General features: G+C 59.1%; 56 protein-coding genes. 34 read left to right on the plus strand and 22 right to left on the minus strand.

Annotation, left to right across the window (positions count from 1 at the left end):
* On the minus strand, positions 1-249 hold a 249-nt coding region (locus T424_RS0102050), incomplete at its 3' end, for a transposase (protein ID WP_037066495.1).
* 842 nt (positions 250-1,091) lie between these two features.
* Here T424_RS0102050 and T424_RS0102055 point away from each other — a divergent pair.
* The 5 genes from T424_RS0102055 to T424_RS0102080 all read left to right on the plus strand — a co-directional run bounded on the left by T424_RS0102055 (position 1,092) and on the right by T424_RS0102080 (position 7,711).
* On the plus strand, positions 1,092-1,670 hold the full coding sequence (locus tag T424_RS0102055) for a hypothetical protein (RefSeq protein WP_245269389.1): 579 nt from the start codon (positions 1,092-1,094) through the stop codon (positions 1,668-1,670).
* Positions 1,671-1,716: 46 nt separating this feature from the next.
* Positions 1,717-3,942: a Mu transposase C-terminal domain-containing protein gene (locus tag T424_RS0102060; RefSeq protein ID WP_027486244.1), complete on the plus strand. Its 2,226-nt coding sequence runs from the start codon at positions 1,717-1,719 to the stop codon at positions 3,940-3,942.
* A gap of 2 nt (positions 3,943-3,944) precedes the next feature.
* Positions 3,945-4,931, plus strand: coding sequence for a TniB family NTP-binding protein (locus T424_RS0102065; protein ID WP_027486245.1), 987 nt, complete (start codon positions 3,945-3,947; stop codon positions 4,929-4,931).
* Between the two features lie 7 nt (positions 4,932-4,938).
* The gene (locus T424_RS0102070; RefSeq protein ID WP_027486246.1) at positions 4,939-6,759 is read left to right on the plus strand and encodes a TniQ family protein; all 1,821 of its coding nucleotides are present in this window, start codon (positions 4,939-4,941) and stop codon (positions 6,757-6,759) included.
* A gap of 739 nt (positions 6,760-7,498) precedes the next feature.
* Positions 7,499-7,711 (plus strand): hypothetical protein, encoded by a 213-nt coding sequence (locus T424_RS0102080; protein ID WP_027486247.1) that lies wholly within the window; start codon positions 7,499-7,501, stop codon positions 7,709-7,711.
* A 34-nt stretch (positions 7,712-7,745) separates the two neighbouring features.
* On the opposite strand, the gene T424_RS0102085 is transcribed toward T424_RS0102080, so the two are convergent.
* The 5 genes from T424_RS0102085 to T424_RS0102110 form a co-directional block, all read right to left on the minus strand.
* Complete coding sequence (locus T424_RS0102085; RefSeq protein WP_027486248.1) at positions 7,746-8,024, minus strand: hypothetical protein; 279 nt, start codon at positions 8,022-8,024, stop codon at positions 7,746-7,748.
* An 872-nt stretch (positions 8,025-8,896) separates the two neighbouring features.
* The gene (locus T424_RS0102090) at positions 8,897-9,670 is read right to left on the minus strand and encodes an amino acid ABC transporter ATP-binding protein (protein ID WP_027486249.1); all 774 of its coding nucleotides are present in this window, start codon (positions 9,668-9,670) and stop codon (positions 8,897-8,899) included.
* 11 nt (positions 9,671-9,681) lie between these two features.
* The gene (locus T424_RS0102095; RefSeq protein ID WP_027486250.1) at positions 9,682-10,836 is read right to left on the minus strand and encodes an amino acid ABC transporter permease; all 1,155 of its coding nucleotides are present in this window, start codon (positions 10,834-10,836) and stop codon (positions 9,682-9,684) included.
* Between the two features lie 4 nt (positions 10,837-10,840).
* Positions 10,841-12,037, minus strand: coding sequence for an amino acid ABC transporter permease (locus T424_RS0102100; RefSeq protein ID WP_027486251.1), 1,197 nt, complete (start codon positions 12,035-12,037; stop codon positions 10,841-10,843).
* 350 nt (positions 12,038-12,387) lie between these two features.
* Positions 12,388-13,413, minus strand: a complete 1,026-nt coding sequence (locus T424_RS0102110) for an amino acid ABC transporter substrate-binding protein (RefSeq protein WP_027486252.1) — start codon at positions 13,411-13,413, stop codon at positions 12,388-12,390.
* Between the two features lie 346 nt (positions 13,414-13,759).
* On the opposite strand from T424_RS0102110, the gene T424_RS0102115 reads away from it, so the two are divergent.
* Positions 13,760-14,956, plus strand: a complete 1,197-nt coding sequence (locus T424_RS0102115) for a cystathionine beta-lyase (RefSeq protein WP_027486253.1) — start codon at positions 13,760-13,762, stop codon at positions 14,954-14,956.
* A 100-nt stretch (positions 14,957-15,056) separates the two neighbouring features.
* Here T424_RS0102115 and T424_RS0102120 read toward each other — a convergent pair whose 3' ends face one another.
* Positions 15,057-16,220: an FAD-dependent monooxygenase gene (locus tag T424_RS0102120; RefSeq protein WP_330217722.1), complete on the minus strand. Its 1,164-nt coding sequence runs from the start codon at positions 16,218-16,220 to the stop codon at positions 15,057-15,059.
* Between the two features lie 120 nt (positions 16,221-16,340).
* Entirely contained in the window at positions 16,341-16,586 is a 246-nt protein-coding gene (locus tag T424_RS0102125) for a zinc-finger domain-containing protein (protein ID WP_027486255.1), read from the minus strand.
* Positions 16,587-16,730: 144 nt separating this feature from the next.
* On the opposite strand from T424_RS0102125, the gene T424_RS0102130 reads away from it, so the two are divergent.
* Complete coding sequence (locus T424_RS0102130; RefSeq protein ID WP_027486256.1) at positions 16,731-17,510, plus strand: alpha/beta fold hydrolase; 780 nt, start codon at positions 16,731-16,733, stop codon at positions 17,508-17,510.
* A gap of 18 nt (positions 17,511-17,528) precedes the next feature.
* On the opposite strand, the gene T424_RS0102135 is transcribed toward T424_RS0102130, so the two are convergent.
* Entirely contained in the window at positions 17,529-18,329 is an 801-nt protein-coding gene (locus T424_RS0102135; RefSeq protein ID WP_027486257.1) for an enoyl-CoA hydratase-related protein, read from the minus strand.
* Positions 18,330-18,400: 71 nt separating this feature from the next.
* Here T424_RS0102135 and cysE point away from each other — a divergent pair, with 71 nt between their 5' ends.
* The 7 genes from cysE (at position 18,401) to T424_RS0102180 (ending at position 24,824) form a co-directional block, all read left to right on the plus strand.
* Positions 18,401-19,225, plus strand: coding sequence for a serine O-acetyltransferase (gene cysE / locus T424_RS0102140; protein WP_027486258.1), 825 nt, complete (start codon positions 18,401-18,403; stop codon positions 19,223-19,225).
* Positions 19,226-19,466: 241 nt separating this feature from the next.
* A complete protein-coding gene (locus T424_RS0102145) occupies positions 19,467-19,670 on the plus strand; it encodes a DUF3126 family protein (protein ID WP_027486259.1) in 204 nt (67 codons plus the stop codon).
* A gap of 189 nt (positions 19,671-19,859) precedes the next feature.
* Entirely contained in the window at positions 19,860-20,204 is a 345-nt protein-coding gene (locus T424_RS0102155; RefSeq protein WP_027486260.1) for a phasin family protein, read from the plus strand.
* 505 nt (positions 20,205-20,709) lie between these two features.
* On the plus strand, positions 20,710-21,057 hold the full coding sequence (clpS, locus tag T424_RS0102165; RefSeq protein WP_027486262.1) for an ATP-dependent Clp protease adapter ClpS: 348 nt from the start codon (positions 20,710-20,712) through the stop codon (positions 21,055-21,057).
* Positions 21,058-21,067: 10 nt separating this feature from the next.
* Positions 21,068-23,590 carry an ATP-dependent Clp protease ATP-binding subunit ClpA gene (clpA, locus tag T424_RS0102170; RefSeq protein ID WP_027486263.1) on the plus strand — a complete coding sequence of 841 codons (2,523 nt, stop codon included), beginning with the start codon at positions 21,068-21,070 and terminating at the stop codon, positions 23,588-23,590.
* Between the two features lie 158 nt (positions 23,591-23,748).
* Positions 23,749-24,495 (plus strand): AzlC family ABC transporter permease, encoded by a 747-nt coding sequence (locus tag T424_RS0102175; protein ID WP_051558733.1) that lies wholly within the window; start codon positions 23,749-23,751, stop codon positions 24,493-24,495.
* Entirely contained in the window at positions 24,492-24,824 is a 333-nt protein-coding gene (locus tag T424_RS0102180; RefSeq protein ID WP_027486265.1) for an AzlD domain-containing protein, read from the plus strand. The genes T424_RS0102175 and T424_RS0102180 overlap by 4 nt, the downstream gene beginning before the upstream one ends.
* Here T424_RS0102180 and T424_RS0102185 read toward each other — a convergent pair.
* Positions 24,804-25,685, minus strand: a complete 882-nt coding sequence (locus T424_RS0102185) for a LysR substrate-binding domain-containing protein (RefSeq protein ID WP_027486266.1) — start codon at positions 25,683-25,685, stop codon at positions 24,804-24,806. The genes T424_RS0102180 and T424_RS0102185 overlap by 21 nt on opposite strands.
* 125 nt (positions 25,686-25,810) lie before the next feature.
* Between T424_RS0102185 and T424_RS0102190 the strand changes: the two genes are divergently transcribed.
* Positions 25,811-26,662 (plus strand): urea carboxylase-associated family protein, encoded by an 852-nt coding sequence (locus tag T424_RS0102190; RefSeq protein WP_027486267.1) that lies wholly within the window; start codon positions 25,811-25,813, stop codon positions 26,660-26,662.
* Positions 26,663-26,698: 36 nt separating this feature from the next.
* Here the strand turns inward: T424_RS0102190 and T424_RS0102195 are convergent, their stop codons facing one another.
* The 4 genes from T424_RS0102195 to T424_RS0102210 form a co-directional block, all read right to left on the minus strand.
* The gene (locus tag T424_RS0102195) at positions 26,699-27,121 is read right to left on the minus strand and encodes an HIT family protein (RefSeq protein WP_027486268.1); all 423 of its coding nucleotides are present in this window, start codon (positions 27,119-27,121) and stop codon (positions 26,699-26,701) included.
* A gap of 174 nt (positions 27,122-27,295) precedes the next feature.
* Positions 27,296-28,516 (minus strand): GNAT family N-acetyltransferase, encoded by a 1,221-nt coding sequence (locus tag T424_RS0102200; RefSeq protein ID WP_027486269.1) that lies wholly within the window; start codon positions 28,514-28,516, stop codon positions 27,296-27,298.
* Between the two features lie 58 nt (positions 28,517-28,574).
* Complete coding sequence (locus tag T424_RS0102205; protein ID WP_027486270.1) at positions 28,575-29,291, minus strand: glycerophosphodiester phosphodiesterase; 717 nt, start codon at positions 29,289-29,291, stop codon at positions 28,575-28,577.
* Positions 29,288-29,755, minus strand: a complete 468-nt coding sequence (locus T424_RS0102210; RefSeq protein WP_027486271.1) for a RidA family protein — start codon at positions 29,753-29,755, stop codon at positions 29,288-29,290. The genes T424_RS0102205 and T424_RS0102210 overlap by 4 nt, the downstream gene beginning before the upstream one ends.
* Positions 29,756-29,931: 176 nt before the next feature.
* Between T424_RS0102210 and T424_RS0102215 the strand changes: the two genes are divergently transcribed.
* The 5 genes from T424_RS0102215 (at position 29,932) to frr (ending at position 34,408) form a co-directional block, all read left to right on the plus strand.
* Positions 29,932-30,753 carry a cell envelope integrity EipB family protein gene (locus tag T424_RS0102215; RefSeq protein ID WP_027486272.1) on the plus strand — a complete coding sequence of 274 codons (822 nt, stop codon included), beginning with the start codon at positions 29,932-29,934 and terminating at the stop codon, positions 30,751-30,753.
* A gap of 174 nt (positions 30,754-30,927) precedes the next feature.
* Positions 30,928-31,695 carry a 30S ribosomal protein S2 gene (rpsB, locus tag T424_RS0102220; RefSeq protein WP_027486273.1) on the plus strand — a complete coding sequence of 256 codons (768 nt, stop codon included), beginning with the start codon at positions 30,928-30,930 and terminating at the stop codon, positions 31,693-31,695.
* 242 nt (positions 31,696-31,937) lie between these two features.
* Positions 31,938-32,864, plus strand: a complete 927-nt coding sequence (gene tsf, locus T424_RS0102230; protein ID WP_027486274.1) for a translation elongation factor Ts — start codon at positions 31,938-31,940, stop codon at positions 32,862-32,864.
* A 203-nt stretch (positions 32,865-33,067) separates the two neighbouring features.
* Entirely contained in the window at positions 33,068-33,790 is a 723-nt protein-coding gene (pyrH, locus tag T424_RS0102235; RefSeq protein WP_027486275.1) for a UMP kinase, read from the plus strand.
* Positions 33,791-33,847: 57 nt separating this feature from the next.
* Positions 33,848-34,408, plus strand: a complete 561-nt coding sequence (gene frr / locus T424_RS0102240) for a ribosome recycling factor (protein ID WP_027486276.1) — start codon at positions 33,848-33,850, stop codon at positions 34,406-34,408.
* 62 nt (positions 34,409-34,470) lie between these two features.
* Here frr and T424_RS23130 read toward each other — a convergent pair whose 3' ends face one another.
* Positions 34,471-34,596 carry a hypothetical protein gene (locus tag T424_RS23130; protein ID WP_269076418.1) on the minus strand — a complete coding sequence of 42 codons (126 nt, stop codon included), beginning with the start codon at positions 34,594-34,596 and terminating at the stop codon, positions 34,471-34,473.
* Here T424_RS23130 and T424_RS0102250 point away from each other — a divergent pair.
* From T424_RS0102250 to lpxB, 9 genes are all read left to right on the plus strand, one after another.
* Positions 34,595-35,341 (plus strand): isoprenyl transferase, encoded by a 747-nt coding sequence (locus T424_RS0102250; RefSeq protein ID WP_027486277.1) that lies wholly within the window; start codon positions 34,595-34,597, stop codon positions 35,339-35,341. The genes T424_RS23130 and T424_RS0102250 overlap by 2 nt on opposite strands.
* Positions 35,341-36,186 carry a phosphatidate cytidylyltransferase gene (locus T424_RS0102255; RefSeq protein WP_027486278.1) on the plus strand — a complete coding sequence of 282 codons (846 nt, stop codon included), beginning with the start codon at positions 35,341-35,343 and terminating at the stop codon, positions 36,184-36,186. Before T424_RS0102250 ends, T424_RS0102255 begins: the two co-directional genes overlap by 1 nt.
* 110 nt (positions 36,187-36,296) lie before the next feature.
* A complete protein-coding gene (rseP, locus tag T424_RS0102260; protein WP_027486279.1) occupies positions 36,297-37,418 on the plus strand; it encodes an RIP metalloprotease RseP in 1,122 nt (373 codons plus the stop codon).
* Positions 37,419-37,601: 183 nt separating this feature from the next.
* Entirely contained in the window at positions 37,602-39,941 is a 2,340-nt protein-coding gene (bamA, locus tag T424_RS0102265) for an outer membrane protein assembly factor BamA (protein WP_027486280.1), read from the plus strand.
* A gap of 50 nt (positions 39,942-39,991) precedes the next feature.
* A complete protein-coding gene (gene lpxD / locus T424_RS0102270; RefSeq protein WP_027486281.1) occupies positions 39,992-41,053 on the plus strand; it encodes a UDP-3-O-(3-hydroxymyristoyl)glucosamine N-acyltransferase in 1,062 nt (353 codons plus the stop codon).
* Entirely contained in the window at positions 41,050-41,511 is a 462-nt protein-coding gene (gene fabZ, locus T424_RS0102275; protein ID WP_027486282.1) for a 3-hydroxyacyl-ACP dehydratase FabZ, read from the plus strand. The genes lpxD and fabZ overlap by 4 nt, the downstream gene beginning before the upstream one ends.
* A complete protein-coding gene (lpxA, locus tag T424_RS0102280) occupies positions 41,511-42,326 on the plus strand; it encodes an acyl-ACP--UDP-N-acetylglucosamine O-acyltransferase (protein WP_027486283.1) in 816 nt (271 codons plus the stop codon). The genes fabZ and lpxA overlap by 1 nt, the downstream gene beginning before the upstream one ends.
* An 8-nt stretch (positions 42,327-42,334) precedes the next feature.
* A complete protein-coding gene (locus tag T424_RS0102285; RefSeq protein ID WP_027486284.1) occupies positions 42,335-43,216 on the plus strand; it encodes an LpxI family protein in 882 nt (293 codons plus the stop codon).
* A gap of 167 nt (positions 43,217-43,383) precedes the next feature.
* Positions 43,384-44,595, plus strand: coding sequence for a lipid-A-disaccharide synthase (lpxB, locus tag T424_RS19965; RefSeq protein ID WP_051558768.1), 1,212 nt, complete (start codon positions 43,384-43,386; stop codon positions 44,593-44,595).
* Here the strand turns inward: lpxB and fghA are convergent.
* From fghA to T424_RS0102320, 6 genes are all read right to left on the minus strand, one after another.
* Positions 44,552-45,385: an S-formylglutathione hydrolase gene (gene fghA, locus T424_RS0102295; RefSeq protein WP_027486285.1), complete on the minus strand. Its 834-nt coding sequence runs from the start codon at positions 45,383-45,385 to the stop codon at positions 44,552-44,554. The genes lpxB and fghA overlap by 44 nt on opposite strands.
* Before the next feature lie 12 nt (positions 45,386-45,397).
* On the minus strand, positions 45,398-46,072 hold the full coding sequence (locus T424_RS0102300) for a DUF1345 domain-containing protein (protein WP_027486286.1): 675 nt from the start codon (positions 46,070-46,072) through the stop codon (positions 45,398-45,400).
* Positions 46,069-46,527: a YaiI/YqxD family protein gene (locus tag T424_RS0102305; RefSeq protein ID WP_027486287.1), complete on the minus strand. Its 459-nt coding sequence runs from the start codon at positions 46,525-46,527 to the stop codon at positions 46,069-46,071. The genes T424_RS0102300 and T424_RS0102305 overlap by 4 nt, the downstream gene beginning before the upstream one ends.
* Positions 46,528-46,579: 52 nt before the next feature.
* Positions 46,580-47,707 carry an S-(hydroxymethyl)glutathione dehydrogenase/class III alcohol dehydrogenase gene (locus T424_RS0102310; protein WP_027486288.1) on the minus strand — a complete coding sequence of 376 codons (1,128 nt, stop codon included), beginning with the start codon at positions 47,705-47,707 and terminating at the stop codon, positions 46,580-46,582.
* Positions 47,708-47,857: 150 nt separating this feature from the next.
* Positions 47,858-48,238 (minus strand): hypothetical protein, encoded by a 381-nt coding sequence (locus T424_RS19970; protein ID WP_154664779.1) that lies wholly within the window; start codon positions 48,236-48,238, stop codon positions 47,858-47,860.
* A 150-nt stretch (positions 48,239-48,388) separates the two neighbouring features.
* Entirely contained in the window at positions 48,389-49,312 is a 924-nt protein-coding gene (locus tag T424_RS0102320; protein WP_027486289.1) for a DMT family transporter, read from the minus strand.
* A 321-nt stretch (positions 49,313-49,633) separates the two neighbouring features.
* Between T424_RS0102320 and T424_RS0102325 the strand changes: the two genes are divergently transcribed.
* The 4 genes from T424_RS0102325 to T424_RS0102340 all read left to right on the plus strand — a co-directional run bounded on the left by T424_RS0102325 (position 49,634) and on the right by T424_RS0102340 (position 53,561).
* Positions 49,634-50,599 carry an aliphatic sulfonate ABC transporter substrate-binding protein gene (locus T424_RS0102325; RefSeq protein WP_027486290.1) on the plus strand — a complete coding sequence of 322 codons (966 nt, stop codon included), beginning with the start codon at positions 49,634-49,636 and terminating at the stop codon, positions 50,597-50,599.
* 36 nt (positions 50,600-50,635) lie between these two features.
* A complete protein-coding gene (gene ssuD / locus T424_RS0102330; RefSeq protein WP_027486291.1) occupies positions 50,636-51,805 on the plus strand; it encodes an FMNH2-dependent alkanesulfonate monooxygenase in 1,170 nt (389 codons plus the stop codon).
* A gap of 90 nt (positions 51,806-51,895) precedes the next feature.
* Positions 51,896-52,729: an ABC transporter permease subunit gene (locus tag T424_RS0102335; RefSeq protein ID WP_027486292.1), complete on the plus strand. Its 834-nt coding sequence runs from the start codon at positions 51,896-51,898 to the stop codon at positions 52,727-52,729.
* A 40-nt stretch (positions 52,730-52,769) separates the two neighbouring features.
* Positions 52,770-53,561: an ABC transporter ATP-binding protein gene (locus tag T424_RS0102340; RefSeq protein WP_027486293.1), complete on the plus strand. Its 792-nt coding sequence runs from the start codon at positions 52,770-52,772 to the stop codon at positions 53,559-53,561.
* Positions 53,562-53,640: 79 nt separating this feature from the next.
* On the opposite strand, the gene T424_RS0102345 is transcribed toward T424_RS0102340, so the two are convergent.
* Positions 53,641-55,104, minus strand: coding sequence for an FAD/NAD(P)-binding protein (locus T424_RS0102345; RefSeq protein WP_051558735.1), 1,464 nt, complete (start codon positions 55,102-55,104; stop codon positions 53,641-53,643).
* A gap of 485 nt (positions 55,105-55,589) precedes the next feature.
* On the opposite strand from T424_RS0102345, the gene T424_RS0102350 reads away from it, so the two are divergent.
* Positions 55,590-56,555 carry an acyl-CoA dehydrogenase family protein gene (locus T424_RS0102350; protein WP_027486295.1) on the plus strand — a complete coding sequence of 322 codons (966 nt, stop codon included), beginning with the start codon at positions 55,590-55,592 and terminating at the stop codon, positions 56,553-56,555.
* The last annotated feature ends 123 nt before the right edge of the window (positions 56,556-56,678 follow it).

Consider the following 56,678-nt stretch of genomic DNA (forward strand, 5'->3'; position numbering starts at 1 on the left):
TGCCGGCGCGGCCTCCGACACGATCACGGGCACCAACGTGCTCGCCACCTGAAGCAACGGCTCCTCGATCCGGCAGAGTTCCTTGCGCCACCGAAAGAGCTGGCTCACGTGGATGTCAGCCGATCGCGCAATCTCGGAAAGAACCGCACCAGGCTCAAGGCAGGCCGCAACCAACCGCTCCTTATCCTCGCGAGACCAGCGCCGGCGACGCTCAACGGACGTGATCACTTCAATCGGATGCTTCGTCATAGGACTACTCCTAGTGTTTGCACTAGGACTTCCGATGTTCCCATCAACATCGCAAGACGGCCATCACCGGGGGCTTACGGGAAGACGGCGCTCGGGCCTCAAGCATTCGGCAATAATGTCTATCGAACCGAAGCATATCGGTGACGGTGAAAATCGGACATCGCTTTGAGGCAAGGTGTTTAAGGAGCTTGCGGCTTGCTACAGCAGCGGAAGCTGCGCGTCGTTGTAACGTTTCTGCAAGATCGTTACAACGCTCAGGCGCTCCTCAAGGCGTCACGTCACTGCTTTTAGCAATGTAGTGCGCGGTTCGGCAAGGTGTCGGTACCACTAACAAGGAATGTTCGGAGCGCCATGTGCGGTCGGGGAATAACACGCGCCAATTTTTGGGCCAGCGGATCTTTACAGCAGACAGTAGTGCCGTATAGTGTTGGCAACTGACTGAAGGAGTCCGCGCATGAACTTGATAGGCGAATACACGAAGTGATTTCTACCTGGATGGGATGAAGCCCGCCGGGAATTGCATAGATGTATGTCTCTATCTCGTTATGCTTAAGAGGACACAATGCATTTTGCACGTCAGGTTTCCAAACAAATCGCGCTTCATCGGGCTGGCCTTGGCTTTTTGAGCATGCCCGCAATCCAAAACCCACGTAAATTCGGGCAGGCGAACTGCTTTTCGGAAAATGGCCGAGCCGACACGAAAGACGGCGGAATAACGCGGAACCGTCGTAGGAACCGCGGCTGAAACCAAGTTCTGGAACGAGCCGGTCGCCGAGCGCGCGGTTCGTAAACCTCCGTCCACGCACGGCAAGACACTGCGAGGTTTCTCGGTATTCAACGACGTGGTCGTCTACCATGAGAGTGATCTCGAACGCCGGGTTTCGAAGGTCCTTCAGATCCGCAAGGACGTGCGCTCTATCTTCTCCCAGTTCCCTGTGCTTCTGTATCGCGATGCTGATGGAAACTGGCGCGAGCACATCTGCGACTACTGCGTCGTCTTTGACGACGGCGAAACCGTAGCCGTCACGGTCAAACATGCTCGCAAAGCGTCGATGATGAATGATCTGATGGATCGCATCAGAGCTGAAGGCTTCCTTCGAAAGAACAAGAACGGCACGACGACACTCGGCGCGGTCAACGACATTCGTCTTATGACCGAGCTCGAAGCCACTTACGGTGCCTACGAGAATGCCGAGCGGATCCTGCGGGCCCGCCGCATGCGTGACGACGCCGAGTTCAGACTTGTCTTCGACATGGTCCAGAATTTCGGTGGGCGGTTCCGTTTTGGCGAGTTGCTCCGTGATTGCAATAACCGTGGAGCGCGTCGGACGGCAGTCCTCCTGTTGATCGACGAGTGCGTTCTCATTCCAGAAACGCGCGACCGCATCGACGACCTGACGATACTCGCGGTCAACCGCTGATCCCCCAAAAACACTATTCCCCTATTGACCTTGAAAGGAGCCTGCCATGCTGCACGAGTTCTCCAAGCCGAATATCTTTCATCACGCGATGGTTCGGATGAGCCACGTAGACCGTTTCACCGACGAGAACGTCGACTGGAAGCCCAAGAAGCGGGATGCTGAGGGTTGGACGTTTACAAACGAATCCGACGCGCGCGATGAACGGTTCATTGCTCACCGCGACGTTTACACGAAACTGGTGAGCGGAGCGGCGAAAATCCGTTACGCATATAACGCACCTGAGAACCAGAGACTGCGCACGATCTTCGGAGAGAAGACGTTCGACGATGTTGTCGGCAAACCCCGCGACCTGGCGCTCTTCCGCGAAAAACTCATCGAGCGTTTCGATGCCGAGTGCCACAGGCTCGGTAAGAAGCCGCGCTGGTCCAAGGAGAAATTCGAGGCGAAACTCCGCGGCTGGCGTAAGGAGATCATCGCTGAGATGCTTGGCTTCGACGACGAGGAGAGCGATGCCCGCGCGGACGAAATGATCGAGGTAACGGCGTTTCCCACCCCGTCCATCAAGACGTTTCGTCGGGACTATAAACGGTATCACGCTTGCGGTGGGCAGGTTCTCGGGATTGTCCATCGGCACCACGGTCCCGGTCTTCATTTCCGCAAGGTGGACAACGATTCCGTTGCTTTCGCCCATCAGGAGGCGATGCGATACATGACGCGGAAGAAGCCAAGCATGGCGAGGGTTTATGCCGATTACAAAGCCAAGCTGACTGAGGTGAATGCCAATAGAGCGGTGGAGCTCATTCAGGTCACTCGTTGCAAATTCGAGTCGATTATCTCCAAGTTCGATGAGTTCGATAAATGGGACGGTCGTCATGGGAGGGCGTCTGCTCTCAAGCATTTCGGGATGGTGAAGCGCGGCATCAGCGCGCTGGCCGTTGGCGAACGTATCGAAATCGATTTCTGGAACGTCGATCTCATGACGCTGTTCGTTGAGACCGGCATGTGGTCCATCCTTCCCGTAGCCTACAGGGAGGCTCTGGTTGGCCAACGTATCTGGTTCGTGGCGGCAATTGATATTGCGACCCGCTACATCCTGGCCTTCCGGGCCAGTTTGAATCCCAATGCCGTCTCGGCGGTCGCAGCTATCCGCATGATTATGTCGGACAAACGGCATATTTCGGACTTCGTCGGTGCGGAAACATCGTGGATCGGCATTGTTCAGCCGCGCGACATTTTCAGCGACAACGGTAAGGAGTTCGCGAATAACCTCGTCGAGGGTGTCATGCGGTCTGCCGGTATCACCTTCAACCGCCCTCAGGCGGGCAATCCAAAGGCACGTCCGTTTATCGAGAGCCTGTTCCACTCTATCGGTCCGCTGATCGGATCATACTTCGAGGGCAGGACGTTCGGGTCGATCGCCGAGAAGGGCGACTATAACCCGGAACATCACATTAGCCTACAGGTGGATGAGATGATCCGGCTCTTCACCTTTGCCATCTGCGATATCTATCACAACAAGCCGCATAGCGGCCTTGGCGGGGCATCTCCCCATAATGCCTGGCAGCGGGCGACCCAGGAGCATGATATCGAGTTTCCAAGCCAGGACCCTGAGCAGATGCTCCACATCTTCGGGATCAAGTTCAAGCGACGTATCGGGCAGTATGGTATCCCGTTCATGGGCATTCCGTACGGAAACGAGGAACTGCATCGGCAGCGCACAAAGTACGGCCAAATGGAATTCGAGATCAAGGTCGACCCCGAAAACCTCGAACATATTGCGGTTCGCGGCGACAAGGGCTGGTTTGTGGTCAGAAACATGGTCGATATCGGCCCCAACCTATCAATGCCGGAGTGGATCATTGCGCGAAAAAATCTCCGCAGTCAGCACGCATCGGAAGCGGAGTCGGGCCTTGAGGCGATGAACCGCGCCATCAATCGTCTACGTCAGAGCGGCGAGGCAGCGGCACTTCGCGCCAACCTCACGCCACGCAACTTCACGGCTGAACATTACCTGTTGACTGAGGCGGAACTGTTCGGGGCCTGGGAGGCGGTGCTGTCCGCAAACACGCCGGCTGTGACGCAGTCCTTTGCGCTTCCAGATGATCCGCTCCGCAGTGGATCGGTCCCTGCCTCTCATGCTGTTCCCGACTACCATGCGGAACGTGAGCGCGATGCCAGGAAGACGAAGAAGCGTGCAGCGGCTGTTGACGAGACGCCGCCTGAACCCGCCGCGGCCACCGAAATTCCTGACAACTACTATGAGGAGTATTGAGTATGGACAACGCCAAGAATCCCGCCACGGGCAACATCATTGCCCTCAAGAGTGAAGTCTATCGCGGCTACATCGACCATGCGCGAGATAACCGGCTCGAAACACTGTTGCGCGAGTTGGTCGACAACGTCGAAGCCTGCCTTCTGGGCGGGGGATCGCGCCGCCGCGCTCTCTTCCTTATCGGCCCCTCGGGTAGCGGCAAGTCGTTCGCCTTGCGCCACCATTTCAGTCTGATTCCAGAATTCCAACCGAGGGAAAACGAGTATGGCGAAGTCGTGCGTTCGGTCCTGAGCATCGAGGCTCCCAAGCCCTGTACGACGAAGGATTTTGCCGTTGCGATCCTTGATGCCATCGGCGTTCCGTCGAAACCGAAGATGACGGAGGGGCAGCTTTACGCCACCTTGAAGACCCAATTTCGTGAGCGGGGAATCCTCTATCTCCACGTCGATGAGGCCCAGCATCTTCTTCGCCACAGCAGCAGGCAGGCGGTGCTCGACGTGCAGGACCGCCTCAAGAGCCTGATGCAGATCGAGGACTGGCCCCTGCATACGATCTACTCGGGGACACCGCAATTGGCGGACCTGTTATCGGGCGATCCGCAACTCGCAAATCGAGCCATTGTGATGCGCTTCATTCCGATGAGCATGCCCAACGACAGAGCCTGCATCGAGAAGGTTCTGAATGACATCGTCGAAGACAAATGCGGTCTGACGCTCCCGAACGATCTCCGCTCTGAAGACTTTCTTGGTCGTCTCTGTTTCGCCAACAGTGGTTGCTTCGGAAAGATCATCGAGGCTGTGCAGGCTGTCTGCTTTCTGGTCATGAGCAAGGGGAAGGGCACCGTCGACCGACGGGCATTTGCCCATATCTACCAGCGCGACACGGGTTGTTTGCCAGCCGACAACATCTACACCGCCGCCCGCTGGAGCGAGATCAACCCCGACAACGCGCTCGCCGATCTCGCGACGCTCAGCAAGCAGAAGAAGTGAGGCTGAGATGGCCCTTCCGGTAACGCTTGTCCATCACGATCTCGAAGCGCCGATTGACTTCGTCGCCCGGCTGGCCGCTGCCAACGGGTTCTCGTCCTTGCGGGATTTCCTTGCCCACACGGAAATCGGCGTCCGCGCGATCATCGCAGGCGACGTAGATGCGCTTGCCATGGTCGCCGAGTGGTCGGGCGTACCTGCCGCGAGGCTGGCACGCTGGGCCGTGGCCGGAAACGGTCCGGGAGGAACCTGGCGCATGGGGTGTGCTACCCTCAGCAAGGACATGCGTGCTGGCCGAAAGATGCGCTTCTGCGCACAGTGCGTTCTCGAGGACCGCGAGAGGGAGCCAGGTCGTATGGCGGCCAGAGCCTACCGCCGGGCGTGGTGGAACGTGAATGACATCGAAGGATGCACGGCGCACAAGTGTGCACTGACGGAAGTGCGTGTGGCCGCCGATGGTGACGTCCATGACTTCTCGCAGTTCGTGAAAGCTAACCTTGGAATGATCGAGGAAGGCGCGGTGGTTCCAGTGTTGGGACGTCAGCCTCGATTGGATGCGTATCTGCGCGACCGCATGTTTCGGGATCACGAAGATGGCTTCCTCGACAGGCTCGACGCCCACGTTGCCGCCGAATTCTCCCGCTATCTCGGGGATTTCCTTGTCCTACACGATATCAGGGCTTGGATGAACGAGGAAACCAATCCGCGAGAATGGGGCTTTAACCTCGCGGCAATGGGAGAAGATGAAATTCGGCGTGTTTTTGCGGAGATCATTGATCAGAAGCGACCGACGACACAGTATGTCGAAGCCGTAGTCGGGCCGATGGCGAAATGGTTTCGGCGCAACGCTGCGAAGGAAGCCTACGCGCCCGTGATCGACCTGATGCAGGACATCCTGGAGCGCAATATGCCGTTCGGGGAGGGGCAAATCATCTTCAAGCCTGTGCGCACCCGGCACCTTTATTGTGTGAACTCTGCGCATGCCGACTCCGGGATCAACAAGGATCGGACCAGAGCTTTGATGAAGGCGAATGATCCCGATTTTCGGGATGGCCTTCCAGACAGCCGCACGTACTTCGACGCTGCGGCGTTGCGGCCGATTCTCGAAGAGGCGACAGGAACCTTGACGAGCAAGGAGGCTTGGTCGTTGCTGGGCGTCGCGGAAGCAAAGTTCCACCACCTTTTTAAGGATGGTATCCTTCATCAAGTGGAGACGAGGGGAGGTGGCGAACGGGCTTACACTCGCATCCGGGCGGACGCAGTGGACGATTTGATCCTTAGGATCTCCAACCGAACGACCCTGGTGGCGGATGACGAAGGTATGATGTCGCTTAGCGAAGCGGCGCGGGCAATGCATCGCGAATATAGAAACCTCGTGGCCATGATCCTCTACGGGAATCTCGAAGCCTTCATGGTGCCCGGCGAGGAGCCTGTCTTTCAACGGCTACGGCTTAAGAAGGGGGCGTTGAAGATCGACACCGGCCGGACAGCGGGTGGCGATGAGACGTTGATGCGGCTGAAGGAGGCTGAGCTTGCCCTTGGCACCACGACAGGCACCATCAATGAACTCATCTCTCGCGGATATTTGCGTGTGCAACATGTCCGGCGCGAAACGGGCCTCTCGGTAAAGTTCGTGGAGCGGCAGTCGCTGATCGAGTTCAACGACAGTCATGCTTCCCTGTCTGCCATTGCGAAGTCGCGCCAAGGCTATCGGGCCTCCATCAAGTATGAACTGGAGGCGCTCGGTATCGCGCCAATCTTCGAACCGAAAGGATTCAATGCGCGGTTCTATCGTCGGGCTGATCTCGTTCAGGCTGGCTTCAATATCTGATACCAGCCCATCATATTGATTTCATAGCCCGCCTTGATGGTGGGCTTTTTCATGACCGGAGCAGGGAAGTGCCCAAATTAAATCCAGCGTGATGCCCAGACCTGTTTGCAAGGCTTGAAAATTGTCTTTTATTTTCAATCTTTGATAGAGGAAGATGGACAAACCAAGACCGCGTAATCACGGCGACCGTTCGGGGAACAAGGTGCGATTGAAGTCGGTCGCCAGCCGCTTTTTGTCGGCATCTCTTGTGTATATCTCCGCCATATCCAGCCTCGCCCAGCCAAATATCGCCATCAGATCATGCGCCGTGACGTCATCGTCGGCGGCAATCGCGTGACCGCACTTTTCTCAGGACAATGCGCCAGGAAGTAAGCTCGGCGCCCTGCTTTATAGCATCCGCGGACGGAAGATCGCGTTCCGCGTTTCCTGAAGCGCTACGCTGGCTTGGAACCTTAAAGCTGCCGGTAGGGTTTAGAGCATAATCCGACCGGAGTGAAACGAGGATCGACAAGATTATGCTTGGAAAAGAAAACGTTAGAGCGCCGAACTGATTCATTCAGATCGAAAAGCGCTCTCATGAACAGGCTGTGTTTTGCCGCTCTTCGGTCTGAGAGGCCCGGTTTTATCAGAGCTTTTGATTTCCGAAGTAGCCAGTGAGAGGCGGGCAGGGGAAACAAAGCAGCAGGCGGCGCTTGGTTCGGTGGCTTGCATATGCTCAACAGAAAAACAGGAGGCCATGATGCCGATGACTGAAGCGCGCCGTCTGATTGATGCCTATTTAAGCAGAGGTGGCAAGCGCCGCGTCAAGATCGATGACAATATCACAAGCGTGCGGCAATGGGACGACGAGCCGGAGGAGGCGGAACGCTTCTGGGTCCGCTATATAGCGTCGCTGAGCGAGGAAAAGCGCCGGGAAGTGGAGTTGTTGCTGCCGACGATCAACAGCACTTAAGGCCGTCCTGCGGGAAGGGAAGGGATGGCTGGTTTCATTCCGCGATGCGGCAACGAATGAGATCGAGCTGAATGCTCTTCTCCGCGTTATCGAGATCCACAACAATAGGCCAATTGCGCAAACAGCGGATTGAAATGCCGGTGTCGGACCGCGACCACGATAGAACAATATCGCCGATATAGCGGTTGATAGGCTCCGAACCAAACATAAGAGGTGTCGAGGTGTTGAGCCGGAACCCATTCGAAAACGTGATTGCGCTTTGATCCTTGCGGATTTCAATCGATTCAATCGAGCTTCCAATTATCTCGTTCACGTTCGTCGCCCACTCTCTGAACTGTCGCTGTTTTCGTTACCGTCAGAAGGCGCCGGAAGTGCCGCCGCTTTCTTGCGTGGAGCATTACACTTTTCATGCTTACAGCGCCGTGCGTTTTAACAAACGCACAAAGGACGCTGTAACACTTTAAATCTGCTGCATAATTTTCACCTTAAATCGATTCCGATTTAAGGAATTATGCAGTAGGCCCATGCATCGAAGCCGTTTGATCGCAGGGCCAACGCAGGACAGGTGAAGGAATTGCTATATTAACAGGCAGTTAAATCATAACATGCGTTGAATATCGTAGATGCAATTGCCCTCACAAGGGGGGTGATATAACCAAACTTGGGATTGTTATACGCGCCTCTGATTAACTTAAAACATTAATTATAAATCACTTACGAGAGAAAGATGGGCTGTTTCATAATGGTGCGGCCTTGGCGCGACGGTTACGCCATCATTGATCCGTAGCGGCTTTGCCGGAGAGATCTTGTCGGAAATCGGGAATGCTTGGCTTCGAAAACATTCCCAATTTTAGTCGGGCACGGCGGAGCGCTCATGGAGGGATGATGTCCCGATATTTCCTTGCCGGATAATTTCTATTTCTAAATGAATTCCCCTAGAGCGGTTCATTGTTTCACGGAAACATTGAACCGCTCTAAGTATTTGTTTTTACGCATTTTCAGACGGAAAACCGGCTTCCACTTTTCCTGAAAATGCTCTAAAGCAAAAAAACATGCGGCAGATTTAAAGATATACAGCGTGGTAAGACGCAAAACGGCGCTTCAGTGGATGACTGAAGCGCCGTCTGCGATGAAGAAATGTCATGGCCGGACGATAGCCCGGCCTACACCTTTCGTCAAACAGGCTTAATGCAGGATCTGGCTCAGGAAGAGCTTGGTGCGCTCGTGCTGCGGATTGTCGAAGAACTCCGCAGGCGAGTTCTGTTCGACGATCTGGCCCTGGTCCATGAAAATCACGCGGTTGGCGACCTGACGCGCAAAGCCCATTTCATGGGTCACGCACAGCATGGTCATGCCCTCTTCGGCAAGGCTTACCATGGTGTCCAGCACCTCCTTGACCATTTCCGGATCGAGTGCGGAGGTGGGCTCATCGAACAGCATGATCTTCGGCTTCATGCACAGCGCGCGGGCAATGGCCACACGTTGCTGCTGGCCGCCGGAGAGCTGGCCTGGATATTTGTTGGCCTGTTCGGGAATCTTGACGCGCTTCAGATAGTGCATCGCGATTTCCTCGGCGTCCTTCTTGGGCATTTTGCGAACCCAGATCGGCGCCAGAGTGCAGTTTTCCAAAATGGTGAGGTGCGGGAAAAGGTTGAAGTGCTGGAATACCATGCCAACTTCGCGACGCACTTCGTCGATCTTCTTCAGATCGTTGGTGAGTTCGATGTTATCGACAATGATATTTCCGCTTTGATGCTCTTCCAGCCGGTTGATGCAGCGGATCATGGTGGACTTGCCCGACCCGGACGGACCGGCAATGACGATACGCTCGCCGCGCATGACCTTGAGGTTCACGTCGCGCAGCACGTGGAAATCGCCGTACCACTTGTTCATGTTGATCAGCTCGACCGCAACATCGGTATCGGAGACGGAGAGCGGCTTTGTTTGTGCTTCAGCCATGATGAGATCCTTTAGTGTTTATGTCCGGTGTCGAGGTGCCGTTCCATGAACTGGGAATAGCGCGACATGCCAAAGCAGAAGGCCCAGAAAACGATACCAGCAAAGAGATAGCCCGTCACGGGGGTCACGGGGGTCGCCCAGGTCGGGTCTGCCTGGTTGAGATTGACGATGCCGAGGAGGTCGAACATCCCGATGATCGAGACGAGGGACGTATCCTTGAACAGGCCGATGAAGGTGTTGACGATCCCCGGTATCACCAGCTTGATTGCCTGCGGCAAAATGATGAGACGCATTTTCTGGCCATAGCTGAGGCCAAGGGAATCAGCACCTTCGAACTGCCCCTTCGGAATGGCTTGAAGCCCGGCGCGGATAACCTCGGCCATGTAGGCGGAGGCAAACACCGAAACGCCGATCAGCGCGCGCAGCAGCTTGTCGAAGGTCCAGCCATCCGGCAGAAACAGCGGCAGCATGACGCTGGCCATGAACAGAACGGTGATGAGCGGTACGCCGCGAATGATTTCGATGAAGCCGACGCAGAGCATCCGGATGACAGGCATGTTCGACCGCCGCCCCAGCGCCAGCACGATCCCCACGGGCAGCGAAACCACGATGCCGAAATAGGAAAGGATGAGCGTTACCATCAGCCCGCCCCAGAGCTGCGTTTCCACATGCGCAAGGCCGAAGCCGCCGCCAAGCAGAAAAAAGGAGACGACAGGCAGGATAATGAACAGCGCAAGCGCATTCCAGCCTTTCAGCGGCGCCTTTGGCATCAGCATGGGCGCCAGCAGTGCGGCGAACATGGCCATGACCAGAAGGACGCGCCAACGCTCGTCTGCCGGATAGCGGCCGAAGACGAATTGCTGGAACTTTGCATCGATGAAGGCCCAGCAAGCGCCGGAGGTTCCTTCCGGAAGAACGCCGCCCTGCGAGATAGTGGTGCAGGCTGCCCGGCCATCGCCCACCCAGGTGGCGTCGATGAACAGCCACTGGATCAACGGCGGGAGACTATAGGCAAGCAGCGCCAGCGCCAGAACCGTCAGGGCAACGTCCTTCGGGGTTGCCAGCAGGTTCACGCGCAGCCAGTGAGACAGGCCGCTTGCCTTTTGTGGCGCCGGACGCGGCGCGGTCATTTCGGAGCGCACGAATGCGTGTTTGTAGACAGACATGATCTTACCTCTCCACCAGCGCCATCTTGGCATTGAACCAGTTCATGAACACGGCGGTGCTCAGCGAAAGGCTAAGATAGATAACCAGCCAAAGGGCAACGATTTCGACCGCTTGACCTGTCTGGTTCAGCATGGTTCCCCCCACGGAAACGACATCCGAGAAGCCAACCGCCACGGCAAGCGAGGAGTTTTTCGTGAGGTTGAGGAACTGGCTCGTCAAGGGCGGAATGATGATCCGCATGGCCTGCGGAATGATGACCAGTCGGGTGGTGATGGACGAGCGCAGGCCAAGGGCGCTTGCCGCCTCGGACTGGCCCTTCGGCACGGCCTTGATACCGGCACGCACGATTTCGGCGATGAAGGCGGCGGTATAGAAGGAGAGCGCCAGGTAGAGCGAGATGAATTCCGGCCCGATCACCGTGCCGCCGGAGAGGTTGAACTTGCCAAGCACCGGATAGTCGAAGGTGACGGGCCGTCCGAGCGCCAGGAAGGTGACGAGCGGCAGACCGACGATAAGCAGCAGGCTCGCCGTGATATTCGGAAAGGGCTGGCCGGTTCTGGCCTGACGCTTCCTTGCCCATTTGACCATGAAGACCGCAGCGGCAATGGCAAGCACAAGCGCGATGCCGATCCAGAGACTGCCATCGCCCCAGACAGCGCGCGGCATGTAGAGACCACGATTGTTGAGGAAGCTGTCAAAGGGCAGGGCCAGCGACTGGCGGGCCTGCGGAAGAATGGCGATGACGCCCTTGTACCAGAAGAGGATGACGAGAAGCGGCGGTATGTTGCGGAACACTTCCACATAGACCTGCGCCAGCTTTGCCAGCAGCCAATTGCGGGAAAGCCGTGCGATACCCACCAGAAAGCCGATGATGGAGGCCGTGATGATGCCGAAAAATGCGACTTCGATGGTGTTGAGAATGCCAACCACCAGCGCGCGCCCATAGGTGCTGTCACTGGAATAGCTGATCAGGGATTGGCCGATATCAAACCCGGCACGCCCCTGAAGAAAGCCGAAGCCGGAGGCAATATTGGCTTTCTGAAGATTGTTGATCGTGTTGTTAGTTACCATCCAGACGAAGGCAACCAGTGCTGCAAGTGTTACAACCTGATAGAAAATCCCGCGCGCCTGCGGGTCGTTCAGGATTGATCCTGATGATTGAGCGCGTGGCGAATGCGATCGGAACGCCTGGCCTGCCATTAAACCCTATCCCCTATATGCTCGTGAGAGCTTTGCTTGCCGTTTCTTGTTTCCGGCTGTTTTTATTCCGGCGGTGTTCGGAAGGCTCGCCTTTCCGGCTGATTGCCTGTCCGCTCTGAATGCGGCCCGGCTATTCCGTGCCGCGCCCCGTTCCGGTTTCGTCGCATTGGCGATCGTTCAACCGGAAATCCATTGCCCGGATTCTGCTGCTTCTTGAAAAGAAAGAGGCATCTCCCGGCGGATTTTTATTGAATTGGGCATGTTCTTTGCGGCAGCCGCCCCTTGCTGCTGCAAACAGCCGCATGTTCAGAAGGCGGGTTTTACCCCGCCTCCCTTTAATGCCGGACTGTTTAGCGGATCGGCGGTGCGTATTGCAGGCCGCCCTTGCTCCACAGCGCGTTGATGCCGCGCTTGATCTTCAGCGGCGAGCCTTCACCGACGTTCTTGTCGAAGACTTCGCCGTAATTGCCGACGAGCTTGACGATGTTGTAGGCCCAATCATTGCCAACGCCCAGATCCGTGCCGATCTTGCCGCCTTCTTCAACGCCGAGGAAGCGCTTTACTTCCGGGCTGCCATTGGCCTTCAGATCGTCGGCATTCTTGGAGGTCACGCCCAGTTCTTCGGCATTGACCATTGCGTAATGCACCCAGGAAACCAGGTGGAACCACTTGTCGTCGCCCTGACGAACGGCCGGGCCAAGGGGCTCCTTGGAGATGACTTCCGGAAGAACGACGTTTTCATCGGGGTTCTTCATCTTCAGACGGATGGCGTAAAGGCCCGACTGGTCGGTGGTGTAGACATCGCAACGGCCAGCGTCGAAGGCGCTGGTGGCGTCGGATTCCTTTTCGAACACAACGGGGTTGTACTGCATCCCGTTGGCCTTGAAGTAATCGGCCATGTTCAGCTCGGTGGTCGTGCCCTGCTGTACGCAGACCGAAGCGCCCGAAAGTTCGGTGGCAGACTTAACGTTCAGCGACTTCTTGGCCATGAAACCCTGGCCGTCATAGTAGTTGACGGAGCGGAAGTTGAGGCCGAGAGAGGTGTCGCGGCTGATGGTCCAGGTGGTGTTGCGCGTCAGGACGTCGATTTCGCCGGATTGCAGAGCCGGGAAGCGGTCCTTTGCGGAAAGAGAGGCAAACTTCACCTTCTTGGGGTCGCCGAAGACGGCGGCTGCGATGCCACGGCAGTAGTCTACGTCGATGCCGGACCATTCGCCCTTGTCATCGGGATTGGAGAAACCCGGCACACCCTGGCTGACGCCGCAGGTGACAAAGCCCTTTGCCTTCACGTCGGCAAGCGTGTCCGCAGAAGCAGCAGAGGCGCCAAGGCCCAGAAACGCAGCGCCCAATGCAGCTGACAGGAGCGTCTTGTTCATTATCTTTCCCAACCTTTTATCCGTTTATCTTTGATTCCGGCAGCCACCTTTCGGGTTCCCCCTTGCTGCCGCACCGCGCTTTGAACGCGTGCACTTATCACAGTCGCAAACGGATGGATGGTCAAGACTTGTTAGACAAATTTTGCGATGAAAAATGGCATTTTTTAGTTTGTGGCTATTTATTGGGCGTATTTTCTAATTTTAGACAGTGCGGTGACTAAAAAATCGTCAGAATAATGTCCTAAGACTCTGGTTCGGCTGTGAATTCCTGTTGCACTGCACGCTTGACCGCTGCGGTGCAAGAGGGCAGAACGGGGTGAATTTCACGAGGAACAAGGGCGCGGACATGAGTGAAAATGAAGATTGGCTGGCAAAGGCCGGCACGCAAACGCGGCTTTGCCATTCCGGTTACGATCCGGACAGTTTTCATGGTTTCGTCAATCCGCCAATCGTGCGCGCCTCCACGGTGCTCTTTCCCAATGCGCGCAGCATGGAGGCGCCGACCCAGAAATACACCTATGGCACGCGCGGAACGCCAACGACGAATGCGTTGTGCGCGGCAATCGACGATTTCGAAGGGTCGGCCGGGACGATTCTGTTGCCTTCCGGACTGGCTGCCGTCACGGTTGCGCTGCTTGCCTATGTTTCGCCCGGCGATCATGTGCTGATGGTCGATTCGGTCTACGAGCCCACGCGGCATTTCTGCAATACCATGCTGAAGCGCATGAAGGTGGAGGTCGAATATTTCGATCCAGCCATGGGCGAGGCGGTGGAAAGCCTGTTCAGGCCGAATACGCGGCTTGTGCATCTCGAAGCGCCCGGCTCGAATACCTTCGAGATGGTCGATGTTCCTCTTGTGGCGGAGATTGCGCACCGTCATGGTGCGATGGTGACAATGGACAACACCTGGGCGACGGCGCTTTACTTCAAGGCCCTCGATTTCGGGGTGGATGTTTCCATTCATGCCGTCACAAAATATCCCTCCGGTCATGCGGATGTGCTGATGGGCACGGTTTCGGCCAATGCCGCCCACTGGCGGCAATTGAAGGAGGCCAATGGCGCTCTTGGCCTCTGCGGTTCGCCGGAGGATTCCTACATGATCCTGCGGGGCTTGCGGTCCATGGGCGTGCGCATGGCGCATCACGATCGCAGCGCCCGCGCCGTCGCGGCCTGGCTGGAGACGCGCCCGGATGTCGCGCGCGTGCTGCATCCGGCTTTGGAAAGCTTTCCCGGCCATGCCATCTGGAAGCGTGATTTCAAGGGCGCCGGCGGCCTGTTCTCCTTCGTGCTGAAGGGCGGGGAGCCGGACGCAGACAAGACCCTGGGAAGCGCCTTCGTCGATGCGCTTCGCCTGTTCGGTCTCGGCTGGTCGTGGGGCGGATATGAAAGTCTGGCCGTTCTGGTCAATACCCAGGATCGCACGGTTTGTCAGGCGCCCGGCGGCGGCCCGGTAATCCGCTTGCAGATCGGTCTGGAGGACGTCGAGGACATCATTGCCGATCTCGAGCGCGGCTTTGCGGCGGTAAAGGCGCTCAGAGGTTGACATTCGACCGGGCGGCTGCGCCTCAACCGGGTATTCATGGACCTGTCCCGGAACGTGACGACGCGGAGCCTGCCCGGTTTCGCGTCCTTGTGTCTTTAACCTATCCCCTGAAGCGGTAGCCGTAGAGCCAGTTCAGGTCTTTGGCGAGACTGTCGGGCGAGCGTAGCGCCAGAACCATATCCCGGCCAAGCCTGAGCGGGCCTTTGGCGTGGTAGACCATGCGGTTCAGGGTGCCGCGATTGCGGACTTGCGCAATGCGCGCCTGCCTTGAGGCGGCAAAACGGGGCAGACCGGCTTGCTTGCCGTGGAGGTGCAACTGTTCGGCCAGTTCCATACCGTCCTCTATCGCCATTGCCGCGCCCTGGGCCGAAAACGGCATCATGGCGTGGGCGGCGTCGCCGATCAGCACAAGGTTGCTGTCATCGGTGTGCCAGCGGCCGATTCCCGCCTGGAACAACGGCCAGAATGTCGGGGAAGGCCGGTCCAGCAGCATGGAGAGAATGCCGGGATGCCAGCCTTTGAAGGCGCGCTCCAGCATGACCCTTTGCGTTGCATCCGAACGCGCCGCCCAGCTTTCGCCAGGATCCATGCCTGCGGAAATGGCGACGATGTTGAACAGCCGTGCCTCTGCCAGCGGGTAGACGACCAGATGGGCATGGGCGCCCGTATAGGCCGTGACCGATTGGCTATCGAGAAAACCGGGGGCGTCCTGCCAGGGAAGCGTCATGCGCCAGGCGACGTTTCCGGAAAAGGAAATATCCGGCGCACCGGCCACGAAATTACGCAATTTCGACCACACACCATCGGCGGCGACAAGTAGATCGGGGCGGCTGCCGGTGAGGCTGTCGCGCAGGATCTGTGCGTCGGGGCTTTCGATACGCTGGTCGAGAACGAGCGTGCAGAGGGGATTGTTTATCACGGCCTTGAGCAGCGCCTGCTGCAAGGTGGCGCGATGCAAGACCGCATAGGGCGCGCCCCATTCTTTGGCGGCGAAGCGGCGCACCGGCACGCTTGCCAGTTGGCGCAGGCTGTCGCCCGCACGCAGCAGCACATGTTCAGGCTCGAACCATCGCTGTTTCAGCGTTTCCAGAATGCCCAGTTCGTCCAGAATGCTCGTGACGTTGGGAGAAAGCTGCAAACCGGCGCCAACCTCTTCAAGCTGGGTGGCCTTTTCGAAGATGCGGGATGCCATGCCTCGCCGGGCAAGGCAAAGGGATGTCGTGAGGCCGGCAATACCGGCCCCGACGATGGCTATGGATTTCACGATAATGCCTCTTTGCTGCCGGAAGGGTCGCATAGTGCCAATGCACATGCCGCCTTCCGGCCTTCTGCGTGTCACGACTTGCGGGATGGGTGACACCCCGCGTTCGGCAGATGAGGAGCGTCAGGCCGCCTTGATGTGATAGACGCAACCGGCGGGAATTGTTTCCTGCGCCTTGAGCGCGCTGTTGTAACGGTACAGCGTGGAACAGTAGGAGCAGACCTTTTCGTTGTCATCGCCGAGATCGATGAAGATATGCGGATGATCGAAGGGCGCGGAAGCCCCAGTGCACATGAATTCCTTCACGCCGATTTCGATGGCCGGATGCCCGCCGTCGTTCTGGAAATGGGGAATGGAATGACCGGCCATGATCTTAACCTTACATTGTCTGCTGCCGTTGAAGTGCCCGGACATTAATCACATTTGACGCGAAAGTGTAGAGGCAATAGACAGGCGCGCACATACTTTCTCCGGGCCATGCGCGGTCCTGGCCGTTCGATGATGGATGATGTGATGAATCTGAATGCGCCCGCCTTTTCCTCCTTCCGCCATGACGGGCTGGAGCTTGCCTATTTCGACGATGGTGAGCCCTCCGGCAGTCCGGTGTTGCTGATCCACGGCTTTGCGTCCAGTGCCACGGTCAACTGGGTGCATCCGGGCTGGCTGAAGACGCTGGGCGATGCGGGCTACCGCGTCATAGGCATCGACAATCGCGGTCACGGCGCAAGCGACAAGCCGCGAGATCCGCAGGCCTATCATCCCGGCCAGATGGCGGAGGATGCGGCAGCGCTTCTGGATCATCTGGGCCTGCCGGATGCGCATGTCATGGGCTATTCCATGGGGGCGCGTATTTCCGCCTTTCTGGCGCTTGCCTATCCGCACCGGCTGAAATCACTGGTTCTCGGCGGCCTGGGCATCGGCATGTGCACCGGCGTTGGCGATTGGGATCCGATTGCCGAGGCCCTGCTTGCGCCATCGCTCGACGATGTCACCCATGAGCGCGGGCGCATGTTTCGCGCCTTTGCCGAGCAGACGAAGAGCGACCGGTTGGCGCTTGCGGCCTGTATCAGCACGTCGCGTGATCTGTTGACGCCCGAGCAGATGGCGCGGATCGATGTTCCGGCCCTTGTCGGCGTTGGCACCCGCGATGACATTGCGGGCTCGCCGCAGGAGCTGGCGGCGCTGATGCCGCAGGCGCAGGCAGTGGATATTCCCGGCCGCGACCACATGCTGGCCGTGGGGGACAGGGTGTTCAAGAAAGCGGTGCTGGAATTCTACGAAGCGCTGTCCTGATCCGCCTTTTTACGTGTTTCAGCCTCCCGTAAAGCGGGGCGGGCGCTTCTCGCGGAAGGCCGCGCGGCCTTCCCTGTAATCGCTGCTTTCGAACGTGGAGGCGCCCAGCACGGTTGCTTCCCGCAGCAAGCCGTCATCGCCGGATTCGGCCGCCAGCAGGGCAAGCTTTGCGGAGGCGACAGAAAGCGGTGCATTGGCGGAAATGGTCTGGGCCAGCAATAATGCCTGCGCTTCCAGCTCGCCGGGGGCAACGATCTCCGACAGAAAGCCGCAGGCCAGCATTTGCTCTGCCCGGAAAGCGGCGCCGGTAAAAAGGGCGCGTCGCACCATTTGCCGGCCCAGCCCCCGCAAAAGATCCTCCACCGCATCGGCGGGATAGGCGAGGCCGAGACGGGCGGCTGGAATGGCGAAAACCGCGGTGTCATCGGCAAGGCGCAGATCGGCGGCGGCGGCAAGGCCCATGGCCCCGCCGTAACATACGCCGCGTATGGCGGCGATGACCGGCATGTGCGCGTTGCGGATTGCGGCAAAGGCGGCGCTGTTTTGCGCCTCGTAAAGCCTTGCCTGACCCGCATCGGCGCGCACCACGTCGAATTCGGAAATGTCCGCACCGGCGCTGAAGTCGCGCTCGCCCGCCCCCATGAGGATCACGGCCCGGCTCGCCTGCTCGTGAAACCAGTCCATGGCGTCGGGAATGGCGCGCCACATGGCAAGGCTGAGCGCGTTCTTGCGCCGGTCATTGTCGATGATGAGGGCGCCGGTATCGTCCTGGATCGCCGCCTTGATTGCGCCATTGGCGAAAAGTCGCGCTTTTCTCATGCCTGCCCCCATCTGGTTTCGCGCCTCGATGATCTATATAATGCGTCCGACTTGTTAATCAGGAGACACCGATGGCCCTCATGAACGAACTGGCCCAGCGGGAGCATGTCAAGCAGATGGATCCGATTTGGGATAGCCTGCGCCATGAGGCGCGGCTGGCGGCTGAGCGCGACCCCGTTCTGGCGGCTTTTCTCTACTCGACGGTTCTCAACCATCGCTCGCTGGAAGAGAGTGTCATCTATCGCATCTGCGAGCGGCTGGACCATCCCGACGTGCAATCGGTGCTGCTCCGGCAGGCCTTTGCGGAGATGCTCGAGGACTGGCCGGAATGGGGCGTGATTTTGCGCGTCGATATTCAGGCCTATTACGACCGCGACCCGGCCTGCACGCGCTTCATGGATCCCGTTCTCTATTTCAAGGGGTTCCACGCCATCCAGACCCACCGCCTGGCCCATTGGCTGTGGGGCAAGGACCGGAAGGACTTTGCGCTTTACCTGCAAAGCCGCTCGTCCAGCGTTTTCCAGACCGACATCAACCCGGCGGCAATGATGGGACGCGGGATTTTTCTCGATCACGCCACCGGCCTCGTGGTGGGCGAAACGGCGCGTATCGGCGACAATGTCTCCATTCTCCATGGCGTGACGCTTGGCGGAACCGGCAAGGAGGGCGCCGACCGCCATCCGAAGATCGGCAATGGCGTGCTGATCGGCGCGGGAGCAAAGGTTCTGGGCAATATCGAGATCGGAACATGCAGCCGCATTGCCGCAGGTTCGGTGGTTCTCAAGCCGGTGCCGAGGGGCATGACGGTCGCAGGCGTTCCGGCAAAGATCGTGGGTGAGGCAGGCTGCGCGGAGCCATCGCGCAGCATGAACCAGTTCGTGCTGGAGGATGAATAGGCGGGCGGCAATCAACCGTCCCCGCCTTTTCATAGACCGTGGACGAAGGGCAAAAGAACTGCTGGAAAACAACCCCTTAGAAATACCAGGGGCGTTGCGGGGACATTTGCGGCGTTTTGCGGGTTTACACTTCCGCTGCCAGCATGGCACAAGCGGCGCATCGAACGGGGCTGGCGCTTTGTCAGGCCGCTTTCCATTGGCGGCTTCTGGCCGGACACACCTTCCAAGCATGGAGATTTTTGTGAAACCTGACGAAATCAAGAAGCTTGACGCCTATTTCAAGCGCATGTTCAACGCCAACATGGCCGTGAAGGCCCGTCCGCGCAAGGACGATTCCGCTGAGGTCTATCTCGGCGACGAATTCCTGGGGGTGGTCTTCAAGGACGATGAAGACGGCGATCTTTCCTACAATTTCTCCATGGCAATTCTGGATGGTGATCTGTAATCCTGGGTTGCGCTCGGAAAAATTTATTAAGATTTCTCTGAATGATGAGGCGGCCGGATACCGGGCCGCCTTTTTTCATGGGCTCAATTGCAACCATGAGAGGATTTTGCGCCGCACAAATTCGCTTGACCTTTATTTCGCTGATGCCATAAACTGCGCGCAGCCAAAGAGGAAAAAAGGAGTGTTGGCATGTTCAACTTCGAAGAAGCGAACAAGAAGGGGAAGGAAGCCGTGGATAGCATGGTGAAGAATTATTCCGAGGTCGCCAAGGGCTGGCAGGCAATCGCCGCCGAGGCTTCTGAATATTCGAAGAAGTCGTTTCAGGATCTCGCCTCGCATGTGGAAAGCCTGACGGGCGTGCGCAGTGTGGAAGCGGCAATGGAATTGCAGTTGAGCTTTGCCAAGAGCTCCTACGAATCCATGGTTGCCGAAGCCACCAAGATCGGTGAAATGTATGCGGATCTGGCCAAGACCGCTTATCGCCCTTTTGAGGCGCAGATGGCGAAATCGCCGGTTGCTTCCGCAGCCCTTTGATCTTCCGGCCTGACCGGAGAGGGTATCGGCAGATATGATGGTGAGTTTGGCGGCCGCTTCTGCGGCCGTTTTTATTTTCGCAGGCGCGCGCACCGCCGGTTTGTAGCAAGGGAACCGTGCAGGCAGGCTTTCCGCACATGTTTTTTCGCTCAGGATATAAAATTTGAAGCTTGCGCCTGTCCCGTGAAGGGGCAGGCGAAGCGCCCCGGCTGTGCCAAAAAAATCCTTTTCAGCCCTTCCTGAGGGAAGGCATTTCCATCTTTTACCGCTTTTTGAGCATTGCGGCGAACCGGCCCGGGTTTCAAGCGTTTCAAACCGGCGTCAAGGCGGTATTTCCCGGAGACTGTGTCATGGTGGAAAAAGCGATTTCACCTTAATTTCCTTCCCGGCACATTGCGATGGGCTTAAAATTCGCGGAAAATGGACTACTTTACATGGGAGAGGTCCAGTGACGGGGATTCGCCTTGTGAGAAGGCCAGCCTGGACCTCGGGAGAATGAGTGGAAATGATCGCAAGACCGATCGTCATGCAGAACCAGAATGGCGGAGAGACTCCGGGGCGGGGGACCTCTGTCATCACGCGCACCAAGCCCAAGACCAAAAAGCCCAATCTGTATCGCGTGCTGCTGTTGAACGACGATTACACGCCCATGGACTTCGTTATTCACATTCTTGAGCGGTTTTTCCAGAAGGACAGGGAAGCAGCAACCCGCATCATGCTGCATGTACACAACCACGGGGTAGGGGAATGCGGCGTCTTCACCTATGAAGTCGCCGAGACCAAGGTAAGCCAAGTCATGGACTTCGCACGGCAGCACGAACACCCGCTGCAATGCGTCATGGAAAAGAAATGAGGATCTGACCGTGCCAACATTTTCTCCCAGCCTCGAAAAGGCGCTTCATCAGGCACTCACCTATGCAAACGAGCGGCACCACGAATATGCCACGCTCGAACACCTGCTTCTGGCGTTGATCGATGACGCAGACGCGGCAGCCGTCATGGGCGCCTGCAATGTCAATCTCAACGCCCTGCGCAAGACCGTCAGCGATTACGTGGATAACGAGCTGGCCAATCTGGTGACGGGGTATGATGAGGATTCCAAGCCCACCTCCGGTTTCCAGCGCGTCATCCAGCGCGCCGTGATCCATGTGCAATCCTCCGGGCGTGAGGAAGTCACCGGCGCAAACGTGCTGGTGGCCATCTTTGCCGAACGTGAAAGTCATGCGGCCTATTTTCTCCAGGAACAGGAGATGACACGTTACGATGCCGTGAACTATATTTCTCACGGGATCGGCAAGCGGCCCGGTGCATCCCAGCCTCGTCCGCCGCGCGGCGCGGAGGAGGAGAGCGATGCAAAGCCCGCCCGCGAGCAGGAGGAAGGTGCCGCGAAAAAGCAGCAGGATGCGCTCAAGGCCTATTGCGTCAACCTTAACGACAAGGCCAGGAACGGCCGGATCGATCCGCTGATCGGCCGCCACGACGAGGTCAACAGAACCATTCAGGTTCTGTGCCGCCGCTCCAAGAACAATCCGCTTTACGTCGGCGATCCCGGCGTTGGCAAAACCGCGATTGCCGAAGGCCTTGCCAAGCGTATCGTCGAGGGCAAGGTGCCGGAAGCGCTGGCCAATGCCACCATTTTTTCGCTCGACATGGGCACGCTGCTGGCCGGTACGCGCTATCGCGGCGATTTCGAGGAGCGGCTGAAACAGGTGGTGAAGGAGCTTGAGGATTTTCCGGGCGCCGTGCTGTTCATCGACGAAATTCATACCGTCATCGGTGCTGGCGCCACGTCCGGCGGGGCGATGGATGCGTCGAACCTGTTGAAGCCCGCGCTTTCTTCGGGCGCCATTCGCTGCATCGGCTCGACCACCTATAAGGAATATCGCCAGTTCTTCGAAAAGGACCGGGCGCTGGTACGCCGTTTCCAGAAAATCGACGTCAACGAGCCGTCCATCGATGACGCCATCGAGATCATGAAGGGCCTTAAGCCCTATTTCGAGGATTATCACAAGCTCAAATACACCAATGAGGCCATCAAGAGCGCCGTGGAGCTTTCGGCCCGCTACATCAGCGACCGCAAGCTGCCGGACAAGGCTATCGACGTGATCGATGAAACGGGTGCCGCGCAAATGCTGCTGCCCGCCTCACGCCGCCGCAAGCTGATCACCGAAAAGGAGATCGAGGCAACGATTGCCACCATGGCCCGCATTCCGCCGAAGACGGTTTCCAAGGATGACGAGATGGTTCTCGCCAATCTGGAAAAGGAGCTTCGCTCTGTCGTCTATGGTCAGGACAAGGCCATCGAGGCGCTCGCCACCGCCATCAAGCTGGCGCGGGCGGGCCTGCGCGAGCCCAACAAGCCGATAGGCTCCTATGTATTTTCCGGCCCCACAGGCGTGGGCAAGACCGAAGTGGCAAAACAGCTTGCCGCCTCTCTCGGGGTTGAGCTTCTGCGCTTCGACATGTCGGAATATATGGAGCGTCATACGGTATCGCGTCTTCTGGGCGCGCCTCCCGGTTATGTCGGCTTCGATCAGGGCGGCCTGTTGACCGATCAGGTCGATCAGCATCCGCATTCCGTGGTGCTGCTGGACGAAATCGAAAAGGCCCATCCGGACATCTACAACATCCTGTTGCAGGTCATGGATCATGGTTCGCTGACCGATCATAACGGCAAGAAGATCGATTTCCGCAACATCATCCTCATCATGACGACCAATGCGGGCGCTTCCGAAATGGCCAAGGCTGCAATCGGCTTCGGTTCTTCCAAGCGCAGCGGCGAGGATGAAGAGGCGATCAACCGCTTGTTCACCCCGGAATTCCGCAACCGTCTGGATGCGATCATTCCCTTCGCGCCGCTGCCGACCGAGGTGATCCATCAGGTGGTGCAGAAGTTCGTGATGCAGCTGGAAGCCCAGCTTTCGGAGCGTGGCGTTACCTTCGATCTGGCGCCGGAAGCGGTCGCATGGCTCGCCACGCGCGGCTATGACGAGAAAATGGGGGCGCGCCCGCTTGGCCGTGTCATTCAGGAATATATCAAGAAGCCGTTGGCAAACGAGATCCTGTTCGGCAAGCTCAAGAAGGGTGGTGTCGTCAAGGTCTCTACCGAAATGAAGGACGGCGTGGAAGAGCTTGCACTGGAAGCCATTTCCGAACAGGCGCCGGTGCAGCCCAGGCCGGAGGCCGAAGTGGTCGCGGAGGCGGGCGGAACGGACGGTGACGTATTGACCAAGCCCGTCAAGGCGAACAAGGCCAAGGCGTCCGAGGCTAAGGCGACCGAGGCCAAGAGCCCGGAGCCAACGCCAGACGCCACCCCGATGGCTGGGGAGGATGGAGCGAAGGCCTCCCGCAAATCGGCCGTGCCGAAAGTGCCAAAGAAGAAGTAAGGTTCTCTCGATAAGGATGCCGGGCATTACTTGCCCGGCATTTTTCGTGAAGGCAGCCTTGCAATTTACGGCCGAGACATTCGCACGCCGTTGATATAGTGAAGGAGGCGCGCGTCCACGCGGGACGGTCAACAGCCCTCTCTCAGGTGCAATGCTTCATGACACTGCAACAGCCAGCCCTCTCGCAATCCCATTGGTTCTTCATGGGTGTGCGGGGTCTGTTCAGTCTGCCAGCGCTTATCCTGATGGTGTCATTCGTTGGCTTCAGCGCCTTTGCGCTGGAATCGGGCGTGAGTCGTGAACAGGCCATGTTCATGACCGCGATTGTCTGGGCGCTGCCCGCCAAGCTCATCCTGATTGGCATGATGTCGAGCGGCGCCAATCTGCTGGCCTGTTTTGCCGCTGTCTGCCTTTCCTCTATCCGCATGATGCCCATGGTGGCCTCGCTGGTGCCGGAAATGCGGGGGCGCAGGACGCCGACCTGGCTTTTGCTGTTTCTCTCGCATTTCGTGGCCATTACCGCCTGGGTTTACGCCATGGGCAATCTCAAGACGGTGCCGAGGGAAGGGCGGGTGGCGTTCTTTGCCGGTTTCAGCCTGACGTTGGTGGCGATCAACACCATGCTGGTCGGCCTTTGCTACGGTCTGGTTTCGGCCTTTCCGCCGTTGGTGGCTGCCACGCTGTTTTTCCTCACGCCGATTTATTTCGTGGTTTCCATCTGGGCCACGGCGCAGCATTCCGTGGTGAAGGTGGCCTTTGTCATTGGCATTGTCAGCGGTCCGCTGCTGGCGCTTCTGGCGCCCGGCTTCGACATTCTGATTGCCGGGCTTGGCGGCGGAACGCTGGCCTATCTGGTGGATCGGCATTTCATTCGCGCCCGCAAACCGAAGAGGGTGGACACATGAACGGCGAAATCTGGACCTATGTCGTCATCATCGTTGCAGGGTGGCTGGCCACGGATATGTGGCGCTGGCTGGGCGTGCTTGCGGGAAACCGGCTTCGCGATGATTCGGAGGCGTTGCATTGGGTGCGGGCGGTCGCCACCGCCCTCGTCATGGCGGTTACGGCAAAGCTTATCGTTTTTCCCACCGGTGAACTTGGCGGCTCGCCGCTCTGGCTTCGGCTTGCGGCCACGGGGCTTGGTTTCCTGGCCTTTCTGCTGGCGGGCAAGAAGGTGATTGTTGGCGTGGTCGTTTCGCTGGCAACGCTTGCCTCAGGCCTTGCCCTGTTGTGAGGCCGCGGCTTCCGCAATCAGCCAGCCTTGCATGAGGCGGGCTGCAGCCGATGGCTTTTGCCGCGCGACCAGCCAGTAGCCCTGATCCTGATCGCTGCCCTCGTCGAAAAGCAGCACCAGCCTGCCTTCCTCCACATCCCTGCGAATCAGCGCAAGTGGGCAGAGCCCCGCACCAAGCCCCGCCAGCAGCGAACTGCGCAACAGGTTGAAATCCGCAAAGATCGGCCCCTCCTGCGGCTTGGCCTCTATGGCAAGCTTTGCAAACCAGCGCCCCCAGCTTGCCGGGGATTTGTCGTGCAGGAGCGGAACGGTGAGAAGGTCGCCGGGACGTTCGAACGGGCCATGCGCTGATATAAAGTCCGGCGAGGCGGCGGGGCGCGTTTCGCCACTGACGATCAGCGCCGCGTCGGCGGCAGGCTGGCGCCCGTGGCAGATGATAAGATCGGTGCCGGCCTGTTCGGCGCTTTGCGCATCGGGGGCGTAGCTGATCGACACATGCAGGCCGGGGTGTTGTCTGTGAAAATCGGGTAGCCGCTCTCCCAGCCAGTGATTGACCACCGAGGGCAGGCAGGAGAGCGAGACATGGCGGTTTCGGCCGGGTTTTCGAAGCCGTTCGGCTGCCGTGGCAATCAGGCCAAGACCCGCGGAAACCTCTGCGCCAAAAGCGCGGCCCTCTTTGGTGAGCGCCACACCGCGCGCCTTGCGGGCAAACAGCTTTTCGCCCAGCCAGTCTTCGAGTGCCCGCACATGCTGGCTGACGGCTGCGGGCGTGGTGCCAAGCTCCTCGGCGGCACGGGCAAAGCTTTCCAGTCGGGCAGCCGCTTCAAAAGCCCGGATTGCGGCGAGGGGAGGAAGTTTCATGGCCTGCATCTGCCCGCAGGCTAAGCCAGACTTAGGCTGACCGCAAGCAGAAGCTCTCTTGTTCTTGCCCGGAATATGCGGAAATTGGTGGCAAGTTTTCTGCTCAACTCTATCGGGAGTTTTCCATGACCGTCATTGCCTCCGCGCCTGCCGATGCAGATCAGCGCCGTTCCGTAAAGCCGGTGCTGGTCTACCCCAATGGCAGCCTGACACCACCAGACCTCTCCTTGCTTGCCGAAGCCAGAAAGGGCATGGAAAAGATCGATGAAGTGATCGTTCCACCGCGCGATGGACGCTGCTTTTCCGTGCCCAAAGGGCATTTTTTCCGTATCGTTAGCATTGAGGGGCCGCAGGTGGGCGATCTCAACCTGTGGAACGCCCACGACCTGAACGAGCGCTTTTTCAGCGGCAAGACGCGGGCGCTGCACGCCACGCATCTTTCGGTCGGGCATCGGCTATGGAGCAATATGCCCTCGCTGCGCCCGATGGCGACGATAACCGCCGATACGCTTTCCTGGTATGGTGTCGATGACGATGGTGGCAGCGTGCACGATGTTATCGGCACCCGCTGCGACCCCTATACCAACAAGCTGCTGACCGGCGGCGATTATCACCATTGCTGCCATTCCAACCTGTGCAATGCCTTGTCGAGCGCAAAGGGTCTTGGCTTTCGCGAAGCCGAACCGCATGTGCATGATGTGCTGAATGTCTTCATGTGTACCGGCTTCACCCGCGATACACACCAGTATTTCATGAAGGCAAGCCCGGTGCGGCCGGGCGATTATCTGGAATTTTTCGCGGAAATCGATCTTCTCGGTGGCCTCTCCGCCTGCCCGGGCGGCGATTGCAGCACCTCGCATTCCAGCGATGCGGCGGCTTGCCATCCCTTGAAGGTGGAAATTTTCCGACCGGATAGGGCGGTGTTGAAGGACTGGCCGTTTCCGGAACGAAACGCTTACATGCCGGTTGAAGCTTGAGAAGAAGGGGGCGGTCACACCCCCTTTTATACGCACTCAAAGGCAGGCTTTGATCTTTTCGGCGTTGGCCTTCAGCACCTCGATGTCTTCCATGCCGCCGCTATGCGGCTTCAGCGGCTGGCCGTCATGGCGGGGAATGACGTGGAAATGCAGGTGAAATACGGTTTGCCCTGCCGCCGGTTCGTTGAATTGCGCCACGTAGATCCCATCAGCTTCGAAGGCCTCCTTTGCGGCCAAGGCAAGCTTCTGCACCACGGGCATCAGCTTTGCCAGCACGGCGGGATCGGCATCCAGCAGATTGCGTGAACCCTGCCGGGGAATGACCAGCAGATGACCCGGCGCCTGCGGCATGACATCCATGAAGGCCACCACGTCCGCATCCTCGTATAGCTTCACGGACGGAATTTCGCCCTTGAGAATCCTGGCGAAAATATTGTTCGGATCGTAGGTCGCGGACATGTAGAACTCCTTTTCGTGTCGGTTGGCACGATCCTGCTTTTGCAGCCGGATCCTGTACCCGTATCCATTCCGGGGCGCGAAGACGTTTACGCGACCCTGCTCTCATGGCGTTTCGAATATCCCAAGCCTGTCAGGTGTTTGAGTTATTCGAAATACCATGGCCAGAGTCAGTTTTCATGACTCATGATCCTGTTCCTTATTCTGAAGCTCACCCTTGCGAAAGGGCGTATGTTGCTCGAGATAATCGCCCATGCGCTCCACATCCTCGCGTTCACGGGCCAGATAATCGGCAATGGCGCGTCTCAGCCCCGGATGAGTGATGAAATGGGCGGAATGGGTGGTGACGGGCTCATAGCCGCGTGCAAGCTTATGCTCGCCCTGTGCTCCGGCCTCCACCTTTTTGAGCCCCTTTTCCAGCGCAAAATCAATGGCCTGATGATAGCAGACCTCGAAATGCAGAAAGGGATGATCTTCGATGCAGCCCCAATGCCGCCCGAATAGTGTATCCCCACCAATGAAATTGATGGCGCCCGCCACATAGCGGCCATTGCGTTTGGCCATCACCAGCAGAATGTCATCGCCCATGCGCTCGCCGATCAGCGAATAAAAGCTGCGGGTGAGGTAGGGTCGCCCCCATTTGCGGCTGCCGGTATCCATGTAAAAGCCGAAGAACTGGTCCCAGATGTCTTCCGTCAGATCCTTGCCGGTCAGCCAGTCGATGGAAATGCCGTTTTCCAACGCGGCCCGGCGCTCCTTGCGCAGGTTTTTGCGTTTGGAAGAGGAAAGCTCGGCGAGAAAGGCCTCGTGATTGGCGTAGCCGCGATTGATGAAGTGAAATTGCTGATCGGTCCGATGCAGAAAATCGGCATCTTCGAAGCTCGCAAGTTCAGCCTCAGGCAGGAAGGTGACATGGGCGGAGGAGACGCCCAGCTGGCGCGCCACCTCTGCAAGCCCGTCCGCCAATGCCGCGCGGGCGCCGGCTGGATCGATGTCCGGCGCGATCATCAGCCGTGGGCCGGTGGCGGGTGTGAAGGGAATGCTGGCCTGAAGCTTGGGATAATAACGCCCGCCCGCCCGTTCCAGCGCATCGGCCCAGCCGTGGTCGAAGACATATTCGCCCTGGCTATGGCTCTTGAGATAGCAGGGAATGGCGCCCAGCAAGCCGCCTGCCTCGTCTTCCATCAGGATGTGATGGCCAAGCCAGCCGGTCTTTGCCGTCGCAGAGCCGGATTGCTCAAGGCTGCTCAGAAACGCATAGGTGTTGAAAGGGTTGTAAATGCCATTTGCATGGGTTCTGGGCCCATGGGCTCTGGCAGCGCCGGAAAGCCTGTTCCATCCGGCGCTGTCGATGTCGGAGAAGGATTTTGCGACCCGGATGGTAATCTCTTGCCGCATAGCTTTCGCCTTTCACGCCATGTTTGGAGCACAGGAAGGCCGTTTGACGTTCCGGTCTTCAAACGCTGCGCGGATCGAATCCTTCGAATGTCATCTGGTCCGCATGAGTATAGGTATGGCGCATCGCGTTTTCATCCCTGACCGTCCAGGTAATCACCGGAATGTTTTTGCGGCGCTGCGCCTCGATGAAGCTGTTGGGCAGATCGGCCACGCTGTAGGAAATGAAGTCCAGCCCCAGCTGCATCGCCTCGTCATGGGCAAAGAAGCTTTCAGGATCGGCGCCTTCGGCCGTCAGGCCCACGGGATAGGGGCAATTGGCGGCTTTCAGAGCCTTGAGCAGGTGGTGATCGAAGCTCATCAGCGCCACCTTGCCCTGATAGCCGGACAGCACCTCCAGCACATCCTCGGCAAAGCCTTCGTCATCGCCTTCGCGGCCCTTCAGCTCGATCACCAGCGGCACCTGTCCCTTGACCGTCAGGAGAAGGTCCTTCAGCGTCGGCACCCTGTCGGCGGTGCCGCCAATGGCCATCATCTTCAATTCGCCGGAGGTGCGTGTTCTGACATCGCCGGGAATGCCGCAAAGCCGCGCCATGTCGTCGTCATGAAAAACCACCGGCACGCTGTCGGAGGCATATTGCAGGTCGCATTCGATGGCGTAACCGGCTTCTATCGCCCGGCGGGCGGCGGAGAGCGTGTTTTCCCAAACGGTCTTGTTCTGGTCGTGCAGGCCGCGATGGGCGACCGGCACGTCCTTGATCCAGCCTGCATCGCTCACAGGGCAATTTCCATGATGGCGTCGATTTCAACGGCGGCGTTGAGGGGCAGGGCGGCCATGCCAACGGCGGCGCGGGCGTGCTTGCCGGCATCGCCCAGCACGTTGGCGATGAGGTTTGACGCGCCGTTGATGACGAGATGCTGCTCCACGAAGCCGGGCGCTGACGCCACGAAGCCGTTGAGCTTGATGACGCGCACGATCCGCGACAGATCGCCAAGGGCGGCCTTTGCCTGGGCAAGAATGTTGATGGCGCAAAGCTCGGCGGCGCGCTCCGCCCCCTTCACGTCCACATCCTTTCCGACAAGGCCGGTTACGGCGAGCGTGCCGTTTTCCATCGGCAACTGGCCGGAGAGGTAAAGCAGATTGCCGCTGATGACGTAAGGCACGTAATTGGCGGCGGGGGCTGCGGCCTGCGGCAGGGAGATGCCAAGGGCTTCAAGACGGCTGTCGATGGTGTCGGACATGTTCTTTCCCGAATTGCATTCCAGAGGAATCGTGGTGATAACTTGAAGATGAAGCGGAACCGCCTCGCTTTTGCCGGATGAAGATTTATATCTTTGCTTCGTCAGGATTTCCGGATGGCAAAACTGATATTCCATCTTCGGGCCGAATAACAGCGTCGTATGACAGGAGAATGTGAATGCCGCAGGCAACCCTGGCCCTCATGCTTGCAATGGCAGGCAGTGTCGCGGCAACCCCGGTCAGCGTCGATCCGCAGGCGGGGGCAGAGCTTCAGCCGCATCGGGCCACCTACGACATCACGTTGAAGCGGGCCTCCGACCAGTCCGGCGTCGATGGCATGAGCGGGCGCATGGTCTATGAATTCAACGGTTCTGCCTGCAATGGCTACACCACCAATTTCCGATTCGTGACGAAGATCGAGACGGGCGATAACGTTTCGGTGACAGACCAGCAGGTCACGACCTTCGAGGACCCGGCTGCAAAGCGATTCGATTTCGAGAGCAAATCCTACACCGACGACAAGATGGACAAGGACGTCAAAGGTGCCGCCAACCGCAAGGAAGATGGTGTGCGGGTGGAAATACGCCAGCCGCAGCGCAAGGAGATAGAGCTTGCCAGCGCGCGTTTTCCCGCCCAGCATATGCTGGAAATCCTGACCATGGCGCATAAGGGCGACAGGTTTCTGGAGGCGCGCGTCTTCGACGGCACGGAGGATGGCGACAAATCCTATCTGACGACGACCGTTGTCGGAAAGGCCATGAAAAATGCCGCAGACCGCAGCGATCCCCTGAAGGGTTCGACCTACTGGCCGGTATCCATCGCCTATTTCGATGAGGAGGGGAGCAATGGCGATCAGCTTCCCGTCTATACCCAGTCCTTCAATCTGTTCGAAAACGGTGTAACGCGGGATCTGACACTGGATTATGGCGACGTGGTGCTGACCGGCAAGCTTTCGAAGCTGGAAATGCTGGACAAAGCGGCCTGCCAGCCGCCGAAATAAGCTTATTTGCTTCATAAGCCTTGATTTGCTGCCGGTTTGCCTATAAGGCGACCGGCATTCCACACGTGGAGCTTGGGATTGTGCGGGAGAAATCCGCAAAATTCCGCCCGGTGGCATTTCTTGCGAAATGCTGTTCGCTTCACGGGGGTTGAACCGGAAAAAGGAGACAAAGGCATGGCATTGCCTGATTTTACCATGCGTCAGCTTCTCGAAGCTGGTGTACACTTCGGCCACCAGACGCATCGCTGGAACCCGAAGATGAAGCCGTATATCTTCGGCGATCGTAACAACATCCACATCATCGACCTGGCCCAGACGGTTCCCATGCTGTCGCGCGCCCTTCAGGTCGTATCCGACACCGTTGCCCGTGGTGGCCGCGTGCTGTTCGTCGGCACCAAGCGTCAGGCTTCCGACCTGATCGCCGACGCTGCCAAGCGTTCTGCCCAGTACTACGTCAACTCCCGCTGGCTCGGCGGCATGATGACCAACTGGAAGACCATTTCCAACTCCATCCAGCGCCTGCGCAAGCTGGACGAAATCCTCAACTCGGAAGCCCAGGGCTATTCCAAGAAGGAGCGTCTGAACCTTGAGCGCGAGCGCGAGAAGCTGGAAAAGGCTCTCGGCGGTATCCGCGACATGGGCGGCGTTCCGGACCTGATGGTGATCGTTGACACCAACAAGGAAAAGATCGCTATCGATGAAGCCAAGCGTCTGGGCATCCCGGTCGTCGCCATCATCGACTCCAACTGCGATCCGGACCTGATCGACTTCCCGATCCCCGGCAACGACGACGCCTCGCGCGCCATCGCCCTCTACTGCGACCTGATCTCGCGCGCTGCCATCGACGGCATCGCCCGCCAGCAGGGCGCTTCGGGCCGCGACATCGGCGCTTCCTCCGAAGCTCCGATCGAGCCGGCTCTCGAAGGCGCTGCCGAAGCTTGATCGATGGGACGGTGACGGAAAGCATGGCTTTCCGTCCTGTCTGTTGTTTTCGGGCCGCCGGGCAGCAATTGCTGTTTGGCGGCTTGCTCCTTTCAGGAAGCCCATGGTTTCCCAAGGTTTTTCACGGCGCGATCGAAGTCTTCATCACGCTGTAACAGTTTCGGGTACAGTCGTGCCCAGCCTGGGCGCCGGTTGCGTTTTCGCGATTCGGACGCGCCCCATGAACGCAAAAGAGGCAAACAATGAGCGAAATCACAGCAGCAATGGTGAAGGAACTGCGCGAAAAGACCGGCGCAGGCATGATGGATTGCAAGAAGGCTCTCGCAGAGACCGCTGGCGACATGGAAGCCGCCATCGACTGGCTGCGCGCCAAGGGCATTGCCAAGGCCGACAAGAAGTCCGGCCGCACCGCCGCTGAAGGCCTCATCGGCGTTGCCAGCTCCGGCACCACCGCTGTCGTCGTCGAAGTCAACTCCGAAACCGACTTCGTTGCCCGTAACGACGCCTTCCAGGACCTCGTTCGCGGCATTGCCTCGGTTGCCCTTTCCACCGAAGGTTCCGTCGAATCCATCGGCGCCGCCAACTATCCGGCAACCGGCAAGACCGTGACCGACAGCATCAAGGACGCAATCGCCACCATCGGCGAAAACATGACGCTGCGTCGCGCTGCCCAGCTTTCCGTAGAAGATGGCGTTGTTGCCACCTATGTTCACAATGCCGTGGCCGATGGCCTTGGCAAGCTCGGCGTTCTCGTTGCGCTGAAGTCCACCGGCAACAAGGACGCGCTGGCTGCCATTGGCCGTCAGGTCGCCATGCACATCGCCGCCACCAACCCGCTGGCCGTTCGCTCTGAAGAAGTCGATGCCGCCGTCGCTGAACGCGAGCGTAACGTCTTCATCGAACAGTCCCGCGCTTCCGGCAAGCCGGACAACATCATCGAAAAGATGGTGGAAGGCCGTATGCGCAAGTTCTTCGAAGAAGTTGCGCTTCTGTCGCAGGCTTTCGTCATCAATCCCGATCTGACCGTTGCAGCCGCCATCAAGGAAGCTGAAAAGGAAGTCGGTGCGCCGATCGAAGTCACCGGCATGGCTCGCCTGCTGCTGGGCGAAGGCATCGAAAAGGAAGAAACCGACTTCGCAGCCGAAGTCGCGGCAGCCGCCAAGGGCTGATCGTATCTTCCTGACGTTGCTAATACGGGAAAACTTTGGGCATCGCGTGACAACGCGGTGCCCTTCGTGTATCCGGCTTTGAGTTGGGTGGGTTTGCGGCGCGCCTTCCCACACGATCTTGTCGCGCCCCCCGTGTTTTTTACCGCTCTGGCGCCGCGCAGCCATTCGCTTGCGAGGCCATTGAAGACGCATCAGGAGAAACCATGACCTCCAAACCCCTTTACAAGCGTGTTTTGTTGAAAGCCTCTGGCGAAGCCTTGATGGGCAGCCAGGGCTTCGGGATTGACGTGGCCGTGGCAGACCGCATCGCAGGCGATATTGCCGAGGCCCGCAGCATGGGCGTGGAAGTGGGTGTCGTGGTCGGCGGCGGAAATATTTTCCGTGGCGTGGCCGTGGCCTCCAAGGGCGGCGACCGCGTGACCGGCGACCATATGGGAATGCTCGCCACCGTCATCAACGCGCTGGCGCTCGCCACCTCGCTGCGCAAGCTCGAGATCGATACCGTCGTTCTGTCGGCGATTGCCATGCCGGAAATCTGTGAAAGTTTTTCCCAGCGCGCCGCCATTCACCATCTGGCGCAGGGCCGTGTGGTGATTTTCGCGGGCGGCACGGGCAACCCGTTCTTCACCACTGATTCGGCCGCGGCTCTGCGGGCGGCAGAAATCGGCGCGGAAGCCATCTTCAAGGGAACGCAGGTGGACGGCATCTATTCCGCCGATCCCAAGAAGGACCCGACCGCAACGCGCTTCGATACGTTGTCCCATGCGGCGGTTCTGGAAAAGGGCCTGGCGGTCATGGATGTTGCCGCCGTGGCGCTGGCGCGGGAAAACCATATTCCGATCATCGTCTTTTCCATTCATGAAAAGGGCGGTTTCGGCCAGATCCTGACGGGTGGCGGCTTGAAGACGGTGGTCAGCGACGATTGACTCCAGGGCATTTGATGGTTTCAAAGCCCATATCTGAACAGCATACGGAGAAGTGACATGTCTGATGGTATCGACCTTGGCGCTCTGAAGCGCCGTATGGAAGGCGCTGTGACCGCATTCAAGAGCGATATTGCCTCGCTGCGCACGGGCCGCGCCTCTGCGAACATTCTCGATCCGGTCATGGTCGAGGCCTATGGCTCGCGCGTGGCGCTCAACACGGTGGCCAATATCACCGTGCCCGAGCCGCGTATGCTGGGCGTTTCCATCTGGGACAAATCCATGGTGGGGGCGGTGGATCGCGCCATTCGCGAATCCAATCTCGGCCTCAATCCGATCGTCGATGGCCAGAACCTGCGCATTCCGCTGCCGGAACTGAACGAAGAGCGCCGCAAGTCGCTGGTCAAGGTGGCGCATGGCTATTCCGAAAATGCCAAGGTGGCGGTGCGCAACGTGCGCCGCGATGGCATGGATGCCCTGAAAAAGGCTGAAAAGGACGGCGACATCGGCAAGGACGATGCCCGCTCGCAGTCGGAAAAGGTGCAAAAGATGACAGATGATACGATTTCCGAGATCGACCGCTTGCTCGTCGATAAGGAAAAGGAAATCATGCAGGTCTGAAAACGCCCTGCCGGTGGCGTAAAGGCGGTGGTTCTGGTTGCTTATGGGCACTTGCGCCGCTTTCATGCCACCTTTGCATCGCCCTGAAGCCGGCGGGAGGCCCCCATGCTGCCGGCAAATTCCGGCGGTTCATCGGGCGCGTTGCCAGACGCCGGCTTGATGTAGCGCCCTCGAACAGGATCTGTCATGACGATAGCCGAGTTGAGCAACGTCCCCAAGCATGTCGCCATCATCATGGACGGCAATGGCCGCTGGGCCAATGAACGCGGCCAGCCGCGCTCCTTTGGCCACAAGCAGGGCGTGGAGGCGGTGCGCACCGTGGTGCGGGCTGCGGGCGAGGTCGGCGTGAAATATCTGACCCTGTTTGCCTTTTCCTCAGAAAACTGGCGCCGGCCAGAGGCGGAGATCCAGGATCTCTTCGGCTTGCTGAAATTCTTCATCCGCCGCGATCTGGCCGAACTTCATGCGTCCAATGTCTGTATCAAGGTCATCGGCGACCGGTACAGGCTGGCATCGGATATTCTCAATCTTCTTCTCGAGGCCGAGGAAACGACCCGCAACAATGGCGGGCTGGTGCTGGTCATCGCCTTCAATTACGGCGCGCGCGATGAACTGGCCCGCGCGGTCCAGGCGATTGCCCGTGATGTTGAGGCAGGAAGGCTGGAGCCCGGCGCCGTGACGCCTGAGATGATTTCGCAGCGCCTGGATACGGCCGGAATACCCGATCCCGATGTGATCATCCGCACGAGCGGCGAGGAGCGTCTGTCCAATTTCCTGCTCTGGCAATCTGCTTATTCCGAATTGATGTTCGTGCCGGAATACTGGCCGGACTTCGGCCGGGAGCAGTTTTTCGAGGCAATCGCCCGATATGGCAACCGGGTCCGCCGTTTCGGTGCGGTCACGCCCCCGGCTGTTGCGGGGTCGCAGGCGTGATGTCCCGCGAGCTCAGCCTGCGAATCCGTTCGGGCATCGTCATGATTGCCGTCGCGCTGGTTTGCACATGGTATGGCGGCCTGCTCTTTCGTCTGCTGGCGGCGGTCATCGGGCTTGGCGTGTTCTGGGAATGGGCGCGCATGACGCGCCTTGGCGAGCGAACCATTCGCGGATTGGCGGTTGGCTGGGCGGCAGTGGCGGCTGTCGCAGCCAATGTGGTTTTCGGCGATCCGGGCTTCAGTCTGCCGTTGCTGGCCGGTTTTCTTGTGACGCTTGTGCTCATGGCGGCCCTGCGCCGCTGGCCGTGGTGGCTGCCGGGCGGCGTGCTTTATGCTGGTTTCGGCATCGTGGCCCTTGCCGGCATCCGCGACGACGATGCGCTGGGCTTTGTCGCCATGCTTTTTCTGTTCGTAACGGTCTGGGCCACCGATATTCTTGCCTATTTCGTTGGCCGCACGCTGAAGGGGCCAAAGCTTGCACCGCGCATTTCGCCCGGAAAAACGTGGTCTGGGGCAATTGGCGGCACGCTGGCTGGCGTGGCGGGTGGCTCTCTGGTGGTGCTCTCCTATTTTTCGCTGGGCGGCTGGCGGATTCCGCTGATCGCGCTGGTGCTGTCTGTTGCAAGCCAGGTGGGGGACCTGTTCGAAAGCTTCATCAAGCGCCGGTTTGGCGTCAAGGATTCGAGCCATCTCATTCCCGGCCATGGCGGCGTCATGGACCGTGTTGACGGACTGGTATCGGCAAGCTTCGCGGCATTTGCAATTGCTATGGCTCTTGCGGCTATCCAGCACGGCGCAACCGATTCTGTCGGCTTTCTGCTGTTCGATCTGGCTGGACGGTCGTAAGTCTGCTAAGGACGAATGAGTAAAGGCCCGGTTGCGGGTTTGGCTTGCCGCTTGCCCCCTGCTTTGGCGGGGGTTTTGCAAGGAAGGGGCCAGTAAGGGAGCGAGGCGGAATGGCGATTATCAGCTTTCTCACAGGCTATATCCTGCCATTCATATGTGTGCTTTCGCTTATCGTATTCGTGCATGAGATGGGGCATTACTTGGTTGGCCGCTGGTCTGGCATCCGGGTTCTGGCTTTTTCCATCGGTTTCGGGCCGGAATTGCTCGGCTTCAATGACCGGCATGGGACGCGCTGGAAGCTCAGCCTCATACCGCTGGGTGGTTATGTGCGCTTCTTTGGCGATGCCGATTCGTCCAGCAAGGCGGATGGAACCGAGCTTGACGCTATGACCCCGCAGGAGCGCGCCCAGACTCTGGCCGGTGCGGCGCTCTGGAAGCGCGCCGCCACTGTGGCGGCTGGACCGATTGCGAATTTTCTGCTCGCCATCGTTATTTTCTCCATCACGCTCGGCATTCTCGGCAAGCCCGTTTCCGATCCCGTCGTGGCGGAAGTGCGGGCCGATGGCGTGGCGGCTGCGGCTGGCGTGGAACCGGGCGACATTCTCGTCTCGCTGGATGGTGAAGCCGTCCGGACATTCGACGATGTCGTTCGTTATATCAGCCTGCGGCCCGGCGTTTCCATCGATGTGAAGGTGCGGCGCGGCGATAGCCTGATGGTGCTGCCGATGACGCCGCGCCGGGTCACGACCACGGACCGTTTTGGCAACAAGGTCGAGCTTGGGCAGATCGGCATCGTCACCACGCAGCAGAGCGGCAATTTTCGTGTGGAAAAGCTGAGCCCGGGCCGAGCCCTGGTTGAAGGGGTGCGCCAGACGGGCGCCGTTGTCACCAGCACCTTCGATTATATCAAGGGAATGGTGGCCGGGCGGATGAGCGCCGATCAGCTTGGCGGCCCCATCCGCGTTGCCCAGACATCGGGGCAGGTGGCAACGCTTGGCGTTGCAGCACTGCTGCAATTGGCTGCGGTTCTGTCAGTCTCCATTGGATTGCTGAATTTGATGCCAATTCCGGTGCTTGATGGCGGGCACTTAATCCTCTATGCGCTAGAGGCAGTGAGGGGGAGACCGATCAGCGCCGCCGCGCAGGAGGTTGCCTTCAAGGTAGGACTTGCAATGATTCTGTCGTTGATGGTTTTTGCCACCTGGAACGATCTCAGCCATCTGATCGGCTGAGGCAGGGGTAATAAACGGTTAACGATGTTTCAAAATGGTAGTGGCGAATAGGCCACGTCTCGAAATGAAGTAAATGGAAATTAACCGGCGGCCTTGCTTGTAGAGGAAAAGCGGTTAAAACCACCAACGGACCGGAGTCGGTTTTTTGACCGAGGTACAACGGAAAAAAGGTAAGAAGTTCACATGAAGGCTGGTTCAAAATTTTTGAACGCAGTATCGGCGGTTGCGCTGTCTGCTGGTGTAGTGTCCTCGGGTGCAGGCATCCTCGTTCTCGGTTCCGTATCTGTCGCTGAGGCGGCTGTCGTTCAGCGCATCGACGTGCGCGGGGCGAGCCGGGTCGGCACCGAGGCTGTGCGGTCCAATGTGACCATTCAGCCGGGAAAGACGTTTTCCAATACCGATATCGATGAATCCGTTCGCCGCCTCTATGCGACCGGCTATTTCTCGGATGTGAAGATTTCCGTGTCGGGCAGCTCGCTGGTGGTGTCCGTCAGCGAAAACCAGCTGGTCAATCAGGTGGTCTTCAACGGCAACCGCAAGATCAAGGACGACAAGCTGACCGGCGTCGTTCAGACCCAGCCGCTCGGCCCTTACAGCAAGGAGCTGATTGACGCGGATATTCGCCGCATCAAGGAAGCCTATGCTGCCATCGGCCGTAATGACGTGCAGGTCACGACCCAGGTCGCTACCGTTTCTCCGGGCCGCGTCAATGTTGCCTTCGTCGTCAGCGAAGGCGATCGTACCAAGATTTCCTCCATCAATTTCACGGGCAATCAGGCCTATGGCGATAGCCGCCTTGCTGCGGTTATCAGCACCAAGCGCTCCAACCCGCTGTCTTTCCTGACGCGCAAGGACGTTTACAACGAAGACAAGCTGCGCGCCGATGAAGAAGCGCTGCGCCAGTTCTATTACAACCACGGTTATGCCGATTTCCGTATCCTGTCTTCGGATGCCTCGTTGAACGATCAGAGCAACGAATACACCATCAACATCGCCGTGGACGAAGGCCGTCGCTATACCTTCGGCGCGGTTGACGTTGAGAGCTCGGTCGAAGGCATTGATGCAAACGAGCTGAAGTCGCTGGTTTCCACTCATAGCGGCGATGTTTACAACGCCAAGGAAATCCAGAAGAGCATGGAGGCGATCTCGCAGCGCGTTTCCGCGAAGGGCTATCCTTTCGCGCGCGTCGTGCCGCGCGGCAATCGTGACATGGGCAATGGCACGATCGGCGTGACTTACATGGTCGATCAGGGCGAGCGCGCCTATGTCGAGCGTATTGAAATTCGCGGCAACACCCGCACGCGCGATTACGTGATCCGTCGCGAGTTCGACATCAGCGAAGGCGATGCCTTCAATCAGGAAATCATCACGCGCGCCAAGCGCCGTCTCGAGGCGCTGGGCTATTTCAGCTCCGTCAACATCACCACCGCGCAGGGCAGCTCGGCTGACCGCGTCGTGATCGTGGTCAATGTTGAGGATCAGTCCACCGGCTCCTTCGGGGTTGGCGTCGGTTATGCCGCGGGCGGCAGCGGTCTGCTGCTGGAAGCCTCCGTTGAAGAAAAGAACTTCTTGGGTCGCGGTCAGTTCATCCGTGTTTCGGCTGGTGCTGGTACCGACGATAGCCAGACCTACAATATTTCCTTCACCGAACCCTATTTCCTCGGCTATCGTTTGGCTGTTGGCTTCGACCTGTTCAAGAGCAGCACGAGCAGCAACACCTATTACGATTACGATGAAACCGGTGGTACGCTGCGTGTGACGGCGCCGATCACGGAAGAATTGGCGACGACCTTCCGTTACACCTACAAGCAGATGAAATATTCTGGATCGGGCGACTGGACGACTGGTCTGTCGCAACCCTATCAGGACCTCGTAAATGGTAGCCCGTGGGTTCAGTCTTCGGTTTCGCAGTCGCTCGTCTACAATACGCTTGACGACCGTAACCTGCCGCATGAAGGGATTTACGCGAGCTTTACCCACGAATTCGCTGGTCTTGGTGGCGATTCGAAATACTACAAGATGTATGGAAAGTTCCGCTACTTCACCTCGCTTTCGGATGAGCACGACATCATCGGCTCCATCTCGGTGGGTGCCGGTCACGTCATGCCGACGGGCGACAATCTGAACATCTTCGATCAGTTCCAGATCGGCGGCAAGGAAATCCGTGGTTTCAAGAACAACGGTATTGGCCCCCGCATGAATGGCTTCAAGGATGATGCGCTCGGTGGTACGACGTACTTTACCGCTTCCGCCGAAGCCAGCGTTCCGATGCCGTTCGTTCCGCAGGATGCCGGTTTGCGTATCGCGGTATTCTCCGACGCGGGCACGCTTTACGGCAATAAGGTCAGCGTCACGGGCGGTTCTGTGAACGGTGAGGACATGTCCTGGCGCGCATCCGTCGGTGCGGGTATCGTCTGGGCTTCGCCTTTCGGTCCGCTGCGCTTCGACTATGCACAGCCTGTCCTCAAGGAAGATTACGACCGCGTTCAGCAGTTCCGATTCTCCATTGCTAACCAGTTCTGATTTCTGTAGTCCAAAGCTCAGACAAACCGACCAGTCTGGGACTTTGGTATATGGATCATGAGACCTTTTTTCCGCCCCATGCGGGTGTCAGCCTGAAAGAGCTGGCGCATCGCATCGGGGCGGAACTCGTTGGAGATGCTGCGCCGGAACGTGTTATCCGCGCTGTAGCGCCGGTCTATCGGGCGCGAGAAAACGATATTTGCTATATTCTCTCGCGCAAGAACCGGGCGGAACTGGCAACCTGCCGTGCCGGAGCAATCCTTTGCGACAGGCCGCTGCTGGGGCTCATTCCCGCGCATATTCCGGTTTTGCTTACGAAAACGCCTCACACGGCTTTCGCGCTGGCGGGGCAGATCCTGCATCCGAAGGCAAATCGCCCAGCGGCGATCATGAGCGCTGCCCATGGCATTTCAGATGCGGCCCATGTTGACATCACGGCAAAGATCGAGCCCGGCGTGACCATCGAGGCCGCAGCCGTGGTGGGCGCCCATGTCGAGATTGGTTCGGGCAGCCATATCGGCGCAGGCGCCGTGATTGGCGCGGGTGTGAAAATCGGCCGCGACAGCGTTATCGCCGCAGGTGCCAGCGTTTTTGCAAGCTATATCGGCAATGGCGTCATCATCCATAACGGCGCTCGTATTGGCCAGGATGGTTTCGGTTATGCGCCGGGGCCGCGTGGCATGGTGAAGATCGTGCAGATCGGCAGGGTCATCATTCAGGATCATGTGGAAATTGGCGCCAATACCACGGTGGATCGCGGCACGATGGATGACACGGTGATCGGCGAGGGCACCAAGATCGATAATCAGGTGCAGATCGGCCACAATGTTCGCATCGGTCGCCATTGCGGTATCGTTGCGCAGGTCGGCATTGCCGGCAGCACGGTGATTGGCGATGGCGTGATGATTGGCGGCGGCAGTGGCATTAACGGCCACATTCATATCGGTGACGGCGTGCAGATCGCGGCCATGAGCGGTGTTATAGCAGATGTTCCAGCCTCCCAGAAATTTGGGGGAATTCCGGCTCGACCATTGCCGGATTTTCTGCGCGAATGCGCCGAGGTCATGCAACGTGCCGGCAACGCGCTGAAGACCAGGAAGGGGACAAAATGACTGAGACGACGAAAGAACTTGCAGCCCTCGATATTCTCGAGATCATGAAGCTTATTCCGCATCGCTATCCGTTCTTGCTGGTCGATAGGATCATCGAGATCGATGGCGATAACGCGGCGGTTGGCATCAAGAATGTCACGATCAACGAACCGTTCTTCCAGGGGCATTTCCCTGGTCATCCTATCATGCCTGGTGTTTTGCTCATCGAGGCCATGGCACAGACTGCGGGGGCGATCTGTGCGCTGAAGGAAGGAACGCGGGACAATCTCGTTTATTTCATGATGATCGATAATGCGCGCTTCCGTAAGCCGGTGGTTCCCGGTGATCAGGTGCGCTTCCACGTGCATAAACAGCGTCAGCGCGGCAAGATGTGGATGTTCAAATGCGAGGCCAAGGTTGACGGAGCGCTTGTTGCCGAAGCCGATATTGGCGCCATGATGAAAGCAAGGGAGGAGTGATGAGCGTGATGGCATCGAGCGCGCATATCCACCCCATGGCCGTCGTTGAGGACGGGGCTGTGATCGGCGAAAATGTCCGGATCGGGCCGTTCTGCTATGTCGGCCCGAAAGTCGTGCTGGGCGAGGCAACCGTGCTGGAGGCACACGCGGTTGTCACCGGCAAGACCAGCCTTGGCAAAAACTGCCGCGTTTTTTCCAATGCGGTGATCGGTGGCGAGCCGCAGAGCATTCACCATACCGGAGAGGAAACCACGCTGAGCGTGGGTGACAATTGCACGATGCGCGAAGGCGTAACGATGAATTGCGGCACGGTCGAGGGTGGCGGCAAAACGTTGGTTGGCAGCAACAATCTGTTTCTTGCCAATTCGCATGTCGCGCATGATTGCCAGCTGGGCAACAATATCATCCTGTCCAACAATGTCATGCTGGCAGGCCATGTGAAAATTGACGATCGCGCCATTCTCGGTGGCGGGTCGGCAGTTCATCAGTTTACCCGCATCGGCAGGCAGGCTTTCATTGGCGGGCTTTCTGCGTGCAGCTACGATGTCATTCCCTATGGCATGTTGAATGGCAATCCCGGCCTGCTGGGGGGGCTCAATGTCGTGGGCATGACGCGCGCCGGTATTGATCGTGCAACCTTGCACCGCGTGCGCAAGCTGTTCAAACTTCTCTTCGATGAAGAGGGTGCGATCCGCGAGAAGGCGGCCGCCGCGCGCGATGAGTTTGGCGATTGCAAGGAAGCCATGGAAATTCTGGACTTCATTGCGGCAGAAAGCGACCGCGCCCTGTCTTCGCCGTTCCGCGGCAAGGCGTGAGCGTTGTGATGGGAAAGGGCAGGCTTGCCATTATTGCCGGCAGTGGAATGCTGCCGGTTTACGTGGCCGAGGCTGCGCGCGCTGCCGGGGAAGACCCGGTTATCCTGCCGCTCATGCATGAGGCGGATCAGCGGTGGGACGGCTTCGAAAGCGCGCCGATGAGCGTTGGCGATGTGGCGGGTCTTGCCCGCATCATCAAAAACTTCCGCATCGATCGGGTCGTCATGTCCGGCGGCGTGCGCAAGCGCCCGGCATTCCGGGAGATTCACATGAATCTCGCTTTCCTGCGCAAGCTGCCGCACGCCATACGCACCCTGCTGTCGGGTGGCGACGATGCCGTGTTGAAAATGGTGATCGGCCTGATCGAATCGCAAGGGTGCCAGGTTATCGGCGCACATGAAATAGCGCCGCAATTGCTGGCGCAATATGGGCCACTGGGGGCTGCAACACCAACTGGGGACGATGGCCGCGATATTGAAAGGGCTGCGGAAGCTGCGGCAATATTGGGCAGTCTTGATGTTGGCCAGGGTGCGGTGAGCGTCGGAGGCCGTATCGTGGCGCTTGAAGGCGTGGAAGGTACGGATCGAATGCTGGCCCGTGTGGCGGAATTGCGCGAAGAGGGACGCATTTCGGCGCGGCGCAAGGGGGTGCTCGTCAAACTTTGCAAACCGCAGCAGGATATTCGCGCAGACCTTCCGGCCATTGGCCTTTCCACCGTGGAGAATGCCGCGCGCGCTGGCCTTGCGGGCGTGGCGGTGCAGGCAGGCCGGGCCTTGCTGTTGCAACGGGAGGAAACCTTGCAGCGTGCCGATGCTCTCGGCATCTTCATTTGTGGTATAGAGCATTTCCAGGAAAAGTGCGCTCGCGGTTTTCCGTCCGGAAATGCGTAAAACAAAAGAATCCCGCATTTCCAGGAAAAGCGCGCTCGCGGTTTTTCCGTCCGGAAATGCGTAAAACAAAAGAATCCCGCATTTCCAGGAAAAGTGCGCTCGCGGTTTTCCGTTCGGAAATGCGTAAAAACCAAAAGATTACATGCTGAGGCGGGAGAGAGTTCTTGATTGGCCCGAAACCATTGAAGATTGCGGTTCTGGCGGGAGAGGTTTCCGGCGATCTTCTGGGCGGAGATCTTGTTGCGGCACTGAAACGTGCCTATCCGGCAAAGCTTTCGCTGATGGGGGTGGGTGGCCCGGCGCTCGAGGCGGAAGGCTTGCGCTCGCTTTTCGATTTTTCCGAGCTTTCGGTCATGGGGCTTACCCAGGTTCTCGCCCGGCTGCCGCGTTTTCTGTCGCTGATTCGTAGCACCGCAAAAGCAATCATTGCCGAAAAACCGGATCTGCTGCTCATCATCGATAGTCCGGACTTTACCCATCGCGTTGCCCGCAAGGTGCGGGCGGCGCTTCCGGGCCTGCCGGTGGTCAATTATGTGTGCCCCAGTGTCTGGGCCTGGAAGGAATATCGCGCCAAGGCCATGCTGGCTTATGTCGATCGCGTGCTGGCGGTGCTGCCCTTCGAGCCTGCGGTTATGGAGAGGCTTGGCGGGCCGCGCACGCATTTCGTCGGGCATCGGTTGGCGAGTGCCCAGGCGCTTCTTGCCTGTCGAGCCCGGCGGTCGTCGCGTGCGGTTCCTGCGGTGGCGGAGCCGAAAACCATTTTGTTGCTGCCGGGGTCTCGCAGGGCTGAGATTGCGGCGCAATTGCCTGTTTACGAAGAAGCCGCGCGCGATTTCGTAAGCCGCAATGGACCGGCGCGCTTTCTGCTGCCCACCGTCGCACGGCGTGAGGCCGAGGTGCGCGAGATGACTGCCGGTTGGGCCATTCAGCCAGAAATCATTCTGGGTGAGGAGGGCAAGTGGCAGGCTTTTGCCGAAGCCGATGCGGCCATGGCGGCCTCCGGCACCGTCATTCTGGAGCTTGCGCTTGCCGGCGTGCCTTGTATTTCGACCTATAAGACAGATTTTCTCATCAAGCTGCTGCACAAGCGCATCAAAATCTGGACCGGGGCGCTTCCGAACATCGTCGTCGATTATCCCGTGGTGCCGGAATATCTGAACGAACAGGTCCGGGCCGGTTCGGCGCTGCGCTGGATGGAACGGCTCTCAACGGCAACCCCCGAGCGGGCCGCCATGATGGCCGGGTATGACAGGCTCTGGCAGTTGATGCAAACGCCAACGCCCGCCGGAGAAGCGGGCGCTGCCGTGGTGTTGGATCTCTTGCAGGAAAAGGGTATTATCCCAGCCTGTGCCCATGCCAGCGCAGATGATCGTCCATGAAGCTTGAGATGAAATAATAAGAGTGGTCGTAGCGCTCGTGCTGGCGCAGCGTCAGGGCAATATGCGTTTCCTTCACCGCATCTTCCAGCAGCCACGGCATGAGGCCTTTTTCCAGGAAGCTGTCGGCCTTGCCCTGATCCACCAGCAATTCCGGAAAGCGTGCGCCGTCTTCTATCAGGGCGCAGGCGTCATATTGCCGCCAGGCGGCGCGGTCCGGGCCGATATATTTCTCGAAGGCATCCTGTGTCCAATCGGCCTGCAAGGGGCTGACGATAGGTGCGAAGGCCGAGCAAGTTTTGTAGCGATCCGGATTTTTCAGAGCAATGGTCAGGGCGCCATGGCCGCCCATGGAATGGCCGAAAATGCCCTGGCGATCCATGTCGGCGCGGAATTTTTCGGCGATCAGCGCGGGCAATTCCTCGGTGATGTAGCTGTACATCTGATAATGTTCGGCCCAGGGCTTTTCGGTGGCATTCAGATACATGCCGGCACCCTTGCCCATTTTCCAGTTGGTGGCTTCATCCGGCACGTCATCGCCACGCGGGCTGACATCCGGGCAGACGATGATCAGGCCGAGTTCTGCTGCAAGACGGCGATATTCACCCTTTTCCATGACATTGGCATGGGTGCAGGTGAGGCCGGAAAGATACCAGAGAACAGGGCGTTTTTCGGCAATGGCCTGCGGGGGTACGAAGACGGCGAAGGTCATGTCGCAGTTGCAGGTTTCGGAGGCGTGGGAAAATACGCCCTGCATACCGCCGAATGCGGTGTTTTGAGACAGAATATTCATGAATGCTCCGTTTCAGCCTGCCAGCGCCACGGCGGCATTGACGGCCGCCGCCACGAGGATGGTGTTGAAGAAGAAGGATGTGACGGCGTGCAGCAGGTTCACGCGCCGCATCGGGGTGGAGGTGATGGCCACGTCGGAGGTCTGCGCCGTCATGCCGATGACAAGGGAAAAATACAGAAATTCATAGGCTCCCGGTTCATCCGTATCAGGAAAATCGAGGCCCCGATGGGGCTCGTTTTTTTCGCCCGACGGGTGATGCTGCCAGAAGCGATGGGCGTAATGCATGGCGAACATGACGTGGATGGTGAACCAGCCACCGATGACGGATGCGAAGGCCAGCATGACCTCGATGGTGCTTTCCGAACCGCTGCCCCGGTTCAGCGCGTTGAAAAGCGCCACGACCGCTGCGGCAATTGCAACGAGCGTGACCATGGGAATGACCATGGTGGGTGCATCGTCGCGTTGCGGGCTGGTTTTCAATCGCTCGGCGGTGATGGCAGGAATGCGCCGCGCCATGGACAGAAGATAGGCGAGGAAAAACACGATGGCGGAAAGTTCGACGGCAAGCTGCGGCTTTATCAGCAGAAAAACGGGCAGGGCGCAGAGGCCCAGCAGGCCGGCGCGATAGAAGGGGCTGTGCCGGTGGCGGCGAAGGGGGAAGAGGAAAGGGCGCCTGCGTGCGGTCATGGGCGTGCCATTGCCTTGGACTTTCGGCAGAGACGGTCCAGTGTCTCGAGAAATTGCGAGCGGTCGCGGGGGCTGAAGGCGGCGTTATAACCCTTGCTTTCCCCGGTTTCGCGCAGATGGGCGCCAAGATCGCGCATGGCGCTGGCCATGCCGATATTGGTTTCATCGAAAACGCGGCCAGTGGGGCCTGTCACCAGCGCGCCCGCGGCCACGCAGCGTACGGCAAGCGGCACGTCGGCGGTTATCACGATGTCGGTGGCGCTCGCATGGTCGGCAATCCAGTTGTCGGCGGCGTCGAAGCCGTTGGAAACGATGACATTGCGCACCATCGGATCGCGGGAGGGCCGCAATCCGGAATTGGCAACGAAAGTCACCGGGAGGGCGTGCCTCTCGGCGACTTTCAGAATTTCCTGCTTCACCGGGCAGGCATCGGCATCGACATAAATGCTTGTCATACCGGCTCCGGCGCTTGAAGGAGGAGGATTGGCACTGCGTTCATCCGGTCGTTCAATAGACCACGACGCCGCGAATGCTTTCGCCCTTATGCATCAGCTCGAAGCCGTGATTGATGTCTTCAAGCGGCATGGTGTGGGTGATCATCGGATCGATCTGGATCTTGCCGTCCATGTACCAATCCACGATCTTCGGCACGTCGGTGCGGCCGCGCGCGCCGCCAAAGGCAGTGCCGAGCCATTGACGGCCCGTGACGAGCTGGAAGGGACGGGTGGAGATCTCCTGGCCTGCGCCCGCCACGCCGATGATGACGCTCTTGCCCCAGCCGCGATGCGAAGATTCCAGCGCCTGGCGCATGACCCTGGTATTGCCGGTGCAATCGAAAGTGTAGTCGGCGCCGCCGATCAGGTCGCCATTGCGCTTGGTCATGTTGACCAGATAGGGCACGATGTCATCGCCAACCTCCTTCGGGTTGACGAAATGCGTCATGCCGAATTTCTCGCCCCAGGCCTTGCGTTCGGGATTGATGTCCACGCCGATAATCATGTCGGCGCCAGCCAGCCGCAGCCCCTGCAACACGTTGAGGCCGATGCCGCCCAGACCGAAGACGATGGCCGTGGAGCCGATCTCGACCTTGGCAGTGTTGATGACCGCGCCAATGCCGGTGGTGACACCGCAACCGATATAGCAGATCTTGTCGAAGGGGGCGTCCGGGTTGACCTTGGCAACCGCAATCTCCGGCAGAACCGTGAAATTGGCGAAGGTCGAGCAGCCCATATAGTGGTGGATCTTGTCCTTGCCGATGGAAAACCGGCTTGTCCCATCCGGCATCAGGCCCTGACCCTGGGTGGAGCGGATGGCGGTACACAGATTGGTCTTGCGCGAAAGGCAGGAATAGCATTCGCGGCATTCCGGCGTGTAAAGCGGGATGACGTGATCGCCCTTTTTGACAGAGGTGACGCCCGGACCGACATCGACCACGATGCCTGCGCCTTCATGGCCGAGAATGGCGGGGAAAATGCCTTCCGGGTCGGCGCCGGACAGGGTGAAGTCGTCGGTGTGGCAAATGCCGGTGGCCTTGACCTCGATCAGCACTTCTCCGGCGCGGGGACCTTCCAGCTGAACGGTCATGATTTCCAGCGGCTTGCCAGCCTGCACGGCAACAGCGGCGCGTACGTCCATTTTCTGCTCCAAACGGTTATTTTCGGGCGATTGCGACATCGGGGCCGTTTGATGCCCCGGTTCGCAACCCATCTTGATTGATCCTGGCAATCTGGCACGGCGGGGCCGGTTGCTTCAAGCACGCTTTTGCCAGGAATGAAAACTGTGCGCTCACGCCGCCGCGACGGGTCGGGCCGCATCGGCGCCAAACCAGGGGCCGGTTCTGCGGGCGGCGTTGAGCCCGGCAACGCTTTCGGCCACCACCATCTTGAGCAGCTCCGTCAGCATGAGGGATTCCAGCGGCGAGTTGACACGTCCCTCCGTCGTGAACCGCGTAAAGATCCAGTGCAGCTTTGCCTGATCCACGCGATTTTCCGGCGGCATGATCCGAAAAATGTATTGAGGGATTTCCGTCACGAAGAAGGCATCCCATTCGGGGCACTTTTCGGGACAGAAATTGTTCAAAACCAGCATCGTCATCAGGTCGGCGGGGGTTTTCACCCCGTGCGGCAGGCAATAGTGCCGCAGCATTTCCACGTCCTGAGAATCCATTCTCCGTTTTCCGGCAATCACGCAGGCCGGAAAGGAGAGGCGAAAATCTTTCATACCCCACCCCGTTTCATCATGAAACTACTGTTGGTTTATGGTGCAATTTCCTGATGAAACCTTAACGCTTTGCCGGAAGATGCGGAAAGCTGATCGTTAAACTGTTTCTTTTTGGGTCTTCCTCTGTTCCCGCCACAAGATGAACAGTCCAGACCCGACGATAATGGCAATGCCTGTCCATTTCGACAGCGTGGGAAATTCGCCGAAAAGCACGTAACCCAGAATAGTGGCGGCGATGATTTCGAAATACTGGAAAGGCGCAAGAACAGAAAGCGGCGCCATGCGAAATGCCTTGACCACCAGAAGGTGCAGGTAGCCGGAAATTGCCCCAAGCAGCACCAGCAGCGCCAGTCCTTTGGCATTTGCCGGAAGCGAAAGCGCGAAATCCACATGACCCGCACTGTTTCCTGCCGCAAGCACGATGCCCATGAAGACCGTGCCGCCGAGGCCGGAAAGGATCTGCATCGTCATCGGGCTGTCGGCATCGCCCAGCGCGCGATTGAGAAACATGTAAACGGCAAACAGAAACGCGCACAGCACCGGCAAGAGCGCGGTAAGGCCAAACACTTCGAAACTCGGCTGAATGACGATCATCGCTCCGCCAAAGCCGATGAGAATGGCCAGCCATCGCCGCCAGCCGACGCGATCTTGCAGAAACAGCGCTGACAGGGCGGTAAGAATGAACGGCTCGACGAAATAGATGGCGAACACATCGGCCAGCGGCATGTATTTCACGGCCACGAAGAAGGTGAGGCTCGCCGCCCCGTGCAGGATGCCGCGCAGCATGTTGAGGCCCGGCTTCCGGGCCGTAAGCGCCTTGCGGCCGCGCAGCACGAGAAGAACCGGCAATGTCACGGCAACCTGAAAAAAGAAGCGATAGAATGTCACCTGCGCGGGCGACATGGCCTCGACCGTCGCCATGTATTTTGCAATCGCGTCCATGCCGGGCAGAACCATCATCGCAGCCGCCATCAGCATCATGCCACGCAAAACAGGTTGGGGCGGGTTGGGTGCGGTCATCGGGCAAGGTCCGTTCGAGACTGGCTGCAACCTCTCTATAGGCCACGGATTCGCGGAATACCACAACGTCCCCGGACCGCGCAAAATCATGATCGGGCCGGAGGAAGGCGAGTTTTGCAAGGTCACGACGATTTGCCCACGGTGTGAGGGGTATTTTCCGCGCCCATCCCCAGCTACCGCGCAACTGTTTCACCTCGGCCGCAAGCTGCGAAAAGTCATTCCTTATAAAAACTATAGAAATTCTTATTCTGAAACCATCGCAAGGAAGGGCAACCGGAAGCCGGGTCGCCGCCACATTCGCATCCATCGGGGAACAGCATCATGATCACACGCAGACATAGCCTTCAGCTCGCGGGAATTGCCGCCACCGGCCTGCTTCTGGGGAAGGCGGGGGCGAGGGCTGCCGCGCCAAAGACCCTTCGCATCGGCTGGCAGAAATTTGGCGTTCTGGCCCTGGCAAAGCAGCAGGGCGTCCTGGAAAAACGCTTTTCCGATCGCGGCATTTCCATTCAATGGTCGGAGTTTACCTCCGGTCCGCCGCTTCTGGAAGCGCTGGGCGCGGGCGCGCTCGACTTTGGCCCGACGGGAGACGTGCCGCCGCTTTTCGCGCAGGCTGCGCGCGGCGATCTTCTTTATGTCGGAACCTATCATCCGGCGGATGCCTCTCACGGCCTGCTGGTGCAAAAGGATGGTCCGGTGAAAACCATTGCGGACCTGAAGGGCCTGAAGCTTGCCTATAAACGCGGCTCCAGCGCGCATAACTTCGCCTTCAAGGCGCTGGCCAGCGCCGGGCTGACGCCGAAAGACGTGAAGGAGATCGATCTTGCGCCCCCGGATGCCGCCGCCGCGTTCAGAAACGGCAGTGTCGATGCCTGGGCCATCTGGGACCCTTATTTCGCCATTGGCCAGCAGGACCCGAATGCGCGCCTGCTGACGACGTCTCAGGGTATTGTGCAGGCCTGGGGCTATTTCCTCGGCAACGGCGCCTTCACCAGGGCCAATCCCGAACTTGTCAGCGAAATTCTCGAAGAACTGCGCAAGGTGGGCGAGGCGGCCCAAAAGGATATTGAGGCAACCGCCGTGGCGCTTGCCGCCATTACCGGCGTGCCACTGGAGGTGACGCGCGTCACGCTTGAGCGCCCCGGCTCCGATCTTGGCCGTATCGGTCTGATTACCGACGAGGCGGTGAGCTATCAGCAGGGGCTGGCCGATCAGTTCCATGCGCTCGGCGTTCTGCCGAAAAAGCTGACCATTTCCGACATCGTATGGCGCGGCAAGGCCGCCTGACATTTCCCCTGACCTTTTGCAAGGAAGGATTTTCCCATGAGCAATGCCAAGAAGCCGCTTGATTTTCTGTGGTTCATTCCCTCTTCCGGTGACGGGGCCTATCTGGGAACCGATCATCTGAGCCGTCCGGCCGATCCCGCCTATTTCAAGGAAATTGCCGTGGCGGCGGACCGGCTGGGCTATTCCGGCGTGCTGCTGCCCACGGGCGTTTCCTGCGAGGAATCCTTCACGCTGGCCGCCTATCTTGCCGCCTTTACCGAGCGGCTGAAGTTTCTGGTGGCCATTCGTCCCGGCACGGCATCGCCCGCCTATTATGCCCGGCTTGCCTCCACTCTCGACCGGGTTTCCAATGGCCGCCTGTTGCTCAACATTGTCGTGGGCGGCAGCCCGCAGGAACTGGCAGGCGACGGTATTTTCCTGCCGCATGACGAGCGCTACGATCATGCGGAGGAATTCTTCAAGGTCTTCAACGGGCTGATCGAGACGGGCGAGGCGCATGTCGATGGCCGGCACATCAAGGCCCATAATGCAAGGCTTGTGCTGCCGCCCGTTCAGGAGCCGCGCCCGCCGCTTTTCTTTGGCGGCTCCTCCGAGGCGGGCATAGGCTTTTCCGCAGGCCTTGCCGATAAATATCTCACCTGGGGCGAGACGCCGGATCAGGTGGGCGAAAAAATCGCCCGTGTGCGCAAGGCGGCGGCCGCAAAGGGACGCGAAGTAAGCTTCGGCATTCGCCTGCATTTCATCGTCCGGGAAACCGACGACGAGGCATGGGCCGCCGCCGACAGGCTGATCTCGCATCTTTCCGATGAAACCATTGCCGCCGCGCAGCAAAGCTTTGCCAAAACCTCCGACTCGGTCGGGCAGAAGCGAATGCTGGAACTGCATCAGGGCCGCCGTGACAAGCTGGAGGTCTCGCCCAATCTGTGGGCAGGCATCGGGCTGGTGCGCTCAGGTGCGGGAACGGCGCTGGTCGGCTCGGCAAAGACGGTGGCGGCGCGGCTGCGGGAATATCAGGATCTCGGCATCGATACGGTCATTGCCTCCGGCTATCCGCATCTTGAAGAGGCCTATCGCGTTTCGGAACTGCTCTTTCCGGAAATCGGCCTGGGCAAGCCGGTCAGTCATGTGCGCGCTGCCTTTGGCGAGCCGCAGGTCTTCGGCGGCGGCGGGCATGGCGGCAATGTGCGCCTTGCCTCTGCCTCTTGAGGCAAGACGCCGACGCCGTTTTGTCCCGACCATCGAGGCAGGAAGGGGCACTTCGATAATGCCCACCTTTCCCATTCAGAGGATGCGCTGATGACTGTTTTCGAGATTTCCGCGACAGGCCGAAACCGTACCGGCCGGACACGGGTTGCAAGGCCCACGCTTGCCGCGTTCACCCCGGCAGGCCTTCTTCCCTATGCCCTGCCGCTGACGGTTCTCGTCCTGTGGCAGGGCTTGACCTCCATCGGCGTGATCTCCGACCGTGTGATGCCCGCTCCGACTGCGGTGCTGACGGCATTTTACGACCAGATCGTCAGTGGCGATCTGGTGCGGGACATTGGCATTTCCACCGGCCGGGCGCTGGCCGGTCTGCTGGTGGGCGGGGTAATCGGGCTGGCGCTGGGCATTGCCAACGGTGTTTCGCGCCTGAGCGAGCAGTTGACCGACACGACCTTGCAGATGCTGCGGACCATTCCGCATCTGGCCATGATTCCGCTGGTCATCCTGTGGTTCGGGATCGGCGAGGAGTCGAAACTGTTCCTGACGGCGCTTGGGGTGTTGTTTCCGGTATATCTCAATACCTATCATGGCGTGCGCAATGTCGATCGCGACCTGATCGAGATGGGCCGCATTTATGGCATGAGCCGCCGCACGCTGTTCCGCAAGGTCGTCCTGCCGGGAGCGCTGCCGTCGATCTTTGTCGGGTTGCGTTATGCGCTGGGCATCATGTGGCTCACGCTGATTGTCTCGGAATCCATCGCTGCATCCTCCGGCATCGGGCACATGGCCAATGAGGCGCGCGAGTTCATGATGACCGATGTGGTGGTGCTGTCGCTTCTCATCTATGCCGGGCTGGGCAAGCTGGCGGATGTGATTTCGCGGGCACTGGAGCGCCGGGCGCTGGCATGGAACCCGGCCTATCGCTGACGGCGGGCCGCACGGTATGTCACCACAAGGAAAAATCATCATGGCTGAGACAGCAGAGATTGCACGCCCCACCTTCTTTTCCGCCCGCCAGGGATCGGCGCCCGTGAGCCTGCGGCTGGCGCAGGTTGAAAAGCGCTTCGACAAGAACCACGTTCTGTGCGGCATCAACCTCGATATACCCGCCGGGCAATTTGTCGCCATCGTCGGCAAGAGCGGCTGTGGCAAAAGCACGCTGCTTCGCCTGCTGGTCGGGCTCGATCAGCCCGGTTCGGGGGAGATCGCACTGACGACGGACAGGCCCGATGCAAAGCCCAATGCCCGCATCGTCTTTCAGGAACCGCGTCTTCTGCCCTGGGCCAGCATTCTCGACAATGTCATTGTCGGCGCCGGGGAAGACGCATCCCGCGAAGACGCGCAGTATGCCGCACGCCGGGTGCTGGAAGAGGTGCAGCTGGCCGACAAGGCGGGGCAATGGCCATCCGAGCTTTCAGGCGGCCAGCGCCAGCGTGCGGCACTGGCGCGGGCGCTTGTCAGCAATCCCGGCCTGCTGGTTCTCGATGAGCCGCTGGGGGCGCTGGATGCCCTGACGCGCATCAGTATGCAGCGGCTGATTGCGCGGGTGTGGCGCAGTCTGGGCTTTACCGCCATTCTTGTTACCCATGATGTCAGCGAAGCCGTGCATCTGGCCGATCGGGTGATCGTGCTGGATCAGGGGCGGATTTCCCTGGACGTGACCATTTCCTCTGCCCATCCGCGCCAGCACGGCGATCCTGATCTTGCGCTTTACGAGCGGCAATTGCTGGAGGCAATCATGGGCCGCGAGGGTGTTTGACCCTGCCGGTCGGGCATGGACCGGACAAAGCGTTTGTTGAAAAAAGGTGGAAACCGGCTTCGTGGGCCGGTTCCCTGTTTCAGACATCAATGCGTGCGGCGGTGGCAAGGCGTGCGGCAAGGTGGCCTGCAAGCGTTTCAACCTGGGCGGCAATTTCCGGAGCGCCGGTGAGTTCGCCGAACCGGCCGCGTGTCAGGGGGCCTGCGACGAAAAGATTGTCCACGGGAAGACCATTGCGGCGAAGGGCGCGGCAATGCTGATCCACATCCAGCCCCATGCCGTGAATATCCGGCCGGATCAGCCGCGCATCCGCCAGAGACTGGAGATAGGGCTGCGAGCCGATCAGGCCCCCATAGTCCGGGCCCGTGGCAATCATCACCCATTGCACGCTCTGGCGCTCGACCATGCCCTGCGGGCGGGTAATAATATCGACATGGATGGCGTTGGTGCTTCTTTCCACCCGGCAGATCTGGCCGGCCAGATTACGCACGCCGCCATGGCGCATTTCATGCGAGAGCAGGGCCGAGATTTGCGGCGGCATCCGGTAACGATGGGTCTCGAAGCGTCGTTTGAGATGCCGCATGAAGCGTTGCTGTTCCGGCTCGCTCAGCGCTTGCCACAGGGCTTGGCCCTGTTGGCGCAGGCTGTCGAACACGCTCTGCCAGGGCAGGCCTTCTCCCGTGGCGTCGGCTATGGCCTCGCGCACCTCGCGCAAAAGCGCAAGCGCCGTGGCAGGGCGAGGGTCGGTAAAGGTCCCGTAGGCGGGAAGCGTGCCCAGTGCCTGCGTTTGCGGCAGGCGGCCGCTTCTGGACAAAAGCACAATCTCACCTTTATGCCCGCGGCTTCTCAGCGAGGCTATCGCGTCAAGCGCCGTCAATCCGGCGCCGAGCACCAGAATGCGGTCCTGCGGGCTGGCCGCGTCAAGTCTGTGCCAGCTATCGCCAGCGCCGAGAAATCGTGGATGACCTTCCAAGGCACCAGCCAGGGCCTGCGGGGTGCGTGGATCGGGATGGGTCGTGGCAATCACCACCTCATCGGCATGGATAACGCTGCCCTGATCGCCGTGCAGCAACCAGCCCCGCCCGTCACGGGCAAGGTTTTGAACCCTCTCGCGAACATGACGCACCAGACCTGTCTGCACCAGCGATTGCATCTCCTCGCTCATGAAGCGGCCAAAATCCCCGCGTCGGGCATAAAAAGCGCCATCGGCGGCCCGGCCTGCCGGATCGCTTTCCAGCCTGCCGGTGCGAATCAGCCAGTTATGAAAAGCGTCCGGAGCGCCGGGCAAGGCCCGCATCCTGTGCGATGCCACATTCAGCCGCAGCGCATCGTCGGCGCAATCATAGGCCAGCCCGCGCCCAAGTTCCGGGCGCGGCTCGAAGACTGCAACGCAACCCGTCATCCCGGATTTCAGCGCCAAAAGGCGCGCCAGAGAAGCGCCGGTGAAGCCGCCGCCTATGACCGCCACCTGACAGCGGCCCGGCGCCGTCATCATGCCCTCTCTGATACCAAAGCGCGTTCGCACTGCATCGTAATCCAGCATGGCGACTTCCTCTCTGTTGATGATCCCTTTTGCATTTATTTTCTATTGAATGTATAGAATACAGCGATGAATGTCCATTGCAAGGGGAGGTCCGGGCGTGAGTTTCAGGAAGGGTAAGGAGCGCGGGTCTGTCGGGAAGTACCTGATTGCAAAAGGTTAGCCTGTCTGTCTGTGACCGTGAAACTTACAGCGCCGTGCGTTTTAACAAACGCACAAAGGACGCTGTAACACTTTAAATCTGCTGCATGATTTTCATCTTAAATCGATTCCGATTTAAGGAATTATGCAGTAGATGGCCCCGAAACGATCGTCCTGAAGACAAGGCCTCGCTCGCCGAATGCGGGCTGCCTGGCAACAATGAGAGGCGCCATCTGGCAGAATGAGGATTTTGCGGTTAGTCTGCGCCCTTGTGACACAAGCTCTCAATGGTGCTGTGAACGGTGCCGGATGTCACGAGTGAACCAATGGCAGGGTGGGAGCGATGAATGGGAACCATAACGCATTTGCATGAACGGCTGAGGCCGGTGCCCGTGGCAATTGCCACCGAGGAGGATGCGCTGCGGCGGGCTTATGAAATCCTTCCGCAAGGCGCGAGCCTCAAGCGAACACTGCGCGATGAGCTTGCCGTTTCGGGTTTTTTCGGACTGTCGATTCCCTCCGATTTTTCCGGGCTCGATGTCGCCAACGGCATTCTGGCCGAGGTGGTGGCAAGGCTTGCGGAAAGAGCTGGCCGCGCGGCGGAGCTGCTGGTTTCGCACCATGGCGCACTGGAAGCGCTGCGCAATTGTGGCAGCGACGAACAGCGACGCATGGCTTTCAGCCGGGTTGCGGCGGGCGAAAGCTTTCATCTCATCGATGGCGCGGGCAATGAAGGCTATGTGCTGCTGGCCGATGCCATCGGCTATCGCCTGACGGGCGGCGAGCCACTTGCCAGCATCGCGCCGGAGGCCGACTGGTTTGCCGTCTTTGCCCGCAACGAAGCTGGCGCCTCCTGTCTGGCGCTGTTTTCCCGGCACGATCTTCTGGCTTTGCAGGAAGATACAGCCGTTGCGCCACCGGGCTCAGGGCTGCACATTTCCGCCGATGCCGTTCTGCCCTGCCATGACAATGGCCAGTGCATGACGCTGGCCATGGGCAATTTTCTGGCCGGTGCACTGGTGCTTGGTCTCGCACGGGCCAAAGCGGATGTGTTTGCCAATATTGCCGGTACGGGACCCATGACCGCCTCCCGTTTGCTGCTTGAAACCGAGAGCGTCTCGGCGCTGCTGGATCGCTGCGGCTTTGCCATTGACGCCGCGCAAGTGACGCCCACCCCGCAGACCATCAAAGCCGCCGCAAGGGCCGCACTTGTCGTGCAAGCGGCTGCCGAGCGGCTGATGTGTCTTGCCGATCCGCAGCAGGAGGATCGTCCGGCGCTTGAGGCGCTGTCGCGCTTTTTAACGTCCGAATGATGCTCCACATCTAGAGCGGTTCATTATTTCACCGAAACCACAGTACACGACGCTGAGGAATGTGGGTGGCCTACCCCCCCTCTGCCTTGCCAGGCATCTCCCCCTCAAGGGGGGAGATTGCAA

The sequence above is a fragment of the Allorhizobium undicola ORS 992 = ATCC 700741 genome, from assembly GCF_000621665.1.
Taxonomy (GTDB): Bacteria; Pseudomonadota; Alphaproteobacteria; order Rhizobiales; family Rhizobiaceae; genus Allorhizobium; species Allorhizobium undicola.

Bases quoted from the DNA above. Each gene is read 5' to 3' on its own strand.
- pyrH (WP_027486275.1), top strand. From the start codon at position 33,068: ATGACCTCCAAACCCCTTTACAAGCGTGTTTTGTTGAAAGCCTCTGGC.
- T424_RS0102310 (WP_027486288.1), bottom strand. From the start codon at position 47,707: ATGGACGTACGCGCCGCTGTTGCCGTGCAGGCTGGCAAGCCGCTGGAA.
- T424_RS0102255 (WP_027486278.1), top strand. From the start codon at position 35,341: ATGTCCCGCGAGCTCAGCCTGCGAATCCGTTCGGGCATCGTCATGATT.
- fabZ (WP_027486282.1), top strand. From the start codon at position 41,050: ATGACTGAGACGACGAAAGAACTTGCAGCCCTCGATATTCTCGAGATC.
- T424_RS0102215 (WP_027486272.1), top strand. From the start codon at position 29,932: ATGCCGCAGGCAACCCTGGCCCTCATGCTTGCAATGGCAGGCAGTGTC.
- frr (WP_027486276.1), top strand. From the start codon at position 33,848: ATGTCTGATGGTATCGACCTTGGCGCTCTGAAGCGCCGTATGGAAGGC.
- T424_RS0102180 (WP_027486265.1), top strand. From the start codon at position 24,492: ATGAACGGCGAAATCTGGACCTATGTCGTCATCATCGTTGCAGGGTGG.
- T424_RS0102285 (WP_027486284.1), top strand. From the start codon at position 42,335: ATGGGAAAGGGCAGGCTTGCCATTATTGCCGGCAGTGGAATGCTGCCG.
- clpS (WP_027486262.1), top strand. From the start codon at position 20,710: ATGATCGCAAGACCGATCGTCATGCAGAACCAGAATGGCGGAGAGACT.
- T424_RS0102305 (WP_027486287.1), bottom strand. From the start codon at position 46,527: ATGACAAGCATTTATGTCGATGCCGATGCCTGCCCGGTGAAGCAGGAA.
- T424_RS0102080 (WP_027486247.1), top strand. From the start codon at position 7,499: ATGCCGATGACTGAAGCGCGCCGTCTGATTGATGCCTATTTAAGCAGA.
- T424_RS23130 (WP_269076418.1), bottom strand. From the start codon at position 34,596: ATGACAGATCCTGTTCGAGGGCGCTACATCAAGCCGGCGTCTGGCAAC.
- T424_RS0102110 (WP_027486252.1), bottom strand. From the start codon at position 13,413: ATGAACAAGACGCTCCTGTCAGCTGCATTGGGCGCTGCGTTTCTGGGC.
- T424_RS0102115 (WP_027486253.1), top strand. From the start codon at position 13,760: ATGAGTGAAAATGAAGATTGGCTGGCAAAGGCCGGCACGCAAACGCGG.
- T424_RS0102090 (WP_027486249.1), bottom strand. From the start codon at position 9,670: ATGGCTGAAGCACAAACAAAGCCGCTCTCCGTCTCCGATACCGATGTT.
- T424_RS0102325 (WP_027486290.1), top strand. From the start codon at position 49,634: ATGATCACACGCAGACATAGCCTTCAGCTCGCGGGAATTGCCGCCACC.
- T424_RS0102125 (WP_027486255.1), bottom strand. From the start codon at position 16,586: ATGGCCGGTCATTCCATTCCCCATTTCCAGAACGACGGCGGGCATCCG.
- T424_RS0102070 (WP_027486246.1), top strand. From the start codon at position 4,939: ATGGCCCTTCCGGTAACGCTTGTCCATCACGATCTCGAAGCGCCGATT.
- T424_RS19970 (WP_154664779.1), bottom strand. From the start codon at position 48,238: ATGGATTCTCAGGACGTGGAAATGCTGCGGCACTATTGCCTGCCGCAC.
- T424_RS0102175 (WP_051558733.1), top strand. From the start codon at position 23,749: ATGACACTGCAACAGCCAGCCCTCTCGCAATCCCATTGGTTCTTCATG.
- fghA (WP_027486285.1), bottom strand. From the start codon at position 45,385: ATGAATATTCTGTCTCAAAACACCGCATTCGGCGGTATGCAGGGCGTA.
- rpsB (WP_027486273.1), top strand. From the start codon at position 30,928: ATGGCATTGCCTGATTTTACCATGCGTCAGCTTCTCGAAGCTGGTGTA.
- T424_RS0102135 (WP_027486257.1), bottom strand. From the start codon at position 18,329: ATGAGAAAAGCGCGACTTTTCGCCAATGGCGCAATCAAGGCGGCGATC.
- lpxA (WP_027486283.1), top strand. From the start codon at position 41,511: ATGAGCGTGATGGCATCGAGCGCGCATATCCACCCCATGGCCGTCGTT.
- T424_RS0102190 (WP_027486267.1), top strand. From the start codon at position 25,811: ATGACCGTCATTGCCTCCGCGCCTGCCGATGCAGATCAGCGCCGTTCC.
- T424_RS0102185 (WP_027486266.1), bottom strand. From the start codon at position 25,685: ATGAAACTTCCTCCCCTCGCCGCAATCCGGGCTTTTGAAGCGGCTGCC.
- T424_RS0102250 (WP_027486277.1), top strand. From the start codon at position 34,595: ATGACGATAGCCGAGTTGAGCAACGTCCCCAAGCATGTCGCCATCATC.
- T424_RS0102095 (WP_027486250.1), bottom strand. From the start codon at position 10,836: ATGTCTGTCTACAAACACGCATTCGTGCGCTCCGAAATGACCGCGCCG.
- T424_RS0102210 (WP_027486271.1), bottom strand. From the start codon at position 29,755: ATGTCCGACACCATCGACAGCCGTCTTGAAGCCCTTGGCATCTCCCTG.
- bamA (WP_027486280.1), top strand. From the start codon at position 37,602: ATGAAGGCTGGTTCAAAATTTTTGAACGCAGTATCGGCGGTTGCGCTG.
- T424_RS0102320 (WP_027486289.1), bottom strand. From the start codon at position 49,312: ATGACCGCACCCAACCCGCCCCAACCTGTTTTGCGTGGCATGATGCTG.
- T424_RS0102345 (WP_051558735.1), bottom strand. From the start codon at position 55,104: ATGCTGGATTACGATGCAGTGCGAACGCGCTTTGGTATCAGAGAGGGC.
- T424_RS0102340 (WP_027486293.1), top strand. From the start codon at position 52,770: ATGGCTGAGACAGCAGAGATTGCACGCCCCACCTTCTTTTCCGCCCGC.
- rseP (WP_027486279.1), top strand. From the start codon at position 36,297: ATGGCGATTATCAGCTTTCTCACAGGCTATATCCTGCCATTCATATGT.
- T424_RS0102155 (WP_027486260.1), top strand. From the start codon at position 19,860: ATGTTCAACTTCGAAGAAGCGAACAAGAAGGGGAAGGAAGCCGTGGAT.
- tsf (WP_027486274.1), top strand. From the start codon at position 31,938: ATGAGCGAAATCACAGCAGCAATGGTGAAGGAACTGCGCGAAAAGACC.
- T424_RS0102335 (WP_027486292.1), top strand. From the start codon at position 51,896: ATGACTGTTTTCGAGATTTCCGCGACAGGCCGAAACCGTACCGGCCGG.
- T424_RS0102300 (WP_027486286.1), bottom strand. From the start codon at position 46,072: ATGACCGCACGCAGGCGCCCTTTCCTCTTCCCCCTTCGCCGCCACCGG.
- cysE (WP_027486258.1), top strand. From the start codon at position 18,401: ATGGCCCTCATGAACGAACTGGCCCAGCGGGAGCATGTCAAGCAGATG.
- T424_RS0102065 (WP_027486245.1), top strand. From the start codon at position 3,945: ATGGACAACGCCAAGAATCCCGCCACGGGCAACATCATTGCCCTCAAG.
- T424_RS0102130 (WP_027486256.1), top strand. From the start codon at position 16,731: ATGAATCTGAATGCGCCCGCCTTTTCCTCCTTCCGCCATGACGGGCTG.
- T424_RS0102100 (WP_027486251.1), bottom strand. From the start codon at position 12,037: ATGGCAGGCCAGGCGTTCCGATCGCATTCGCCACGCGCTCAATCATCA.
- T424_RS0102195 (WP_027486268.1), bottom strand. From the start codon at position 27,121: ATGTCCGCGACCTACGATCCGAACAATATTTTCGCCAGGATTCTCAAG.
- T424_RS0102060 (WP_027486244.1), top strand. From the start codon at position 1,717: ATGCTGCACGAGTTCTCCAAGCCGAATATCTTTCATCACGCGATGGTT.
- ssuD (WP_027486291.1), top strand. From the start codon at position 50,636: ATGAGCAATGCCAAGAAGCCGCTTGATTTTCTGTGGTTCATTCCCTCT.
- lpxD (WP_027486281.1), top strand. From the start codon at position 39,992: ATGGATCATGAGACCTTTTTTCCGCCCCATGCGGGTGTCAGCCTGAAA.
- T424_RS0102200 (WP_027486269.1), bottom strand. From the start codon at position 28,516: ATGCGGCAAGAGATTACCATCCGGGTCGCAAAATCCTTCTCCGACATC.
- T424_RS0102350 (WP_027486295.1), top strand. From the start codon at position 55,590: ATGGGAACCATAACGCATTTGCATGAACGGCTGAGGCCGGTGCCCGTG.